The 57,671-nt window shown below is 58.9% G+C and carries 46 protein-coding genes and 1 tRNA gene (1 of these 47 running past the window's edge); 29 read left to right on the forward strand and 18 right to left on the reverse strand.

Annotated features, from left to right (window positions below):
- Positions 1 to 480: 480 nt before the first annotated feature.
- Positions 481 to 556 (reverse strand) — tRNA-Thr (locus tag Q1A20_RS19995).
- Between the two features lie 127 nt (positions 557 to 683).
- On the opposite strand from Q1A20_RS19995, the gene Q1A20_RS20000 reads away from it, so the two are divergent.
- Entirely contained in the window at positions 684 to 1,559 is an 876-nt protein-coding gene (locus tag Q1A20_RS20000; RefSeq protein WP_299408503.1) for a hypothetical protein, read from the forward strand.
- Here Q1A20_RS20000 and Q1A20_RS20005 read toward each other — a convergent pair whose 3' ends face one another.
- The 3 genes from Q1A20_RS20005 to Q1A20_RS20015 form a co-directional block, all read right to left on the reverse strand.
- Positions 1,560 to 2,348: a 2OG-Fe(II) oxygenase gene (locus Q1A20_RS20005; RefSeq protein ID WP_299408505.1), complete on the reverse strand. Its 789-nt coding sequence runs from the start codon at positions 2,346 to 2,348 to the stop codon at positions 1,560 to 1,562.
- Between the two features lie 83 nt (positions 2,349 to 2,431).
- Positions 2,432 to 3,538: a Gfo/Idh/MocA family oxidoreductase gene (locus Q1A20_RS20010; RefSeq protein ID WP_299408507.1), complete on the reverse strand. Its 1,107-nt coding sequence runs from the start codon at positions 3,536 to 3,538 to the stop codon at positions 2,432 to 2,434.
- 13 nt (positions 3,539 to 3,551) lie between these two features.
- On the reverse strand, positions 3,552 to 4,259 hold the full coding sequence (locus tag Q1A20_RS20015) for a GntR family transcriptional regulator (protein WP_299918321.1): 708 nt from the start codon (positions 4,257 to 4,259) through the stop codon (positions 3,552 to 3,554).
- Positions 4,260 to 4,360: 101 nt separating this feature from the next.
- On the opposite strand from Q1A20_RS20015, the gene Q1A20_RS20020 reads away from it, so the two are divergent.
- From Q1A20_RS20020 to dctP, 6 genes are all read left to right on the forward strand, one after another.
- The gene (locus Q1A20_RS20020) at positions 4,361 to 5,515 is read left to right on the forward strand and encodes an LLM class flavin-dependent oxidoreductase (protein ID WP_299918323.1); all 1,155 of its coding nucleotides are present in this window, start codon (positions 4,361 to 4,363) and stop codon (positions 5,513 to 5,515) included.
- The gene (locus Q1A20_RS20025; protein WP_299918326.1) at positions 5,515 to 6,405 is read left to right on the forward strand and encodes an aldo/keto reductase family oxidoreductase; all 891 of its coding nucleotides are present in this window, start codon (positions 5,515 to 5,517) and stop codon (positions 6,403 to 6,405) included. The genes Q1A20_RS20020 and Q1A20_RS20025 overlap by 1 nt, the downstream gene beginning before the upstream one ends.
- A 29-nt stretch (positions 6,406 to 6,434) precedes the next feature.
- Entirely contained in the window at positions 6,435 to 6,929 is a 495-nt protein-coding gene (locus Q1A20_RS20030; RefSeq protein ID WP_299918477.1) for a flavin reductase family protein, read from the forward strand.
- Between the two features lie 81 nt (positions 6,930 to 7,010).
- Positions 7,011 to 7,601 (forward strand): TRAP transporter small permease, encoded by a 591-nt coding sequence (locus Q1A20_RS20035; RefSeq protein WP_298971606.1) that lies wholly within the window; start codon positions 7,011 to 7,013, stop codon positions 7,599 to 7,601.
- A complete protein-coding gene (locus Q1A20_RS20040; protein ID WP_299918329.1) occupies positions 7,601 to 8,890 on the forward strand; it encodes a TRAP transporter large permease in 1,290 nt (429 codons plus the stop codon). Before Q1A20_RS20035 ends, Q1A20_RS20040 begins: the two co-directional genes overlap by 1 nt.
- A 23-nt stretch (positions 8,891 to 8,913) precedes the next feature.
- The gene (gene dctP / locus Q1A20_RS20045) at positions 8,914 to 9,972 is read left to right on the forward strand and encodes a TRAP transporter substrate-binding protein DctP (RefSeq protein ID WP_299408521.1); all 1,059 of its coding nucleotides are present in this window, start codon (positions 8,914 to 8,916) and stop codon (positions 9,970 to 9,972) included.
- A 36-nt stretch (positions 9,973 to 10,008) separates the two neighbouring features.
- On the opposite strand, the gene Q1A20_RS20050 is transcribed toward dctP, so the two are convergent.
- Positions 10,009 to 10,479 carry a tetratricopeptide repeat protein gene (locus Q1A20_RS20050; protein WP_299408523.1) on the reverse strand — a complete coding sequence of 157 codons (471 nt, stop codon included), beginning with the start codon at positions 10,477 to 10,479 and terminating at the stop codon, positions 10,009 to 10,011.
- Positions 10,480 to 10,485: 6 nt separating this feature from the next.
- Here Q1A20_RS20050 and Q1A20_RS20055 point away from each other — a divergent pair, with 6 nt between their 5' ends.
- Positions 10,486 to 11,766, forward strand: a complete 1,281-nt coding sequence (locus Q1A20_RS20055) for a cytochrome c peroxidase (RefSeq protein WP_299408526.1) — start codon at positions 10,486 to 10,488, stop codon at positions 11,764 to 11,766.
- On the opposite strand, the gene Q1A20_RS20060 is transcribed toward Q1A20_RS20055, so the two are convergent.
- Positions 11,756 to 13,069 carry a GH1 family beta-glucosidase gene (locus tag Q1A20_RS20060; RefSeq protein WP_299408528.1) on the reverse strand — a complete coding sequence of 438 codons (1,314 nt, stop codon included), beginning with the start codon at positions 13,067 to 13,069 and terminating at the stop codon, positions 11,756 to 11,758. The genes Q1A20_RS20055 and Q1A20_RS20060 overlap by 11 nt on opposite strands.
- Positions 13,069 to 14,103: a substrate-binding domain-containing protein gene (locus Q1A20_RS20065; RefSeq protein ID WP_299408531.1), complete on the reverse strand. Its 1,035-nt coding sequence runs from the start codon at positions 14,101 to 14,103 to the stop codon at positions 13,069 to 13,071. The genes Q1A20_RS20060 and Q1A20_RS20065 overlap by 1 nt, the downstream gene beginning before the upstream one ends.
- A 253-nt stretch (positions 14,104 to 14,356) precedes the next feature.
- On the opposite strand from Q1A20_RS20065, the gene Q1A20_RS20070 reads away from it, so the two are divergent.
- The 9 genes from Q1A20_RS20070 to Q1A20_RS20110 all read left to right on the forward strand — a co-directional run bounded on the left by Q1A20_RS20070 (position 14,357) and on the right by Q1A20_RS20110 (position 26,333).
- Positions 14,357 to 15,712 (forward strand): ABC transporter substrate-binding protein, encoded by a 1,356-nt coding sequence (locus Q1A20_RS20070; RefSeq protein WP_298971038.1) that lies wholly within the window; start codon positions 14,357 to 14,359, stop codon positions 15,710 to 15,712.
- An 80-nt stretch (positions 15,713 to 15,792) separates the two neighbouring features.
- Entirely contained in the window at positions 15,793 to 16,773 is a 981-nt protein-coding gene (locus Q1A20_RS20075) for a carbohydrate ABC transporter permease (RefSeq protein ID WP_299408534.1), read from the forward strand.
- Entirely contained in the window at positions 16,773 to 17,897 is a 1,125-nt protein-coding gene (locus tag Q1A20_RS20080; protein WP_299408537.1) for a carbohydrate ABC transporter permease, read from the forward strand. The genes Q1A20_RS20075 and Q1A20_RS20080 overlap by 1 nt, the downstream gene beginning before the upstream one ends.
- Before the next feature lie 14 nt (positions 17,898 to 17,911).
- Positions 17,912 to 19,564, forward strand: a complete 1,653-nt coding sequence (locus Q1A20_RS20085; RefSeq protein WP_299918336.1) for an alpha-amylase family glycosyl hydrolase — start codon at positions 17,912 to 17,914, stop codon at positions 19,562 to 19,564.
- Positions 19,565 to 19,589: 25 nt separating this feature from the next.
- Positions 19,590 to 20,690 carry an ABC transporter ATP-binding protein gene (locus tag Q1A20_RS20090; protein ID WP_299918338.1) on the forward strand — a complete coding sequence of 367 codons (1,101 nt, stop codon included), beginning with the start codon at positions 19,590 to 19,592 and terminating at the stop codon, positions 20,688 to 20,690.
- Between the two features lie 169 nt (positions 20,691 to 20,859).
- The gene (locus Q1A20_RS20095) at positions 20,860 to 21,255 is read left to right on the forward strand and encodes a DUF3307 domain-containing protein (protein ID WP_298971049.1); all 396 of its coding nucleotides are present in this window, start codon (positions 20,860 to 20,862) and stop codon (positions 21,253 to 21,255) included.
- Between the two features lie 192 nt (positions 21,256 to 21,447).
- Positions 21,448 to 22,821, forward strand: coding sequence for a TolC family protein (locus Q1A20_RS20100; protein WP_299506332.1), 1,374 nt, complete (start codon positions 21,448 to 21,450; stop codon positions 22,819 to 22,821).
- On the forward strand, positions 22,818 to 25,007 hold the full coding sequence (locus tag Q1A20_RS20105; RefSeq protein ID WP_299408543.1) for a type I secretion system permease/ATPase: 2,190 nt from the start codon (positions 22,818 to 22,820) through the stop codon (positions 25,005 to 25,007). The genes Q1A20_RS20100 and Q1A20_RS20105 overlap by 4 nt, the downstream gene beginning before the upstream one ends.
- A gap of 3 nt (positions 25,008 to 25,010) precedes the next feature.
- Positions 25,011 to 26,333 (forward strand): HlyD family type I secretion periplasmic adaptor subunit, encoded by a 1,323-nt coding sequence (locus Q1A20_RS20110; RefSeq protein ID WP_299408546.1) that lies wholly within the window; start codon positions 25,011 to 25,013, stop codon positions 26,331 to 26,333.
- On the opposite strand, the gene Q1A20_RS20115 is transcribed toward Q1A20_RS20110, so the two are convergent.
- On the reverse strand, positions 26,334 to 28,628 hold the full coding sequence (locus Q1A20_RS20115; protein WP_299918341.1) for a CHASE2 domain-containing protein: 2,295 nt from the start codon (positions 28,626 to 28,628) through the stop codon (positions 26,334 to 26,336).
- Positions 28,629 to 28,871: 243 nt separating this feature from the next.
- On the opposite strand from Q1A20_RS20115, the gene Q1A20_RS20120 reads away from it, so the two are divergent.
- The 3 genes from Q1A20_RS20120 to Q1A20_RS20130 all read left to right on the forward strand — a co-directional run bounded on the left by Q1A20_RS20120 (position 28,872) and on the right by Q1A20_RS20130 (position 38,278).
- On the forward strand, positions 28,872 to 32,675 hold the full coding sequence (locus Q1A20_RS20120) for a tandem-95 repeat protein (RefSeq protein WP_299408551.1): 3,804 nt from the start codon (positions 28,872 to 28,874) through the stop codon (positions 32,673 to 32,675).
- A gap of 186 nt (positions 32,676 to 32,861) precedes the next feature.
- Positions 32,862 to 34,661 (forward strand): autotransporter assembly complex family protein, encoded by a 1,800-nt coding sequence (locus Q1A20_RS20125; protein WP_299918344.1) that lies wholly within the window; start codon positions 32,862 to 32,864, stop codon positions 34,659 to 34,661.
- Positions 34,661 to 38,278: a translocation/assembly module TamB domain-containing protein gene (locus Q1A20_RS20130; RefSeq protein ID WP_299408557.1), complete on the forward strand. Its 3,618-nt coding sequence runs from the start codon at positions 34,661 to 34,663 to the stop codon at positions 38,276 to 38,278. The genes Q1A20_RS20125 and Q1A20_RS20130 overlap by 1 nt, the downstream gene beginning before the upstream one ends.
- A 20-nt stretch (positions 38,279 to 38,298) precedes the next feature.
- Here the strand turns inward: Q1A20_RS20130 and Q1A20_RS20135 are convergent, their stop codons facing one another.
- A complete protein-coding gene (locus tag Q1A20_RS20135; RefSeq protein ID WP_299918346.1) occupies positions 38,299 to 38,811 on the reverse strand; it encodes a flavin reductase family protein in 513 nt (170 codons plus the stop codon).
- A 201-nt stretch (positions 38,812 to 39,012) separates the two neighbouring features.
- The gene (gene acs, locus Q1A20_RS20140; RefSeq protein WP_299408562.1) at positions 39,013 to 40,977 is read right to left on the reverse strand and encodes an acetate--CoA ligase; all 1,965 of its coding nucleotides are present in this window, start codon (positions 40,975 to 40,977) and stop codon (positions 39,013 to 39,015) included.
- 446 nt (positions 40,978 to 41,423) lie between these two features.
- Here acs and Q1A20_RS20145 point away from each other — a divergent pair, with 446 nt between their 5' ends.
- Genes Q1A20_RS20145 through Q1A20_RS20155 form a run of 3 tightly spaced genes read left to right on the forward strand, consistent with a single transcriptional unit; the run spans position 41,424 to position 44,528 of the window.
- The gene (locus tag Q1A20_RS20145; RefSeq protein ID WP_298971066.1) at positions 41,424 to 42,440 is read left to right on the forward strand and encodes a C4-dicarboxylate TRAP transporter substrate-binding protein; all 1,017 of its coding nucleotides are present in this window, start codon (positions 41,424 to 41,426) and stop codon (positions 42,438 to 42,440) included.
- Between the two features lie 58 nt (positions 42,441 to 42,498).
- Positions 42,499 to 43,128 carry a TRAP transporter small permease subunit gene (locus Q1A20_RS20150; protein WP_299408565.1) on the forward strand — a complete coding sequence of 210 codons (630 nt, stop codon included), beginning with the start codon at positions 42,499 to 42,501 and terminating at the stop codon, positions 43,126 to 43,128.
- On the forward strand, positions 43,128 to 44,528 hold the full coding sequence (locus tag Q1A20_RS20155) for a TRAP transporter large permease (protein WP_298971071.1): 1,401 nt from the start codon (positions 43,128 to 43,130) through the stop codon (positions 44,526 to 44,528). The genes Q1A20_RS20150 and Q1A20_RS20155 overlap by 1 nt, the downstream gene beginning before the upstream one ends.
- Before the next feature lie 15 nt (positions 44,529 to 44,543).
- On the opposite strand, the gene Q1A20_RS20160 is transcribed toward Q1A20_RS20155, so the two are convergent.
- Together Q1A20_RS20160 and Q1A20_RS20165 are read right to left on the reverse strand one after the other, a co-directional pair.
- Positions 44,544 to 44,897 carry an antibiotic biosynthesis monooxygenase gene (locus tag Q1A20_RS20160; RefSeq protein WP_299408568.1) on the reverse strand — a complete coding sequence of 118 codons (354 nt, stop codon included), beginning with the start codon at positions 44,895 to 44,897 and terminating at the stop codon, positions 44,544 to 44,546.
- Positions 44,894 to 45,217, reverse strand: coding sequence for an NIPSNAP family protein (locus tag Q1A20_RS20165; protein ID WP_299408571.1), 324 nt, complete (start codon positions 45,215 to 45,217; stop codon positions 44,894 to 44,896). The genes Q1A20_RS20160 and Q1A20_RS20165 overlap by 4 nt, the downstream gene beginning before the upstream one ends.
- A 72-nt stretch (positions 45,218 to 45,289) precedes the next feature.
- On the opposite strand from Q1A20_RS20165, the gene Q1A20_RS20170 reads away from it, so the two are divergent.
- Positions 45,290 to 45,979 carry a winged helix-turn-helix domain-containing protein gene (locus Q1A20_RS20170; protein ID WP_299408573.1) on the forward strand — a complete coding sequence of 230 codons (690 nt, stop codon included), beginning with the start codon at positions 45,290 to 45,292 and terminating at the stop codon, positions 45,977 to 45,979.
- Between the two features lie 81 nt (positions 45,980 to 46,060).
- On the opposite strand, the gene Q1A20_RS20175 is transcribed toward Q1A20_RS20170, so the two are convergent.
- The 4 genes from Q1A20_RS20175 to Q1A20_RS20190 are packed head-to-tail and all read right to left on the reverse strand — an operon-like array spanning position 46,061 to position 49,942.
- Positions 46,061 to 47,551 (reverse strand): caspase family protein, encoded by a 1,491-nt coding sequence (locus Q1A20_RS20175; protein ID WP_299408575.1) that lies wholly within the window; start codon positions 47,549 to 47,551, stop codon positions 46,061 to 46,063.
- 22 nt (positions 47,552 to 47,573) lie between these two features.
- Positions 47,574 to 48,122, reverse strand: coding sequence for an OmpA family protein (locus Q1A20_RS26155; RefSeq protein WP_366142103.1), 549 nt, complete (start codon positions 48,120 to 48,122; stop codon positions 47,574 to 47,576).
- Positions 48,123 to 48,161: 39 nt separating this feature from the next.
- A complete protein-coding gene (locus Q1A20_RS20185; RefSeq protein ID WP_299918351.1) occupies positions 48,162 to 49,235 on the reverse strand; it encodes a hypothetical protein in 1,074 nt (357 codons plus the stop codon).
- An 11-nt stretch (positions 49,236 to 49,246) separates the two neighbouring features.
- On the reverse strand, positions 49,247 to 49,942 hold the full coding sequence (locus Q1A20_RS20190) for a hypothetical protein (protein WP_299918352.1): 696 nt from the start codon (positions 49,940 to 49,942) through the stop codon (positions 49,247 to 49,249).
- Between the two features lie 71 nt (positions 49,943 to 50,013).
- Between Q1A20_RS20190 and Q1A20_RS20195 the strand changes: the two genes are divergently transcribed.
- The 5 genes from Q1A20_RS20195 to Q1A20_RS20215 are packed head-to-tail and all read left to right on the forward strand — an operon-like array spanning position 50,014 to position 55,393.
- The gene (locus tag Q1A20_RS20195; protein WP_299918353.1) at positions 50,014 to 50,853 is read left to right on the forward strand and encodes a hypothetical protein; all 840 of its coding nucleotides are present in this window, start codon (positions 50,014 to 50,016) and stop codon (positions 50,851 to 50,853) included.
- A gap of 40 nt (positions 50,854 to 50,893) precedes the next feature.
- Entirely contained in the window at positions 50,894 to 51,874 is a 981-nt protein-coding gene (locus tag Q1A20_RS20200; protein ID WP_299918478.1) for a TAXI family TRAP transporter solute-binding subunit, read from the forward strand.
- 5 nt (positions 51,875 to 51,879) lie between these two features.
- Complete coding sequence (locus Q1A20_RS20205) at positions 51,880 to 53,265, forward strand: caspase family protein (RefSeq protein WP_299918355.1); 1,386 nt, start codon at positions 51,880 to 51,882, stop codon at positions 53,263 to 53,265.
- 10 nt (positions 53,266 to 53,275) lie between these two features.
- Positions 53,276 to 54,079, forward strand: coding sequence for a hypothetical protein (locus Q1A20_RS20210; RefSeq protein ID WP_299918357.1), 804 nt, complete (start codon positions 53,276 to 53,278; stop codon positions 54,077 to 54,079).
- Positions 54,080 to 54,112: 33 nt separating this feature from the next.
- Positions 54,113 to 55,393 carry a hypothetical protein gene (locus Q1A20_RS20215; RefSeq protein ID WP_299918360.1) on the forward strand — a complete coding sequence of 427 codons (1,281 nt, stop codon included), beginning with the start codon at positions 54,113 to 54,115 and terminating at the stop codon, positions 55,391 to 55,393.
- Between the two features lie 669 nt (positions 55,394 to 56,062).
- Here the strand turns inward: Q1A20_RS20215 and Q1A20_RS20220 are convergent.
- Positions 56,063 to 57,289, reverse strand: a complete 1,227-nt coding sequence (locus tag Q1A20_RS20220) for an FAD-dependent oxidoreductase (RefSeq protein ID WP_299918363.1) — start codon at positions 57,287 to 57,289, stop codon at positions 56,063 to 56,065.
- A 27-nt stretch (positions 57,290 to 57,316) separates the two neighbouring features.
- A protein-coding gene (locus Q1A20_RS20225) for a sterol desaturase family protein (RefSeq protein WP_299918366.1) crosses the window boundary here: on the reverse strand, positions 57,317 to 57,671 show its final stretch. 482 nt of this gene lie beyond the right edge of the window; only the last 355 of its 837 coding nucleotides appear in the window; its start codon lies off the right edge, out of view; it ends in the stop codon at positions 57,317 to 57,319.

The following is a 57,671-nucleotide window of genomic DNA, read 5'->3' on the forward strand; positions in this document are numbered from 1 at the left end:
GCTATGCCGAAGAGGAGCTCTTGGACTCGCTGGATGTTGATCGGCTAAACGAACAATACTCTCAACGCCGCCTCTAGCTGCTCTTCTTGCTGACGAGTTCGGCGCGATTTTGTCCTATTCAGTTTTGATGTGAACCGGTACAGCGCTGGGATGTTTTTTTTGTGATAGCTATATGTTTGATCAATCAAGGTTCAGGATTGCTTGTCACACCGCAGATGCAAAGCGAGCCTAGCCAATACTGCGCAGATATCGCCGTTATTTAGGAAGGGCTGATACGCGCGCTTGGATCTGCATGGCCTCTATTCGCTTATAGACTTATTCGCGGAGAAATCACCAACGACAAAGTCCAAAAAGTAAGGATGATTGCTAACCGGCGTTTGCAGGCTGCTTTATGCAATACCGAAGTCAGGGACATAGACCCCCAGACATCGCCATATCGTTCAAGGCTTTAGGTGGCGTTTCGATCTAGTGAGCCTGTTTTGGTGCCCCCACACGGACTCGAACCGCGGACCTACTGATTACAAATCAGTTGCTCTACCAGCTGAGCTATAGGGGCACTGGGCGGTCGTTTAGTCAGTTTGAACGCGTCGCGCAAGAGGGGAAATGATCAAAACGAATGCGTTTGAACACTGGGCATTCCCAAGCTAGTTTGGCCTGACGAATTTCTGGACCCGTGGAGCATTATGCAACTGGTTTTCCACACGGGCGCTCATTTCACCGAAGAAGAGCGTCTGATGAAATGCCTCTTGCGTAACAACGAGGCCTTCGCGGAGCGCGGTGTTTCGGTGCCCGGACCGGGAAAGTACCGCAGGCTTTTGCGGGCAATAATGTCTGCGCTGGCATCCTCGGAAGCTGCTGAAAACGCACGAGAAGTTTTGCTGGACGCGATCCTCGACAATGAACAAGCCGACCGTGTCCTACTGTCTGATGCGCATTTATTTGGCGCTCCGAGAACCGTGGTTCGGCAAGGGTTGTTGTATCCCAAGGCGCCTGAACGGCTCGTCTACATGTCGCAGATTTTTCAGCATGACGAGATTGAGCTTTTCATGGCCCTGCGCAATCCGGCGACGTTTTTGCCAGCGGTTTTCGAAAAATCCCCGGCCTCGGAACTTGCCGATTTCATGGGAGGTGTTGATCCGCGCGCGGTGCGCTGGTCGGATACGCTTTTGCGGATACGCGAGGCGGTTCCCCAGATCGGCATTACTGTGTGGTGCAACGAGGACGCCCCCTTGATCTGGGCGCAGATCATTCGCGAAATCGTGGGCCTGGAACATGGAGAGAAAGTGGTAGGCGGGTTCGATCTGCTGCGCGACATCATGCGCAAAGACGGCATGCAAAGGTTTCTGGCTTACCTCGGGAAACACCCCAATATTAACGAAATCCAACAGCGACGGGTGATGATGGCGTTCCTCGACAAATTTGCCATCGAAGACGCGATCGAAGAAGAGCTGGATATGCCGGGCTGGACCGAAGAATTGGTCGACGAGATGACGCAGACCTATGAGGAGGATGTCTTTGCCATCGCCCGCATTCCCGGGGTGCAGCTCATTGCGCCCTGATCAGCTTGCTCTGCCGTAAAAACCGAGCAGCTCTTCTTTCGAAAAGGCAACGCCCGGCCTGTCATAATAACCAAGCACGGCAATAATACGCGGGACGTCCCCCACGACGGGTGCGACGCGGTGCGCCGTATTCTTGCCCTTGAAAACATTGAGTGTTCCTGCGGCAGGCGTGAGGGTTTTGACCTCAGGATCATCCCCACGCAGCAGCGCGGCCACCCCGTCGAAATTCGGGTCATCATCGCTGCGCAGATCAGACCGATAGACAAATTCGCCGCCCTCCAAGGGCGCCTGCAGCAAGAGCGTCGTGGTGAAATGCGACCGATCAAAGTGCCAGTTCAGCCCCCAGCCTTCGGGATATCCCATCACGTTGAAACGGGCCAAGGGGTCATCCATTTGAAAGAGCGCATCAAGATCCATCGTGCGGGCCAGAAAATCGGCAAAGGGCTGCCAGGAATAGATGGTGTCAACTGGCGAGCCTTCGCACTGATCGGCACAGAGGGTCAGATTGCGCGTCTCCACTTCCTGCAAGGCGGGGTGGTCCGCGGGCAATTCCGGCATCTGTTTAAAGTAGATGTTGTGCCGACGCGCGTGCACGAAAGCTTCCTTGGGGGTCAGCCGGGGGGCGGCCTGTGCGACGGCTTCAGCAATCGCATCCGGACGCATGAAACCTTCGAGGTTGAACATGCCGTCACGCGCCAGCTCGGCCTTGCAGCGGTCGATAAGGGCCTCATAGGCCGCTGTTTCCGGTGCGTGCAGCGGGTAGCGTTCAAGATCAATCGGCGGCAGCATGGCGGATCCTTTCACATCTTGACCAGTACAATGATCAATGCACCACCCCCGTCAACGTGAAATGCGTCGTCCAAATGGCGTGATCACGACATGGCACCAAGGGGCACCGCCTGTCCCGTAAGCGCGGATTGCTGTGCCGCCATGCCCATGCGTACCGCCCAAAGGCCATCTTCGAAAGTCACCTCGGGGCGCACACGTTCACCGCGCAGCAATTCCAGAAACCCCTGATGCTGGTAGAAAGTGGAGCCGTTGTGATCGCCCGCAGCCAGCAGTTTTGGATCCACCGGGATGGGACGCGTCGCCGGGCGTTTCGGGCTGCGTGGGCTGGTTTCCAGCAGGGGTGTCGGGGCCGGGCCCAGATCGTCGGGCCAGAAGCGCGTGGGTCCGGGGACAAAGGCCTCGATCTTGCCCGCAGGTCCGACGGCGGCGATCGTTTCCTGATAGCGCGCGCCTTCGGCAAACATGCACAATTCCAGCATCGCGCGCGCGCCGCCCTCAAAATCCACGATGACGTAGCCATTGTCGAGGATATCGGGCACGGCACCGGCGTAGCTCTCATCCAAATGGTTCACGGATTGCGCGGCACTTGCCATCACCCGGGTCGGATTTTCGCCAACCATCAAGCGCATCAGATCAAAGAAGTGGCAGCATTTTTCGACGAATGTGCCGCCGGTCTGATGGTTGAACCGGTTCCAGTTGCCGACTTTGTGCAAGAAGGGGAAGCGGTGCTCGCGGATCGTGAGCATCTTGACCCCACCGGTGACCGTCTCGACCTCACCAAGCAGGGCGGCGATGGGCGGCATGTAACGATACTCCATCGCGACCCAGATGGGGGCGGGATAGGCGGCCACTGCCGCTGTGACGCGCGGAATGTCCATCGGATCCGTCAACAGCGGTTTTTCAACGAGCAGAGGCAGAGGGCGTTTTGCGGCGATCTCGATGATCTGCTCGGCATGGCGGAAATTGGGGCTGGTGATGACAAGACAATCCAGCGCCTCCTCGGCGAGCAGGGCTTCCAGGGAGGGAACAAACCGCGCTTGCGGGGCGAGGCTGCGCGCGATGTCGCACATGCCCGCGTCCGGCTCGAAGATCGCGGTGACGGCCGTATCCGGCAGCAGTGCGATATTCTTCAGGTGCTCCTGGCCCATCATACCGCACCCGATCATGCCGTAACGTGTGATTTTGCTCATTCTTATTCTGTCCTTACTTCAAGCGCTGCACATAGACGGCTTTTGTCGTGTCAAACCAGGTGCGCGAAAACTCAATTGCCGTGGGCTGGTCAGCCCAGCTGAACCTTTCGATGTAACCGCAGGCTGCGCCTCCTATGCCGAAATCCCCTGGGGTCCAAGGGGGCAGGGCGCCAATGCTGACGCGGTCTTCGGCGCGTGTGATCCAGAAATGCAGCTGTCTCAGATAGGTCTGGTAGAGGGAATCGGACAGCCGGTCCGCGCTCAATTCGCCCACGCTGGCGTCGAGCCAAATCTCTTCGACGGCAATTGCTACATCATTCAGGTATCTTCTGCGGCGCATCCGGGTGGCGCGCGCGGCACTGCCAAAGGCGGGCAAATCATCGGGCTTGTCCATCAGGTCAACCGCCAGTACCTGCGCCGACGGCAAGCCTCCCCCCGACAGCAGTTCCAGCCGGAACATGGCGTAGAAACTGGCGGCCTTCGCCGACTTCTGAATGTAATTGCCCGATCCCTGTACCCGGCGCAGCAGGCCCTTGCTTTCCAGATTGGCCAGCGCTTTGCGCAGCGTGCCGATGGAGGTGCCCAGCGACACCGCCATCTCCCGTTCAGGCGGCAGGCGTTCGCCATCCATCAGCCGGCCGGCATCGATATCCCGGGCGAGCAGCTCGCTCAGCTGGATGTATTTGGGCAGCGCATTGCTGTGTTGCGGGGGCAGGACCATGGGTGGGATCGGTTAGGTTGGTAAATTGATATACCATTGATCTACCAGTTTGCGAATGCTATTCAAGAGGAAATCACCACAGTTCGTGCAAAGGGAAATATATGACGATCGTGCCCGTGACCTCAGCCGATTTGGATGCGGCAGAAGTATCTTGGTTTTCGGCGCTTTGCTCGGATGACTACCAGTTTCTCGGGGTGCCGGATGGCGATCTGCGTTCCTCCTGGAAGCACTGCTCGGACATTGTGAAAACTGCCGAGGCGCAGGGCTTTCGCAACATCTTGTGCCCTTCTTCCTATCAGGTCGGGCAGGACACGCTGAGCTTTGTCGCGGGATGCGCGCCGATCACCGACAAGATCAATCTGCTGGCAGCGGTGCGTTGCGGCGAGATGCAACCGATCATGCTGGCCCGCACCATTGCGACGCTGGATCACATGCTGGAGGGCCGCTTGACCGTGAACATCATCAGCTCGGATTTCCCGGGGGAGAAGGCAGAGAGCAACTACCGCTATCAGCGATCCCGCGAGGTGGTGGAGATCCTGAAACAGGCCTGGACGCGGGATGAAATCGATCATCAGGGCGAGGTTTATCAGCTGGACAAAGTCACGTCGGACCCGGCGCGGCCCTATCAGACCGGCGGACCCTTGCTCTATTTCGGGGGGTATTCGCCCGCAGCCCTTGATCTCTGTGCAGAGCATTGTGACGTTTATCTGATGTGGCCCGAACCCAAAGACGCCATCGCAGGCCGGATGCAGGCCGTCCATGCACGGGCGGCTGAAAAGGGCCGGACGTTGGATTACGGGCTCCGCGTCCACATGATCGTGCGGGACACCGAAGCGGAGGCGAAGGAATACGCCGATTACATCGTCTCCAAGCTAGACGATGACTATGGCCGCAAAATCCGCGAACGGGCGCTGGACGCGACCTCGCTGGGCGTGTCGCATCAGACCAAGAACCGCGACATCGCCGATGAGTTTGGTTATGTAGAGCCACACCTCTGGACTGGCGTTGGGCGCGCGCGCTCGGGCTGTGGTGCAGCACTTGTGGGGTCCGCGGATCAGGTGCTCTCCGAGATCGAAGCCTACCAGAAAATGGGCATCCGGGCGTTCATTTTCTCCGGCTATCCGCATATCGACGAGGCGGAGCACTTTGGCCGCCTGGTCATGCCGCACCTCAAGACATGTTCCATGCCGGAAGCCTACGGGCGCGTGCCCGCCACCGCCCCGAACACACCGCTTGCCGCAGGAGATCGTCGCTGATGGACCGCGCCTATCTTTCCGAAACACTGAACTTCAGCCGCATTGTCTATGGTATGTGGCGTCTGGCGGACGATGCAGATACATCGCCCGGGCATGTGCACGCGAAGATCGATGCCTGCCTGTCTCAGGGCATCACCACGATGGATCAGGCCGATATCTATGGCGGTTACGTCGCCGAAGAAGTCTTGGGTACTTGTCTCAAACAAAGTCCCGGTCTGCGCGATCAGCTCGAGATCGTGACGAAATGCGATATCGTAGCACCCATTGGCAAATACAGCGACCGGCGGGTGAAATACTATGACACCTCTGCCGCGCATATTCAGGCCTCTGTCGACGCCTCATTGACCTATATGGGCATCGACCACATCGATCTGCTGCTCATCCACCGCCCCGACCCGCTGATGAATGCCGCGGAAACCGGGGGGGCCTTGGACGCGCTGATCCAGAGCGGTAAAATCCGCGCAGCGGGCGTGTCGAACTTCCGTCCGTGGGACTGGGACCTGCTGCAATCGGCGATGAGCAACCGGCTGGTGACCAATCAGATTGAGCTGTCGCTGGCGGCGCGCGACAGTTTCACCAACGGCGATCTGGCGCATCTGCAGCAACACCGGATCAGCCCGATGGCCTGGTCGCCGCTCGGCGGGGGCAGCCTGATGACAGAAAACAGCGCGGTAACCGGCAAGATGGATGAGGTCGCCGCCGCACAAGGCGTGGACCGGGCCGCGGTGGCGGTTGCGTGGTTGCTGGCGCATCCCGCCGGTATCCTGCCGGTGATGGGCACTAATACGCTGTCGCGGATTGCAACATTCAGTGACGCCCTGAAGGTAGAGTTGGACCGCCAGACGTGGTTTGAACTCTACGAGGCCGCCAACGGACAGGAGGTCGCGTGATGGCAGATGGAACAGCACATATGGCGCAAATGCGGTCCTTCATGCCCGGGCCTGAGACACAGCGACAGTTTCGCGATGCGCTTGGGCAATTCTCGACCGGGGTGACCGTGGTGACGGCGCAAACCGCGCAAGGCCCCATTGGTATGACGGCCAATTCGTTTTCCAGCATTTCCATGGACCCGCCGCTGGTGATGTGGAGCCCGGCCAAATCGTCCAGCCGCTATGCATATTTTACTCAAGCGCAGCATTTTGCGATCCACGTCATGGCCGCGGAGCAGGAAGATATCGCCTTGGGCTTTGCCCGTTCCGGCCAGGCCTTTGACGGGCTGGCGGTGGAGATCAACGCACAGGGCGTGCCGCTGTTGAATGACTGTCTGGCGCGTTTTGAATGCAGCACACATGAAATCCACGACGCAGGCGATCATGCGATTGTCCTGGGCCGTGTCCTGTCCGCCGCGTCCCGGGAGGGGGAGGCGCTGATTTTTTGCCAGGGCCGGTTCAGAGCGTTTGACAAAGAGGCCTAAAAGGCCAACGAATGAAGCGTGCAGGGAAAACCTGTGCGTCGCGATCCGGAATACCCGGGCGCAAGGGAGGAGGCTCCGCACATGGGGGCATTGCTGGCGGTGATGACACCGCTCCGGCTGGTCAACGAGGCTTTGCTGACGCTGGGCCGGGCCATTGGTGTGTTTGCTGTGGCCGCGATGGTCGTGGCGATCCTCATTCAGGTGTTTTACCGATATGTTTTGAATAGCGCGCTGCCCTGGCCGGACGAGGCCGCGCGGTTCTGTATGCTGTGGATGACCGGGCTGATGGCGCCCACGGCGTTCCGGCGGGGCGGCTTCGTTGCGATCGACACGCTGGTGCGGTTGCTGCCCGCGCGCATCGGTGCGCTGATCACGCTGGTATTGCTGTTTCTGAGCCTTGGCGTGCTGGTCGTGGCGGTGCAAATCGGATGGTCGGAAGTGACGGGTTTCGCTGGGAAATTTGCCACCGCATCGCTCTACGTTCCCACGGACATTGCGTTCGAGACCTGGTTGCGCGTGCCGCGCAGCTGGATGATGGCCTCGCTGCTGGTGGGGGTGATCCTGCTGATTTCGGTGAACGTGGAGCTGATCCTGCGTGCGATTGTCAAAATGATGGGAGGTGAGGATCGCCTGCCTGCCATCACCCTCGAAGAACAAGTGGGAGCTGAATAATGCTGGTCTGGTTCCTCCCACTGTTCCTGCTCTTTCTGATGATCGGTCTGCCGGTCTTTTTTGGCCTTCTGGCCGCTCCGGGCATCCTGTTGTGGCTGAACGGGCAGGAGCGCGACATCACGCTGCTTTATCGTAACCTTTACAATGGGATGGACAGCTTCCCTCTCATGGCGATCCCCTTCTTCATGCTCGCAGGTGAACTGATGAACCGGGGTGGCATCACCATGCGTCTGGTGGAGTTCAGCCAGGCGATGATGGGCCATTTCCGGGGCGGTCTGGCGCATGTGAACATCCTGTCCTCGATGCTCTTTGCCGGGCTGTCGGGCTCGGCGGTGGCCGATACCTCGGCACTGGGGTCGATGCTGATCCCAGCGATGGAAAAGCAGGGCTATACCCGCCGGTTTGCTGCCGCCATCACCGCCGCCAGTTCGGTGATTGGCCCGATCATTCCGCCCTCGGGCATCATGATCATCTATGCCTATGTGATGGGAGAAAGCGTCGCCGCACTCTTTCTCGCGGGCATCGTGCCGGGGGTGATGGTGGGTCTTGGCCTGATGCTGATGGTCAAGTTCCAGGCCGACAAATACGACTTCCCCGTCGCCACCAAGAAGCACTCTTGGGGCGAGCGGGGGCAGGCGAGCCTCAAGGCCTTTTTCCCGCTGATGACCCCGGTGATCATTCTGGGCGGTATTCTGGCGGGGGTCTTCACCCCGACCGAGGCCGCCGCCATTGCCGTGGCCTATGCGCTCTTCATCGGGCTTTTTGTCATGCGCACGCTGAAGATCGGCGACCTGCCGGATGTGCTGAACCGCGCAGGAATCACCTCTGCGGTGGTGCTGCTGCTGGTGGGGGCCGCGATGGCCTTCAAGACCGTGGTCAGCCTCAGCCACGCGCCTGAAGCCATGGCCGAGTTTGTGCTGGGTCTGACAAGCGATCCGCTGATCCTGCTGTTCCTGATCAACCTGCTGCTCTTCATCGTCGGCATGTTCCTGGATGCGGGGCCTGCGATCATCATTCTGGGCCCGATCCTTGGGCCCATTTTCGTCAACCTCGGCGTCGATCCGATCCATTTCGCGATCATCATGAGCGTGAACCTGACCGTGGGGCTGGCGACGCCGCCCATGGGGCTGGTGCTCTTTGTCGCCTCTTCGGTCTCCGGCGAACGGGTGGAGACCATTTCCAAGGCGATCCTGCCGTTTCTGGCGGTTGAAATCGTGGTGATTTTCCTGATCACCTACATACCGGCCATATCTATGACAGTCCCGCGTTTGACGGGTTTTGCGAATTAACCAATTCACAGGGAGAAAGCTAAATGCTGAAAAAGACACTGAAAACCTTGACCGTGGCGGCGATGCTCGCGGGCACGGCGCTGGCGGCATCCGCTGCAGATTACACGATCCGGGCCACGGCCAATTCCAACGAAAACGACGAAGACTATGACGGTCTTGTTGTTTTCAAGAACTACGTCGAGGCCGCCTCCAACGGCGCCATCGAGGTGGAGCTTTTCATCGGGACGCAGCTTTGCGGCAATGGTGCGGAATGTCTGCAGGGCGTGGCTGATGGCACAATTGACGTCTATGTCTCAACCTCGGGCGGAGCGTCCGGCATTTTCCCTTACGTTCAGGTGCTCGACCTGCCCTATCTGATGGCGGACGACCGCATCGCGGAAACCGTGTTGTCAGGGGATTTTACCCGCAAGATGCGCGACATGGCGCTGGAAGATTCCGGTGGGACCATCCGGTTGATGACCATTGGCAACACGGGCGGCTGGCGCAACTTTGCCAATACCAAGCGCCGCGTGGCCGAACCCAGTGATATGGAAGGTCTGAAAATCCGCACGGTTGTCGCCGACCTGCCACAAGAGCTGGTCAAGGCTTTGGGCGCGGCACCGACGCCGATCCCGTGGCCTGAGCTTTTCACCTCTTTCCAGACCGGCGTTGTCGAAGGCTCCAAGAACGGAATCACCGACATCATGGGCATGAAATTCCCGGATGCCGGCCTGAAATACGTGACCCTTGATGGTCACGCCTATATGGGCGCGCTGTGGTGGATGAACAACGCACGCTTCCTGGAGATGCCGGAGGACATGCGCCGCGTTGTGGTCGATGGTTTCTATGCCTTGCAGCAGGCGACATTCGCCTCACCCAAGCGCAAGTCCATCGAAGCCTATGAGCAGTTCGTGGCCGAGGGCGGGGATCTCTATGTACCTACGCCCGAGCAGAAAGCAGCGTTTAAAGAAGGCGCTGCACCGGTGTTTGATTGGTTCAAAAGCAATGTGGGCCGGGGCGAGGAGATCTTTGACGCGCTCGCAACTGCCGTTGCCGAAGCCGAAGCCGAAGTGGGCGACGCCCGCGCGGCGGACCTGAACTGATATCGGTTGGGGCGGCCCCAAACGGTCGCCCCGCTGTCACCGAAACGGATACATCCAGACCTTGTAGTCAGCCACCAGGATATGCGCCTTCTCGATCTCCTCCGCGGTCATTTTCTTGACAACTTCCTCAAGGCTGATCGCCGCATCCGGATCGCCGCCAATGGCCGACAGGGTGTACCACATATAGGCGCGCACCAGATCGACGCTCGGCAGGCCGCGCCCGACCTCATAATACCAGCCAACGCCCGATTGCGCGCCCGGATGCCCCTTCATCGCCGAGCGCAGGTACCATTCGAACGCACGGGTGTCATCGCGCGGCACGCCAAGGCCCATGGCATACATCACACCGATCAACTCCTCGGCATCGGCATTGCCGGACCGCGCGGCGAGCCAAAGCGCCTGATAGGCCTCCTCAAATCGGCCGTCTTCCATCATGTCGCGCGCCTCTTCGATTTCGGCCCAGGCGGGGCCTGCCAGCAGCGTAAAGGCAAGAAGTATCGCGCGCATGGTGTCGTGTTCTCCTGTTTGGCCACCGCAGCGGGGGCAGGGGATTTGCCGTCCGCGCTGACCACTGCCGATTTTCTGCAGTTCGACCGGGATCAGGCGGCTTTGGGCCACTCCTTGTTCTACGATACCATCCTGTCCGGCAACCGGAATATCTCTTGCGCGCATTGTCATCACCCGGATTTTGGCACCGGCGACGGGCTGTCCCTGGGCATCGGCGAAGGCGGTCAGGGGCTGGGGCCGGACCGGACGCCGGGCGTAGGCCTCTCGCGCATCGCCAAGCGCATTCCACGCAACGCGCCGGGCCTGTGGAACCTTGGCGCGCGCGACTTGCACGTGATGTTTCATGACGGGCGGCTGAGCACGTCGGATCTTTTTGGCAACGGCTTCAATTCCCCGGCGGAGGAATGGCTGCCAAAAGGGTTGAATTCGCTACTGGCGGCACAGGCGCTCTTTCCGCTGGTGGCGCAGTTCGAGATGGCGGGAAATCCGGGCGAGAACGAGATCATCGGGGCGGTGCATGATCGGATCGACAATGCCTGGCCGATCCTTGCGAAACGTGTGCGCATAGATGCGCGTTACGGTCCGCAGTTTGTCCAGGCTTTCGACCATATCAAGACCGCGGAAGAGGTCACGATTGTGGAGGTTGCCAATGCGCTGGCCGCCTTCATGGCCGTGGAGTGGACCAGCATCGACAGTCCCTTTGATCGCTACCTTGCCGGAGACACATCTGCCCTCACGGATGAGCAGGAAAAGGGCATGGAACTTTTCTATGGTAAGGCTGCCTGTGACAGCTGCCATGCCGGGCCGCTGATGACAGATCAGAAATTCCACGCGCTTGGGCTGCCTGCCTTTGGGCCGGGGCGCACGCGTCTCTTTGATCCCTATGCGCGCGATGTTGGCCGGATGGGAGAGAGCAACCAGCTAGAGGATGCCTATGCTTTCCGCACGCCGATGCTGCGCAATGTGGCACTTACGGCTCCTTATGGTCACAACGGGGCCTATCCGACGCTGGAGGCGATGGTGCGGCACCACCTTGATCCGGCTGCGGCGCGCGCGGTATGGCACCCCAGGGACGCGCAGCTGCCGGAGGTTGCCTGGCTCGCGGGCACCGATTTTATCATCCGATCCGACAGGCGGGAAATGGCGCGTCAGGCACGGTTTGTCCCGCCCGGCGGTCCAGCGCTGGAGGCGGCCGAAATCGCGCAGATCGTTGCTTTTCTGGGCAGCCTCACCGGGACGAGGGTGGATCAACCCCCCTTTGGCGTGCCCGCCTGGTTCAAGCCCTGAGCGCCTTGGCCAGCGCGTGATAGGAGGCTTTCGGCCTGCGTTCCAACGTCTCGAAATCCACGTGGATCAAGCCAAAACGTTTTTCATACCCCAGCGCCCATTCGTAATTGTCCATCAGCGACCAGAACGTGTAGCCCGCCAGCGGTACGCCTTCCGCCATGGCTCGCCGTGCGGCCTTGATATGCGCGTTCAGGTAGTCAATCCGCGCCTGATCCGGCACATCGATCTGGTCCGCGTTTGCCATCCCGTTTTCCGTCACATAAAGCGGCAGCCCCTTGGTGTAGGTCTCATGCACCCATGTCAGAAAGTGGTGCAGCCCCTCGGGATAAATCTCCCAGCCCATCTGGGTCTTCGGCAAGGGCCCGTCGACCTCTTCATGCGCGGGCCAGGGGCCATCCACTGGCGCGATCCGTTTGCAGGTGTAGTAGTTCAACCCGCACCAATCGAGCGGCTGGCCGATGAGGTCAAAATCATCCTGCCAGCCCTTTGGCATATGGGGGGCCAGGCCCTCCATCACATCTGCAGGATAGGCGCCTTTGAACAGACCGCCCAGAAAGAAGCGGTTGTAATAGCCATCATAAAGTTGCGCGGCCTTTGCAGCATCCGGCGTGTCATCCACCGGGTGCGCGTACTCAAAGTTGCACACAGCCCCGAGGTTTTTCACGCCCAGAGCGCGCATTGCCTGAATGGCGCGGCCATGGCCGGTCAGCACGTGGTGCATGGCATGTGCGGTGGCGCGAATGTCGCGCAGACCTGGCGCGTGATGTCCCATGAAATGTGACAACCACCCGACGCACCAGGGTTCGTTGATGGGGGCTGCGCTGAACACGCGATCCCCGATCCGCTGCATGATGACCGTGGCAAAATCGGCAAACCAATGGCAAATGTCGGGATTGCGCCATCCCCCCAGGTCGGCCAATGGCACCGGCAGTTCCCAATGGTAAAGCGTGGCCATCGGGTTGAGCCCCCGCGCCAGCAACCCATCGACCAACCGATCATAGAAGTCGAGGCCTTCTGGATTGGGCGCGCCGCGTCCTTCGGGCATCACCCGCGCCCAGCTGGTCGAAAACCGGTAGGCGTCCAGCCCCAGCGCCTGCATCAGGTCGAGGTCTTCGTCCATCCGGTGATAGTGGTCACAGGCGATATCGCCGTTTTCCGCCCGCACCACATTGCCGGGCGTCGCGGCGAAGGTATCCCAATGGGTTTTGCCGGCACCGCCGAAACTGTGGCCTTCAATCTGATAGCTGGAGGTTGCCGCCGCAAACTGGAAGCCCTTGGGGAAATCTGATCTGCGAAAGTCCATCACGTGTCCTTTGCCGGGCCGGGCGCGGTGGAGCCACCGATGACAAGCTCCGCGTCCCAAAGTTCCGTTCTGATCTCATGTGCCGGGGTGGTGATCTGTTCAATCAACATCTCTGCGCAGCGGCGCCCCGCCGCCCGCACCGAGGATCGCATGGCGGTAAAGACGGGGGCATCCAACCCATTGGGAAGATATGAGATTTCGTCGTCAAAGCACAGGATCGACACATCCTGGCCCATGCGCAAACCACGCTCTTCGATGGCGCGGCGAATGCCCAAGGCAAGCACGATGGAAGAGGTCACGATGGCCGTGGGCGGTGCCGGACTGTCGAGCAGTTCCAGCGTCGATGCATGGCCGAAGGGTTCGCTCATCTCGCCTGACCGCATGATGGTTTCATCTGCGGCGATCCCCCAAGATTGCAAGGCAGAGACATAGCCATCGCGGCGGCGCTGTGCAAAATCCATCTTTTCCTGCCCGTTGATCAATGCGATGCGGCGGTGGCCCATCTCCAGCAAATACTGCGTGCCCTGTTCAATGGCGCGGGTGTTGTTCACATCCATCCAGGAATAGGGGGTTGTTACTTCCGATGCGCGACCATGCACCAGAAAGGGGATGTCCAGTTCCGCCAGAAAGGCGATCCGCGGATCATTGCGGGTGGGGGAATGCACGATAATACCGTCCACAGCACCCTTTTCGGCGACGCCACGATAGGCGCTCATCTCGTCTTCGTCCCGCACGACGGAGAGGGTCATGTTGTAGCCATGGCGAGAATAAACCTCACCCGCACCGGCGATGAAATCGGCAAAAACGATGTTCACCATCTCGTTCTGCTTGGAGAAGGGGATGATGTGCCCGATGGACATGGACCGGCCCGTGGCCAGCGTCTGGGCGCGGATGTTTGGCCGGTAATTATAGAGCGCGGCGGCATCCGCGACACGTTTGCGCGTCGCCTCATTGACCTCTGGATATCCGTTCAACGCGCGGCTTACGGTTGTCTGCGACAGGTTAAGCCGTTCGGAAAGCTCACGTAAGTTCATAAAGTCCGGTCGTTTTTGATGGTAACAGCCTTGCCAGCCTAGGCACCGCCATCGCCTGCGTCAAAGCCGAAACCGGTATTTCGCAAAGGTTGGAGACTATTGCTTTGAAAACTTGCGTGAAACCCAACCACGAGTTGACAGAATTACAACCGTAAGCCACGTTTTGGCAATCCAAAGCGCTTTGGGGTGATTCTTTTGCGCAAAAATAATGGGCATTCTGGTGTCAAAATAGGCACCGCAACGGGAGGAAATCATGAAGGCACGTTTTTACGCGGGCGCTGCGGCGCTGGCATTGTCGGCTGGTACCGTCCAGGCAGATGGGCACCAGCCCTTTGCCGTGGGCGAGGGCGACTTTAGCTGGGACAGCTACACAGAATTTGCGGATAAGTATGATCTGTCCGGTCAGACGGTGGAGATCACCGGGCCCTGGACCGGCAATGAAAAGGAAAAGGTGGACAAGGCGTTTTCCTATTTCACCAGTGCGACAGGCGCGACGGTCAACTATTCCGGCTCCGACAGTTTTGAGCAGGACATCGTGATTTCCGCGCGCTCCGGCTCTGCCCCCAACCTCGCCGTTTTCCCGCAGCCGGGTCTTGCTGCCGACATGGCCAGCCAGGGTCTGCTGACACCGCTGCCCGAGGGGACCTCCGATTGGGTGAAAAACAACTATGCCGCCGGTCAGTCCTGGGTTGATCTGGGCACCTATACGGATGCGGATGGTGCGGACCAGATGTACGGCATTTTCTACCGCGTCGATGTGAAGTCGCTGGTCTGGTATTCTCCCGAAGCCTTTGACGAGGCCGGCTATGACATTCCCGAGACCATGGAAGAGCTGAAAGAACTGACCGATGTCATCGTGGAAGAGGGCGGCACACCCTGGTGCATTGGTCTGGGATCCGGGGCCGCGACCGGCTGGCCCGCCACCGACTGGGTCGAGGAAATGATGTTGCGCACGCAATCGCCCGCGGATTATGACGCCTGGGTCGCCAATGAGATGAAGTTCGATGATCCCAAGGTGATCGAAGCCATTGAGGAATTCGGGGCCTTTGCCCGCAACGATGACTATGTGGACGGTGGCGCCTCTGCTGTGGCCAACACGGATTTCCGCGACAGCCCGGCGGGCCTCTTCTCGATCCCGCCAAAGTGCTACATGCACCGCCAGGCCTCTTTCATCCCGGCGTTTTTCCCCGAAGGCACCACCGTTGGCGATGACGTAGATTTCTTCTATTTCCCGGCCTATGAGAGCAAAGACCTCGGCAAACCGGTTCTGGGGGCGGGCACGCTTTTCGCGATCACCAACCCGTCGGACGCAACCAACGCTTTTGTCGAATTCCTGAAGACGCCGATTGCGCATGAATTGTGGATGGCGCAGGGCGGGTTCCTGACGCCGCATTCTGGCGTGAATACGGAAACCTATGCCGAAGAAAGTCTCAAAGCGCAGGGTGACATTCTGCTGAATGCGACGACCTTCCGGTTTGACGCATCAGATCTGATGCCGGGTGAGATCGGCGCGGGGGCTTTCTGGACCGGTATGGTGGATTACACCACCGGGGCAAGCGCCGAAGACGTGGCCAAGGGCATTCAGGACCGCTGGGACACCATTCAGTAACCGGTCCGGCAAATTGTGGTTCGGCAGCGGTGGGTTGCCGGACCAGCATAAATTGATTTCGCGCTTTGGGAGGGAATGCAATGTCACCGCTGCTACAGGGGATCGTGACAGTTGTTATCGGGGTCGGCGGATGCGTCGGGTACTTCTTTCTGTCCAACCTCATCCTCGACAAAGTGATCTTTCCGCCGCGCGCGGATAATCCCGGTCAGAACATCAATCGGGCCAACCTGGTACGCCCCTGGCTGTTCCTGTTTCCGGCGATGGGCGCGCTTGGGCTCTATCTGGTCTACCCGGTGGTGGGTTCTTTCTGGCGCTCACTCTATAACCGGTCGGGCGAAGAATTCATCGGGTTTGGCAACTATTCCGTCATGTTCTCGGACGCCGGATTTCAGACGGCGCTCTTCAACAATTTTCTCTGGGTGCTGGTGGTGCCCGCGTCGGCCACTTTCTTCGGTCTGCTGGTAGCACAGCTGACCGACCGGCTCAAATGGGGCAATATCGCGAAATCGCTGATCTTCATGCCGATGGCGATCTCCTTTGTCGGTGCCTCGCTGATCTGGAAATTTGTCTATGCCAACAACGCTGACATCGGGCTGATCAACGCGATCCGCGATTTCTTTGGCGCGTCGGAGCCGCTCGACGTGTTGCAGGTGCGCTTCTGGAACAACTTTTTCCTGATGTTCATTCTGGTCTGGATCCAGACCGGCTTTGCCATGGTGATCCTCTCCGCCGCCCTACGCGGTATTCCGGAGGAAACCATTGAGGCCGCGATCATCGACGGGGCCAACCCGTTTCAGGTCTTTTTCAAGATCAAGGTGCCGCAGATCATGGGCACCATTGTCGTGGTCTGGACCACGATCACGATCCTCGTGCTCAAGGTTTTCGACATCGTCTACACCATGACGGGGGGCAATTTCGGCACTGAAATCCTGCCCAGTTACATGATGTCCTACATGTTCCGCGACGATGGCCGCGCCACGGCGGTGGCCTTTGTCATCATGATCATCGTGCTGCCGGTGATGATCTGGAACATCCGGCAAGCCAGAGCGGAGATGAGATAATGGATAATATCGCAGGGACTAAATCTTCGCTCAGCTGGGCCGTTAATCTATCGGTCATCTTTCTGGTGGTCATTTGGCTCATTCCCACGGTTGGCTTGCTGGTCTCCTCCTTCCGCGACCGGGACCAGATCTCGGCCTCCGGCTGGTGGCTGTCGCCCTTCGCGGTGGAGCAGAACTTTCAGGCCAAAATTCCAGCCGAAGAGGCGCGGCCCGCCGATGGGGGCCTTGTCATCGAAGGCAACATCTTTGGTGGTGCCGACACGGAGATCATCCGCTTTGGCGGCGCGCGGTCCAACCCCACGATTGCGGCAGCGGGGGAAACCGCAGAGCTGACGCGGGACCGGTCGCTGACGGTGCAGGAAAACGGTGATTTCACCTACTTCTCCCCCAACGAAATCAAACGCGACCCGAGCGTCTATTATTCAACCGCGACGCCGCCGGATTTTTCGCTGTCGAATTATCAGAACATCCTGTTTTCCAACAATATGGACATCGCCTTCATCAATACGCTGACGGTGACCATCCCGGCGACAATCATCCCCATTCTGATCGCGGCCTTTGCGGCCTATGCGCTGGCCTGGATGGATTTTGTGGGCAGGGGGGTTCTGATCGCCGTGGTGGTCGGCCTGCTTGTCGTGCCCTTACAATTGGCGCTGGTGCCGCTTTTGCAATTCCACAACAAGATCGGGATCGGGCAGAGCTTTTTAGGCATCTGGATGGCGCATACCGGCTTTGGGCTACCACTGGCGATCTATCTCTTGCGCAACTACATGGTCGGCCTGCCGCGCGACATCATCGAAAGCGCAAAGGTCGACGGGGCCACGGATTTCCAGGTCTTCACCAAGATCGTGCTGCCGCTAAGCTTCCCCGCATTGGCGTCATTTGCGATCTTCCAGTTCCTCTGGACATGGAATGATCTGCTGGTGGCCAAGGTCTTCCTGCCATCAAATTCTGAAAGCTGGGTCATGACCGTCAAGATCGCCGATGACCTGCTGGGCTCACGCGGCGGGGACTGGGGCATTCTGGCCTCGGCGGCCTTCATCTCGATTGCGGTACCGCTCATCGTCTTCTTTACAATGCAACGTTATCTGGTGCGCGGTCTGCTGGCCGGCTCCGTGAAATAGAAAGTCAAACAAGAATGACAAAGATGGAACACCATCTCCACCTTCCCGTCATTGACAAGGATTGGTGGCGTGGCGCGGTGATTTACCAGATCTATCCGCGTAGTTTTCAGGACAGCAACGGTGATGGGATCGGCGATCTGATCGGTATCTCGCAGCGGATGAGCTATATCGCCTCGCTGGGCGTGGATGCCATTTGGATTTCCCCGTTCTTCACCTCGCCGATGAAGGATTTCGGTTATGACGTCAGCGATTATTGCGACGTCGATCCGATGTTCGGCACGCTGGCGGATTTCGACGTGGTGGTAGAAGCCGCGCATCAACACGGGCTGAAGGTCATGATCGACCTGGTGCTGAGCCATACGTCGGATCAGCACCCCTGGTTTCAGGAAAGCCAGTTGAACCGCACCAATTCCAAGTCAGACTGGTATGTCTGGGCTGATCCCAAGCCCGATGGCACGCCACCCAACAACTGGCTGTCGATCTTTGGCGGTCCGGCCTGGCAGTGGGACCCGGGGCGGGAGCAATACTACTTGCACAACTTCCTTGTGGAGCAGCCCGATCTGAATTTCCACAATGACGATGTACAGAACGCGATCCTCGCCACCACCCGCTTCTGGCTGGACCGGGGCGTGGATGGTTTCCGGCTCGACACGATCAACTTCTACTACGCGGATAAGGAGTTGCGCGACAATCCCGCGCTACCGCCCGAACGGCGCAACGCCAACATCGCGCCTTCGGTAAACCCCTATAATCATCAGGAACACATCTACTCCAAGAACCAGCCGGAGAACCTGGTGTTCCTGAAACGCTTCCGGGCGCTGCTGGATGAATACCCTGCGGCGGCCTGCGTGGGCGAGGTGGGGGACGCGCAACGCGGGCTGGAACTGCTGGGCGAATACACCAGCGGGCCGGAAATGGTGCATATGTGCTATGCATTCGAATTCCTGGCCAAGACCAAACTGGACGCGACCCGTGTTGCGACGGTGTTCGATGAATTGGGCCGTGTGGCGCGCAATGGCTGGCCGTGCTGGGCCTTCTCCAACCACGACGTGGAACGTCATGCCTCGCGCTGGGATTTGCCGCCCGCCGCACAGCGCATGTTTGCAACCTTGATCATGTGCCTGCGCGGATCGGTCTGTCTCTATCAGGGCGAAGAGCTTGGCCTGCCGGAGGCGGATGTCGCCTTCGAGGATCTGCAGGACCCCTATGGCAAGCAATTCTGGCCCGAGTTCAAAGGCCGCGATGGCTGCCGCACCCCGATGGTCTGGGAGCATTCCAACCAGAACGGCGGTTTTTCCGACGGGTTCCCGTGGTTGCCGGTCAGCCACGATCATCTCAACCGCTGCGTGACGGCGCAGGAAGAAGAGCCGGGTGCGATCCTGCATCACTATCGCCGCGCCATTGCCTTTCGCAAGGAACATCCAGCGCTGGTCAAGGGGGACCACGGTGGTGTCTTTGCCTATGGCGATGTGCTGCAATTCACGCGCGAACATGAAGGCCAGACACTCTTTTGCGCCTTCAACCTGTCCGACACGCCATCGCTGCACGGCATGCCGCCGGGCGATTGGATGACCGTCGGGCACGAATTGGGCGGGGCAACCCCGTCCCCTGATTTCAAACTGCACCTGGGGCCATGGCAAGCGTGCCTGGCAATCAAACAGGATTAACCCGCGTCTTGGGAGGGACAAGGACATGGCCAATCTGAAATTGACGGATGTGGGGAAATCCTACGGTGTCGGCGTGGAAGTGCTTAAAAACATTGATCTGGATATCACGACGGGCGAGTTGATCGTTTTCGTGGGTCCGTCCGGCTGCGGCAAATCCACCTTGCTGCGCATGATTGCGGGGCTGGAGAAGATCACAGCAGGTGAATTGCTGATCGATGGCGACCGGATGAACGATGTGCCGCCCGCGCAACGCGGGATCGCGATGGTGTTTCAGTCCTACGCGCTCTATCCGCATATGACCGTGCGCGACAACATGGCCTTTGCCTTGAAGCTGGCCAAGAAATCCCCATCGGAGATCGACAAGGCGGTGGGCCGCGCCGCCAAGGTCCTGCAACTGGATGAATACCTCGACCGTTTGCCCAAGGCGCTCTCGGGCGGGCAACGGCAGCGGGTGGCCATCGGTCGGTCCATCGTGCGCGACCCCAAGGTCTATCTTTTTGATGAGCCCCTGTCGAACCTCGACGCCTCCCTGCGCGTGGCCACCCGGATCGAAATTGCGCAGTTGAAGGAAAGCATGCCCAATTCCACCATGATCTACGTGACCCACGACCAGGTCGAGGCGATGACCCTGGCCAGCCGCATCGTGGTCCTGGCCAATAAGGGGATTGCGCAGGTGGGCTCGCCGCTGGAGCTTTATGAACGCCCCGAAAACGAATTCGTCGCGCAATTCATCGGGTCTCCCGCGATGAACCTGCTGGCTGGCGAGATCGTTGAGACGGGTGAGGTCACGCATGTGCGCCTGGATGAGGGCGCAGGGGCGATTGCCGCCAATATCCCGACACGCGACAGCGACAAGGGGATGAAGGTAAACGTCGGCATCCGCCCCGAAGACATGGTGACGACCGACGACGAGAACTACGCTTTTGCCGGAACGGTCGAGATCACCGAAGCGCTGGGGGAGGTCACCCAGCTTTATTTTGCCAAGTCAGGTCCCGAAAATGCGGCAATTATCGCAAAACTCCCCGGTATTCACACTGGCGTTCGTGGTACCCAACTGAAGATGACGGCGGATGCCTCCAAGCTGCATCTCTTTGCCAACGGGCATTCGCTTTTGTACCGCGATTAGGGACGCGGGGGCGCAATATAGGCGCATCATGAAGTGGTGTTGGTCAATTGTTGACTTGACGTTAATTGTTAACGAGCCCCTTTTACGCCAATTTTTGGCGGATAGCTGGATTTACACCTCCACCCGGGAGGCATTAGTCTGGCGTCGTTCGGGGTGAAAGGAAGATGTCTTGGTTACGAGTTATGGCGCGCTTTTAGGTCTGCTGTGCCTTTTTCAGATTAAACATATGCTGGCGGATTACTTCCTTCAGACAAAGATTATGCTCGATGGGCGTGATGAATATCTTCACCTGGGGCGTTTTCTTCATGCAGGCGTACATGCCGCCGGATCGTTGATCGCCTTCTTCGTGGTTGGCGCCTCGCTGGCGTTCATCGTCCCGGTTGTATTGATGGAGTGGGTTGTGCATTTCCACATCGACTGGTGGAAAGGGCGTCACACTTCGGGTCTCAACCTGACACCGCAGGATGCAGCTTATTGGCGCGCGTCAGGGGTGGATCAGGCGCTGCATCAGTTGACCTATGTGGGTATGCTCTGGCTCTGGCTCTCCATGAGCAGCGGCGCCTGACAGATCTTACTGGGGATGCCCCCGCCGGTTTCATGGTCGGTCTCGTGCCTCCGAAAGAGGGTCGCAATGTGCAGGCCCTGCGACTTTTGATCGCTTCAATTTCGTTGACAGATTGCCTTTTTACAGGACTTCGTTAACGTTAGGTCACTGGTTTTAATCAATTTGAATGGTTTTTTGTGGGGGGAAAGACATATGGAGCGGTTGTTCAGACTGTTTTGTGTCAAGCTGGTCTTTGCCTGTTTCGCACATGCCGCATTGGCTGAATCTCTGACCGAAGCCGTGCGCTTTGCCGTTACCACCAACCCCGTCATTAAGTCATCACAAGCAGAAATGCGCGCTTCCGCATTTGAGCTTATTCAGCTCCGTGGTGAATTTGAACCGCGTGTGACGATCTCGGGTGAAACGGGCTATCAGCGTGTTGATGATCCCAATTCACTGTCGGTGATTGACAACGACAGCACCAAGTCGCGGAACCAGTTGGGCGTCCGGGCAGAGGTTGTCCTGTTCGATGGTTTTCGCCGCGCCAATCTGGTCTATGCAAATGCCGCGCGGGTCGACGGCAGCATCTTTAGACTGCTTGATGCCTCGGAAACGATGGCGCTCAATGCAACCGAAGCCTATGTCGATGTTTACCGGCACCGTCAGCTTCTGGCGGTCGCCAAGCGCAATGTGGCCAAGCACGAGGAGATCGGGGCGCGGGTCCGAGAGCTGGTTCAGGGCGGCAGGCTCCCCTACAGCGACGAGCTGACGATTGACGATCGCATTAGATCCGCGCGGCTGGCGCAGCTTGAAGTGGAACGTTCATTACGCGATGCAAATGCCCGATATCAAAGGGTAATCGGTCGCCCACCAACGGGTGGCATGAGCATCCCGCTTGCCAAACCGCCGCAATCGCTGGATCAGTTGTCAGCGACGGCCGAGCAAAACAGTTATCGCGTTCAATTTGCCCGGACGCAGATTGACCAGACCCGCTTTCAATCGGAGGTCACCTTGTCTGACCGGTATCCGCAGCTCACACTTGGCGCGGGTGTTGTGCGCGACATCAACCGCAATGGGGTGTCCGGGAACCGTACGGACGAATCCATTGGCGTCGGCCTGCGCTGGACCGTTTATCAGGGCGGGCGGCAGGCGGAGCGTCAGGCATTGGCTGAACGCAACAGCCGCGCGATGTCGGAACTGGCGGTTGCGGTGCGCGAAGTCCGCGAGTTGGCGGCCCGCACATGGAACACCTATCGCACCAATGTCGACCGGTTTCGTCAGCTGAGTGATCAGCTGAGGATCAATCGATTGATTGTTGAGGTCTACGGGGATGAATTCCTCGCAGCGAAACGCTCGCTGCTGGATTTGCTGGAAGTGGAGCGCGCGCGGTTTAATGTGGAATTCGAGGCGGTTGGGGCGCAGGCCGGGCTGGCATTCAGCACGTATCGGGCACTGGCAGCGCAGAGTTTGCTGGCCAATCATTTTGGGCTCGCCAAAAGCGATCTGGCCCTGGAGCCGCGGTTTCAGGATCGCGTCAAGGACAACCCTACGGCGGTTTTCAACGTCAATATCGAGCCTTTGAAATGAGCATCCATGACGGCACAGCCTCCGAGGCGGTGTCGCTGACGCAGGCGGGATCTGACGCGGCACCCGGCCCGTTGGCGCTCATCAAGTGGATGGCTGAAGCCTTTGACAGGCCGTTCTCCGAGGCCGCCACGCGGTCGCGCATCCCGCAGGACGCCTCCCTTTCAGACGCGCATCATCTGGCGCGCGCCTTGGAGACGATCGGATTGAAATCGCGGGTGGTCCTGCGGGATCCGGCTGCGGTTGATGCCATCGCCCTGCCGTTCATCGCATGGCGTAAATCGGGGGACCCGATTGTCATCCAGGGCTTTGGCAACAAGGGCAAGGTTGCACAGATTGTCGACCCCGTAGAAGGGCCGCTGTCTCAGGAAATCACCCTGCGCCAATTGCGCAAGGATATCCGTCCTGACCTTATGCTGGTGACCCGCAGCGATGACCGGGCAGGTGCCATGCTGTCGCCCGCAACAGCGGTGGAGGGCGCGCAGAAACCCCACTGGTTCTGGGGCGCCGTACGGGCGAATTGGGGCAACTGGGCGCAGGTTCTGGTCGCGGCGCTGCTGCTCAATCTGATGTCTCTCGCGCTGCCGCTCTTTGTGATGAACGTCTATGACAAGGTGATCCCGAACCTGGCCTATGTCACGCTCTGGACCCTTGCCATTGGTGTTGGCATCGCGCTGCTGCTGGATCTGGTGATGCGGACACTGCGTGCCAATATTCTGGAAAACATCGGGCGGCGCGTTGATCTCAAGGTGGCTGCCACGCTCTTCCGACAGGCGATGGATACTACCCTGCTGAACCGGCCCGGCGGGGCCGCAGGCATCGCCAGCACCATCCGGGATTTCGAAGTGGTGCGCGAATTCTTTGCCTCTGCCACCTTCGTCGCCCTGATTGATCTGCTGTTCATCGGCATCTTTGTGGCCGCGCTCTTCTTCATCGTGGGGCCGATTGCGCTAGTGCCGCTTTTTGCAGTGCCGGTGGTGCTGGTCATCGCCATCGCCGCACAACTGCCCATTGGGCGCAGCGCCGGGCGCGCGCAGCAAATGGCCACCAAGCGGCATGTGGTGCTGGTCGAATCCCTTTCCGGGATCGAGACAATCAAGAGCCTGAATGCCGAGCCGCTGATGCAACGTGAATGGGAAACCGCCGTCGCGGCCTCGTCGCAGATCAACGGGCGCACGAAATTCTGGTCGAATGTGGCCACCAACGGCACGATGCTGGTGCAACAACTGGTGTCCGTCTTGATCATTGTCTGGGGCGTATTTCTGGTCTCTGACGGGGTCATCACCATCGGCGGGCTGATCGCGGCCAACATCCTTGCGGGGCGGGTGTTGGCGCCTCTGGGCACCATCGCCCAGACGATTTTCCGCGCACAATACGCGTTCAAATCGCTCGGCGCGCTGAACCGGTTCATGGCGCTGCCGGTCGAGCAGGGGCCCGCAATCAAAAGTGACGCGCGGGTCAGTGCGGGCGCTATCACGGTGGATGCGGTGACGCTGAGCTATCCGGAGACGCAAAAGCCTGCGTTGGATCGTCTGAGTTTCGACGTCAAGCCGGGGGACGCTGTGGCGCTTTTGGGGCGCGTAGGCTCCGGCAAAACCACGACAGGCAAGCTGCTGGCAGGGCTCATTCAGCCGGACAGCGGATCGGTTTTGATCGACGGGATCGCACTCACGCAGTACGAACCGGCGGAGCTCAGGCGCGGCATCGGCTATCTGCCGCAATCGCCGGAGCTTTTCACCGGGACGCTGCGCGAAAACCTGATGATCGGCAACCCGTCTGCCAGCGACGAGGACATTGCGCGCGCGCTCTATTTCGCGGCGATGGATGAATTTCTGGCCGAGGCGCCGGAGGGCCTTGATATGTTCATTGGCGAGCAGGGACGGCGGTTGTCAGGCGGGCAGCGGCAGGGCGTGGCCTTGGCGCGCTTGCTTTTGCGGCAGCCCAAGACCCTGTTTCTGGATGAGCCGACCAACGCGATGGATCAGCGCATGCAGACCCAGATCATCGCACGCTTGGAGGAGCTGAACCTCACCGGTACCGGGCTCATTGTCTGCACGCACCGGCAATCTCTGGCGGCGATGGCGCGACGCCTGATCGTGATGGATCAGGGGCGTGTCGTGCTCGACGGGCCGCGGGATGACGTTCTGACCAAATTGCGCACCATGGGTGCGGCGCGCGCAAAGGGGTAGGGCATGTTTGGAAACCGGATCGAAGATGAATTTGCCAACAGCATTTCCAGCGCGCAGGCGGCGGTGCGTGATCGCGGCCCCTGGCGACTGTTGCTGGCCATTTCCTTGGGGTTGGCGGCGTTTCTGGCCTGGGCCGCGACCTATCGGATCGAGGAAACGGCGCGCGCCATCGGGCGCGTGATCCCGTCCCAGCAGGTGCAGGTGGTGCAAAGCCTGGAAGGCGGCATCATTCGCGACATCACCGTGCGGGAAGGGGACATTGTGGCGCCGGGTGATGTGTTGATGCAGATCGACGACACGCGGTTTGACGCGGAACGGGGCCAGTTGCTGGAACGCGAAGCGGCGATCCTGGCGGAGTCTGCGCGGTTGAGGGCGGAGGCAAGTTTTGCGCAGGACGTGAGTTTTTCAGAGGATTTGGAAGCGCGCACCCCGCTGGCCACAGCGGCGGAACGGGAAGTTTTCCTGTCGCGCAAAGATCAGTTGCGGCGCGAAATCCAGGTGCTGGAGGCGCAGTTGTTGCAACGCCGCAGTGAGTTGGACGAGATCAAGGCGCTGCGCGACCGCACCACCGCAATCCTTGAACCACTCCGTGCCGAGATTGCGCTGACGCAAGGCATGTTTGACCGTGGTTTGGTCCCTGAGATCGAACTGCTGCGCTTGCAGTCGCGCTTTGCCGAACTCACCGGGGACATCGCGGTCAGCAAGGCCAGCGAACCAAGGCTGCAGGCCGCGATTGTCGAGGCGGAAAACCAGATCGATGCTGCGCGCTCGGCTTATGTGCTGACCGCTCGGCAACGTCTGGCCACGCTTCAGCTCGAATTGGCGGTGGTGCAGGAGACCCTGCGCAGCGCCAATGACCGGGTGACGCGGGCGCAACTGCGCGCGCCGGTGCGCGGGACCATCAACCGGGTCAACGCCACCACAATCGGCGCTGTGGTGCAGCCGGGGGCGCCGCTGGTCGAAATTGTGCCCATCGACGATAGCCTGCTGATCGAGGCGGACTTGGGCCCCCGGGACATCGCCTTTGTCAGCACTGGTGAGCCGGCTTCAGTGAAAATCTCTGCCTATGATTACGTGATCTATGGGGCGCTGGAGGGAGAGGTCGTGCGGATCGGCGCGGACACTATCGCCACCGAGGACGGTACCGAGTTTTTCCGCGTGATCGTGCGCACCGACAAATCATATCTTGGCACCGAAGAGAAACCGCTGCCGATCACCCCGGGGATGATCGCTTCGGTGGACATTCAGACCGGTGAGAAAACCGTACTGTCCTATCTGGCCAAACCGATCCTGCGAGCCCAGGGCGAGGCGCTGCGCGAGCGCTGATCACTTCTTGGTGGAGGCAAAGACACCATCCCAGTCCGGGCCCGGGGGATCCACGCGCAAATCCGCAATCCGGCTGCGATACATCTCCAGATAAGCTTTTAGCTGCAGATCAAGCGGCTGCACATCAACTGTCAACTGCTCTAGCAGGGCTTCCGCGCGATCCCAATCCTGCTCTCTGTAGGCGCTGAGCATGCCAGCGTTGGTGACCAAGACCTTCTGGAAGGATGGTATTCGGCGCAGATCTTCGGCCCCCAAAAGCGCGAATATCGTCTCAGGCACCTCTTTGCCAACCACCCGCACGCGATCCAGCTCCATGACTGCAAACTCGCTCATAACCTCCTGGGCGGTTGCGTTTCCGAGAATAATCGCCAGGCCATAATACCGTGACTGTCCTTCGAGGCGGGAGGCAACGTTCACCGGATCGCCCAATGCGGTGTAGTCGAACCGTGTGTCACTGCCCATGTTCCCTACAACGCATTGACCGGTGTTGATCCCGATGCCGACGTTGATTTTGTGCACTTTGGTCCAGGGCCGGCGCTTGTCGGCCCGCTGTGCCACGCGTTTGCGTTTCTGTTCCCGCAAACGCTCTTTGTTGAACTTGTCCACATCCGCAATCATCTTGAGGGCGGCGCGGCAGGTCGCGCGCGCGTGGTCGTCATTGTCCAGCGGTGCGTTCCAGAAGGCCATCACCGCGTCGCCCATGAACTTATCGATGGTGCCCTTCTGTTCCATGATCGCGCGGGACAGAATGGTCAGAAACTTGTTCATCAGTAGCGTCAGCGCCTCGGGGTCGTCGCGGAACTCTTCGGCGATGGCAGTGAAACCACGCACGTCGCTGAAGAGCAGGGTCAGTTGGCGGGATTCGCCCCCCAGGGTCAGCTTGCCCTGATTGCGGCTCAGCTGGTCGACAAGATCCCGCGAGACATACTGACCAAAGGCGCTGCGAATTTCACGGCGCTGGCGTTCTTCGCGCAGGTAATTGACCGTGGAAATCAGCATCACCGCCGTCGCGGTGGCGATCACCGGAAATGACGCGTCGAGCAGGATGCGCTTGTCGTAGAACAGGTAGTAGGAGGTGCCGACGTATCCTGCCAGCAGCACAAATGAAGATGAAATCAGCAAGCGTGCGGACAGCCTGGGTGCAAAGAGGATGACCAGACCGCAGAGCACCAGCGTTGTCACAAGCTCAATTGCAATCGTGTAGTTGGGCCGCAGCAACAGTGTTTTGGCCATAATGTTTTCAAGGACTTGTGCGTGGATCTCAACCCCGGCCATGGCTACTCCCAGAGGCGTGGCGCGGAAATCCTCAAGCCCGATGGCGGAGGTGCCCACCAGCACCAGGTGCCCTGCGAGCCGCCCTTGCGGCATCCGGTCCTTGAGCAGATCGGCGGCAGAGATGTAGCGGCTGCGTGACGACGGCGTAAGGTAGGGCCAGACCGTGCCGTCCCGCGCCGTCGGGATCAACTGGCGCGCCAGAACAACCCCCTCGATCCCTGCGTCGTTGCTACGCACTGCAAAGGGTTGCCCGCCGGTGGCCACTCGCAGCAATTCTGGCGTCAGCCCCAATCTGATCTGGCCCTGAACGCTCATCACCAGCGGCACACGCCGGTAGACGCCATCGGGGTCAGGTCTGGCGCTGAACATACCGCGCCCGGCTGCCGTGGCCTCAAGCTCCGGCAGGTTTTGCACGATATCGGGGAATTTTATCAGGTATGGCGTTGGGTCCGGTCCGATTGTGGCATGTGCGGCGGGGGCCATTTCGCGTTTTTCCGCCCGGTTCCCCGCCGTTGTGCGCACGCTGGCCTGTCCGACAATCACCCGCGAGGTCGCAAAAGCTGCGGCCAGAACACTGTCATTGTCGGGCAGTTTCTTCAGCCCCTCGGCCAGATCGGGCGGCAGGTCGGGGTTGTCCTGGGCAATTCGTGCCGGGGACAGGCGATCAGGCTCGGCAAAAACGATGTCGAACCCGATGGCAACCGCGCCCTGTTCGGTGGCGCGGGTCACCATCTCTGCAATGCGGCTGCGCGGCCACGGCCATTGCCCGATTTCCTCGATGCTGCGGTCATCGACATCGAGAATGCTCACCGGCATTGGTGTTAGGTCGCGCGGTTTGGACTGGTGGTAGAGATCGAAAGTGGCGTTACGCAGTGTCGCGAGCGGCTGTGGATCACCGACGCGAATGGCCAATCCGCACAGCAGACCGAAAAAAGCGAGCACCCGCACCCAACCGAACCATTTCGATAGCCATTGCGTCATTTCGGTGATCACCCGACCGCTGACAATAAGCTGCCCCATCAGCGCAGCACAAACCAGCTCCCCCGGGTTGATGTTGCTATTCTGACCGAATCGGCTGACGGATCAAGTCGCACGATTGCGCTGTGTTTGTTTCCATAATAGACGTAATCAAGAGATTTTTTTTGTGCTGGAAGAAATATGGCTTTTTTCTGGCGTTATTTAGACGGAATGTGGGATCGTTCACAGAAGCGGACTCAATTTTAGGTTAAATATCAGTTAAGTTAATCGCTGGGGGAATGGCTGGTGTCTCGGCAATATTTGGCACAAAACGAAGAGCCGAAGGAGGTTGTCACACTATTTGGTGACGGAACCTCGGCGATTTTGGTGCCTGATAGTGCCTTGCTGTTCAGTGGTGAATTCTACCGGCTGGGGCCGGATCTCTACATCGTCAACGATGCCGAGGCGAGTTATCGTATCCCTGATTACTTCGCCTATCAGCCGGCTGTCGATCTGCGCGATCCCAATGGCGCAATCCTGCGAGGGGATCTGGTGGAGCGGCTCGCGGGGCCGATTGCGCCGGGTCAGTATGCCCAGGTCGGCGATGTGGCCGAAGCTGGACCGATCGGTCAGGTCGAGACCGTTGAGGGGACCACATCGGTGCAACGCGCGGATGGCACCGAAGAGACCCTTCAGGTCGGGATGAAGATTTTCCAGAACGATGTGATCGCCACCGAAGACGATGCTGCCGTTTCGGTGACCTTCGTGGATGGCACGATTTTCACATTGGCCGCCGCATCGCGCATGGTGATTGATGAGCTTATCTATGACGCGAATGCGGATGATAACACTGGCAGCTTCAGCCTGATCCAGGGTAGTTTTGTCTTTATCGCGGGGCAGGTGGCCAAGACGGGCGGGATGGATGTGAACACGCCCTCATCCACGATGGGGATCAGGGGCACCACGGTGGTCGTTCAGATTGCCAGCGAAGGTGGCGTCGATACAACCGAGGTCACATTGACCACGGATCCCGATGGCGGCAAGGGTCGCGTGGAATTGCGCGACATTGACGGCAATCTGATTGCCTTCATCACCGACACAAACACCAAATGGATCGTTTCCGCCGACAATACCGTAACGCGCGAAGTTGACCGGACGCTGCAGGATACTGCCGAAGACAACCTGTTGATCGCCGAAGCCTTTGCCGCCTTCCGCCTTGCCGCCGCCCGTCTCGATGCTGGCGAGGCGTTTGTTACGCTCTCAGACACCAGCAGCCGGTCGAATTTCGATCAGCAATCGGCCCAACCGCCGACCAGCCTCGAAGTGGATTCGATTGACGAGATCGACAGCATCGAAGCGCCGCCGGATGTCGAGCGCGAGGAGCCCATCGAGGGCAGCGATACCATTGACGACACTCTGATCATCGACACCAACGACGAAGGCCCGGTGCTTGTTGTCACGGGCCTAGAGGATTCCAGCCCAAGCGCGCCCATCAGCGGCGATATCGGGGATGTGGCCGGGAACCTCGTCTTCGCGCTGGATCAGGGCCCTGCAAACGGGACCGTGGTAGTGCGTCCGGATGGCGGGTTCGACTATGTGCCGGAACCGGATTTCAACGGCACGGATACATTCACCTACATCGCCATCGATTCCGGCGGCAATGTGATCGAAGGATCGGTGGTGGTGAATGTCCTGCCGGTCAATGACGCCCCGCAGGCCGAAGACAGCGTCGCGGTGGTGATGGAGGATGGCATCTTCACCGGCTCGATCAATGCCAGTGATGTGGATGGCGATCTGCTGAGCTTTGCGATCAACGAGGTGCCGACCAATGGCGAGGTCGTGCTGTTGCAGGACGGCACCTACGCCTACCAGCCCAATTCGGACTTTTTCGGCACCGACAGTTTCAGTGTCATCGTCTCTGACCCGGATGGTGAAACCGCAGAAGCGACGGTCACCATCACCGTGAGCCCGATGAACGACGCGCCCGTCATCACCACAACGCTGGGGCAGGCCCGCGGCGCGCTTGCCGAGGATGATGATCAGGTGGAGGCCCAAGGCCAGCTGACGGCGGAGGATGTCGACGAGGATGCGACCATCACCTGGACCGGCGTGTCCACGGCGGTGTTCGGCGTCTTTGCCATCGATGCCAATGGGGCCTGGAGCTACGAGCTTGACAGCATCTTGGCCGACAGAATTTCCGAAGATGAGGTTGTGGTTGAGACCATGACCGCGACGGCGCGTGACGAATTCGGGGCGGAAGCCACGCAGATCGTCGAAGTAACCCTGACCGGCACCAATGATGCGCCGACGGTCACGCCCAACACCGTCTTTGAGGCGGACACAAACGAGGCGATTGCCGGTCAGCTGTCTGCCGGTGACGTGGACAGTGAGGATGCGCTGAGCTTTGCCGCCGGGGATGATGCGCCGCAAAACGGGGTTGTGACCATCAACGGCGACGGCTCTTTCGTCTATACACCCAACGCCGGTTTTGCCGGCGTGGACCGCTTCAGCTACACCGTGACAGACGCGGAAGGCGGTGTTTCCGTTGGGCGGGTCACAACAGTTGTTGAGGCCAGCAGCGGGGGCGCGGGGGAGGCTTCCGTCACGGTGGATGTGGTGGGCGATGCCAGCGACAGCACCGCCGCCGGGGCATTGGTGATCGATGCCGAAGCCGCGGATGCGATCGCTGTCAATCTCGTCGTCGCGATGGACAGCTCCGGCAGCATCGGGGCTGCGGCATGGACGGAACAGAAAGAAGCCGTTGCCGATGCCGTCGCCCAACTTGCGCAGCAATTTGAAGGGTCCGATACGGAAGTAGAGGTGCAGATCATCTCCTATTCCAGGGCCGCGAGCGCCATTGGGCCCTTCAGCCTGCAAGATCCCGCGCTCGCTGAACAGATCCTCGACCTGCCGTTCCTGCGCGGTACCACGCGGTGGGATCTTGCGCTGGATGAGGCCAATGAATTCTTTGCGGCGCAGCCAGTGGGTGAGGCGAACTTCCTGCTCTTTATCACCGATGGGGTGCCCACCAGCGAGGCCTGGCGCGACTCGCTGGATGCGCTGCAGAACTCGCCGGATGCGGCCTTCAGCCTCGATATCCAGGCCTTCGGCATCGGTGCCAGCTACGATCCAACCCTGTTGCAGGAAATCGACCCCGAACCGACGCTGCTGGAAAGCTCCGCCGATCTTGCGTCTGCTCTGACCGCGACCCCGGTCTTCTCGCCCAGCCTGATATCGCTCGATGTGGCGCTGGAAGTGGATGGCGTCGACAAGGGCGTGATCGCAACCGAGACCAGCGATGCGCTGACCGTGGATGGGATCGACTACGCTCTGCCACTTGCGAGCATCGAAAACATCGATACCCTGCTGGGCGAAAGCAACCGGATCAGTGTCACGGCACGTTTTGACCTCGACGGTGATCGCGATACGGCCGAGGTCGAGCTTTTCAAAAGCGATGTGATTGGCAAGGCGGACACGGCGCAGATGGTCTCCGGATTTGCCGATCATGATCTGCTTTTTGGTGGTCAGGCAGATGACACCATTCAGGGCCATGCGGGTGATGACGTCATCCTCGGGTTTGATGGCGATGATACGATTGATGGTGGCGCCGGCGCTGATGTGGTGCTAGCGGGCGCTGGCGATGATGTGGTGCGCGTGGGCGAGGTGTCCGTAGATGGGCTCGACGTCATCGACGGCGGATTGGGGCGCGACATCCTGGACATCGATGTGGGTGGGAACCTGACCGACGATCTGATCCCGTCGCTTGATATCCGCAACATCGAAGCAATCGATATGGAAAACGGTCTTGGCAATACGCTGGAGCTGACACTTGCAGACGTGGTGGATCTCTCTGCCACCGGCGACAGCCAGCTTGAGGCGCTGCTGGACGCGGCGCTGCCGGAAAGTGCTGTGATCTACGGGGATGCGGGTGACCAGCTCACGCTGCTGGGCGATGCCGAGGGCGGTTTCCAGAAGGTCGCGGGTGCGCCGGTGGACGACGGTCAGGGCAACACGCTCGACATTTACAACTACGTTCAGGACGGCAATGTGCTGGCGACGCTGGGTGTGGACACGGACATCGAAGTGTCGGGCGCTGTCCCAGTCGTCTAAACACGGACCGCGTGTATTTCCCTAAATGTGAACGAAGGCGCCGGACCCCCGCGTTTGCCTGTTTGCAGCATCGCATCGAATCCCGCTAAAACAGGGAAACGGCGAGTCGCTGGCGCTTTTGCGGCTCGCCTGTTGCCAGACAAAAAATGGCGCCGAACCGGGGGGTTGAATGTGCAGGCAACGTGGATGAGTAGGGGATGGGTGTGCAACCGATCCTTGATTGCGGCGTCGATGCTGTTGCTGGGCACGCCCGCGCTGGCGCTGGATGTCGATCTGCAAGGGGCGCTGAGCGAAGAGTTGCGCACCGACATCGAGGGCGGCTCACTGCTGATTGAGCAATCCACGGCTGAGACGGAGATGACGCCGCAGGAATTGGTGTCCATCGCGCAAGCCGATTACAAACGTATTTTGGCCGTCCTTTACGACTATGGGTATTACGGTGCCGTCATCGGCATAAAACTGGACGGGCGCGAGGCTTCCTCGATCAAGTCCGTTTCCCCACCCAGCAGCGTTTCGCGCGCAGACATCAGCATCACGCCCGGCAATCAGTTTCGATTTGGCACCGCAGAGGTTGGCCCTTTGGCGCCCGGCACGACCCTGCCGGAGGGGTTCAGATCTGGTGAAACCGCCAAGCTGAGTCTGCTGCGCGACACGGTCAGCGCCACAACGAACGCTTGGCGTGATCGGGGCCATGCCAAGGCCAAGCTGGAAAGCCAGCGCCTGACCGCAAGACACGCCGAGGGGACCCTCAATGCCACGCTGCGGCTCGATCCGGGCCCAAGGCTGCGGTTTGGGGATCTGAAAGTGGCAGGCAACAGCGCTGTGCGCACCGAACGCATTCTGGAAATCGCGGGATTGCCCACTGGCACGGTCTACTCGCCGGATGAACTGCAGGACGCGGCAAATCGATTGCGGCGCACGGGAACTTTCAGTTCTGTCGCGATGATCGAGGCCGAGGAGGTGGGGCCGGGAGATGAGCTGGGGATCACGGCGCGGGTCGCCGATGACAAACCACGCCGCTTTGGGTTTGGCGGGGAAATCTCGACCATCGAAGGGCTGTCGCTGAGCGCGTTCTGGGTGCACCGCAACCTCTTTGGCGGCGCAGAACGGCTGCGCATCGAGGCGGAGATCGAGGGGATTGGCGGGGACACCGGCGGTACCGACTTCCTGCTGGGCGCACGCTACCAGCGCCCTGCGACCTTCAATGAAGATACCGATCTCTATATTCTCGGAGAGGTCGAGCAGCAGGATGAGATCAATTTCTTCTCCCGTCAGGCGACCATTGGAGCAGGTATCGAGCGCATTGCCTCCGACAAACGCACCTACAGGCTTGGGGTTGCGCTGCGCCGCGCCAACACGCGCGATGCCTTTGGCGATGATCAATACACGCTCTTCATGGTGCCTGCGGGCACCACCTTTGATTATCGCGACCGGATCCTGGACGCGCGCAAGGGCTATTATCTGAACGCGGATCTCACGCCCTTCTATGCGCTGCAAGGCGCGGACAACGGGCTGCTGACCTCCGTCGATGCCCGCGTTTATCGCACCATCGGGGACGTGCGGACGACAACCTTTGCCCTGCGCGGGCAGCTTGGGTCCGTCCTTGGGCCGAGCCTGTCCGATGCACCGGCTGATTTCCTGTTTTATTCGGGCGGCGGCGATACCGTGCGCGGCCATGATTACCAATCCCTAGGCGTCGATGTCGGTGGCGGTCAGATCGTCGGCGGGCGTTCCTTTCTCGGCCTGTCCGCCGAGGTGCGATTTCGCAGCGCGGGCAGTCTGGGCTATGTCGGTTTCTTCGATGCGGGCTATATTGGAGATGAGTCCTTTCCAGACGGATCGGGCGAATGGCAAAGCGGTGCAGGCGTCGGCCTGCGGTATGACACGCCGATCGGGCCCATCCGACTGGACGTGGCAGTGCCCACATCGGGGGATGATGATGGATCGTCCTTTCAGGTTTACATCGGCATAGGACAGGCATTTTGATGCGTTTTCGCTGGATCATAGTTGGGTTGTTCGCGGTGTTTGTGGCGGGCCCTCTGGGGTTGGCCGCGCAGGAGGGTGAAGACGACGGTGGTTTTCTGACCCGCACCATCGAAGATCTGCTCTCGGGGGCTGGTCGTGAGGTCAACATCACCGGGTTCGCCGGGGCGCTGAGCTCGGAAGCCTCCTTTGAGCGTATGACCATCGCGGATGACGAAGGCATCTGGCTGACGCTGGAGGATGTGAGGCTGAACTGGAGCCGGCTGGCGCTGTTGCGCGGGCGCTTGGAGGTGGACCGGCTGAGCGCTGCCTCCCTAGATTTGCCGCGCCTACCGGAGGTTGAGGAAACCACAGAGGTGCCCTCAGCCGAGGCCTCGGAGTTTGCGCTGCCTGAACTGCCGGTCTCCGTCGATATCCAGCTTTTCGAGGTGGCCCGCATCGATCTGGGCGAACCCATTCTGGGGGCGGCGGCGGCCCTGGGCGTGCAGGCCTCCGCGCAGTTGAACGATGAGGGCGCATTCGTCGATTTGACCGCGAACCGGGTGGACAATGCCGAAGGTACCTATGTGATCAAGGGCGGTTTTGCCCGCGAAGGGGCGCAGATCGACGTCCAGATCGAGTTGGATGAGACCTCCGGCGGCATCGCAGGGCGGATGATGAACCTGCCGGGACAGCCCTCTATCGACCTTACGGTAGCGGGTACCGGCCCGCTCGATGATTTTACAGCTGATATCGCGCTGGCCACGGATGGGCAGGACCGCGTCGCGGGGCAAGTGATCCTGAGCGCGCTGCCGGTGGAGACCGAAGGCGCCGCGCCTGACAGACGCATTCGCGCCGATCTTGGCGGTGATATCACCGCGCTGGTCGCCCCGCAGTCCCGCGATTTCTTTGGTACTGAGGTCAGCGTGCAAGTGGATGCGGTGCGCGCGGCCGACGGGGCCATCGATGTGTCCGCCTTTGGTCTTGATGCCAAGGCGGTGCAATTGGCCGGGACCGTAAGGCTCAATGCCGAGCAATGGCCGACCTTCATCGATGTGGATGGCGAGATCGCGCAGGCGGATGGGCAACCGGTCCTTTTGCCGGGATCGGATGTGGCGACGACCGTGCAGTCTGTTGCTTTGAGCGTCGATTTTGACGCGGCCAAGGGCGATGCATTCCGGGGTGACTTCGACATCGTCGATTTTGCGCGGGAGGGCATCCGTTTTGACGAAACGCTGCTGGCCTTGGACGGCACGCTGACGGGCGAATTGGGCGCTGTTGGCCGGTTTCTGGGGGATCTCGATCTGACCACGCGGGGGCTGGAACTGGATGATCCGGAAGCGGCGCAAGCCTTGGGACAGAACATCGAAGGCAAGGCAAACATCGATTACGTCGAGGGCGACCCCATTCGCATCATCGGGCTGGAGCTTGCGGGCGAGGATTACGGGCTGGCGGGCGACATCGTCATCGAAGGGCTGGAGGACGGTTTCCCGACCCAGCTGGACCTTTCGGTTCAGGCCGCAGAACTGGCGCGTTTCGCCGGGTTGGCGGGTCAGCCTATTGCCGGTGCGGCCCGGCTTGATGTGGCAGGGAACGTCACACCGCTCAGCAGCATGTTCGATCTCAGCATCCGCGGCACCACCCGCGATCTGAAGGTCGATGTCCCGCAGGCGGATGCCGTCCTGGCGGGCCTGACCGCCCTGACGCTGCAGGCGCGGCGCGACGCAACCGGCACCTATGTCGATGACCTCTCGCTGACCAACGACGCGCTCAACGTCACCGGGGATGTGAAGCTGCAAACCGATGACAGCGATGTCAATGTGCTGGCGCGCCTCAACGATGTGGCGCTGGTGCTGCCGCAGTATACCGGCCCGGTCAATCTGGATGCGCAGGCGACGCAGGATGCGCAGGGGTGGATCGTGGATGTGCTGGCACAGGCCCCCTATGACAGCGCCTTCAGCGTGAAGGGCAGGGCGACGGGGCCGGAAACGGATGTGCTTTTCAAGCTATCTGTTCCGGAAGTGCAGCCCTTGGTGCCCTCAATCAACGGCCCGCTGGATGCCAATGGGCGCGTCTGGCTGACGACGGATGGGTATAACGTGGACGTGGACGCAGGCGGGCCGTTCCAATCCGAAGTCAGCGTCGCGGGCCTTGCCACGGGACCGGACGCCGCCGTGGCCTTTTCCGCGGCTTTGCCCAACATCGGCGTGTTTGTTCCCAAGATCACCGGCCCGTTTTCGATCGACGGGGATGCGCGCCGGGATGGCAGCAATTGGCAGATCGATACCAACGCGCAGGGGCCTGCTGGCACGCAAGCGGAAATCGCCGGTCTGGTGGCTGAAGACGGCACGCTCGATCTGGGCATTGTGGGATCCCTGCCACTGGGCCTCTCAGAGCCGTTTTTGCAGCCGCGCAGCCTGCAGGGGCAGGCGCAGTTTGACCTGCGAGCCAAGGGCGCGCCGGGACTGGATGTTGTGTCAGGCACAATCACGACCCGTGGTGCCAGCTTCGCGGCCCCGAACTTACGGCTGGCGCTGGTGGATTTGGCGACCGATATCAATCTGTCAGGAGGCCGCGCCCAGATCGATGTGACCAGTGCGGTCGAAGGTGGCGGGCGCATCGCGGTGGGCGGGGGGCTGAACCTCACCAGCCTCGCAGCCGATCTGGACATCGATCTCGACAGCGTCGTACTGACCGACCCGCGGCTCTATTCCACCTTGATCAGCGGGGACATTGGTGTCGCAGGCCCCTTGACCGGGGGGGCACGCATCGACGGCACCATCAACATCGGCGAGACCCTGATCACTGTCCCCTCCACCGGGTTGACCAGCATTGGTGAAATCCCCGACATCGTGCATCTGGGTGCGCCGCGTGCTGTCACATCGACGCGCGCGCGCGCCGGTGTGATCCCGGAGCCCGAAGCGGCGGGGGGCAATGGCGCTGGCAGCGTTTATGGTCTTGGCATTCAGGTGAACGCACCCAATCGCATCTTTGTCCGGGGGCGGGGGATTGATGCTGAACTGGGTGGGGGCCTGGAGATCACCGGCAATACCGCGCGGGTCATCTCCGCCGGTCAGTTCGATCTGGTGCGCGGGCGGCTTGATATTCTGGGCAAACGTTTTGAGCTGGACGAGGGATCAATCCAGTTCCAGGGCGATCTTGTGCCCTATATCATCTTCAGAACCACCTCTGATACGGAGGATGGCTCTGCCAGTATCACCTTGAATGGCCCGGTAAATGAACCCTCCGTGTCCTTTTCATCCGTTCCGGACGGTCCACAGGACGAGGTCCTGTCGCAACTGCTCTTTGGTCGGAACCTCAGTGAGATTTCGGCATTTCAGGCTCTGCAACTGGCGAGCGCTGTGGCCGAGTTGGCCGGGCGCAGCGGTGCGGGGGTTGTGGGCAGCCTGCGGGAAGGCTTCGGGCTGGACGATTTCGATGTGACCACCACCGATGACGGCGAGGCGGCGGTGCGCGCTGGCAAGTATCTGACGGACACGATTTACACGGATGTGCTGACAGGGGGCGGAGAGACAGAGTTGTCGATCAACCTTGAACTCACGGACTCGCTCAAAGCGCGCGGGACGGTCGAAAACGATGGCAATACCGGTATCGGATTGTTCTTTGAGCGCGACTATTGACGGCGACGCATGGGGGCCATTCAGTTTTCGGGCGCGAAATGGCCGAATTGCCCGCGTTTGAATAGCAGGCCCGGCGCGTCTCCCTCTGCCAAAAAGACATGGCGCACCTCGCCCAGGATCATGGAGTGATCGCCCGCCGGGTGAACCGCATATCTGCTGCAATGAAATTCGGCGAGGCAGCCGGAGAGCCGCGGCGCGCCCAAAGGTCCCGTGGACCAGTCGAAAGCCTCAAACCCATCACCCTTGCTGGCAAAATGACGGGCAAGACCAAGCTGGTCCGCGCTCAGCACGTGAATGCAAAACCTCTCAGCCTCGACAAAGGGCGCGTGGCGGCGCGACGCCACCGCAGGGGACCAGAGCACAAGGGGCGGCTCCAGCGAGACGGACGAAAACGAGTTTGCGGTGATGCCAAGCGGACCCTCATCGGTTTGCGTGGTGATGACCGTGACCCCGGTGCCAAAGCAGCCCAAGGCGCGACGCAGATCGCGCAACCGGTCTGAGGTCGGCGCAAAATGCGGCGGTTCAGACAGCATGCTGTTCTGCTTTCAGGAAACTGGCTTTTGCTGTTGGCATATCGTCATGTCCCGTCCTCTAACCCTTGGGAGGTAACGCGCCGCCTGTGAGCGGCAAGGCAAATGTGGTTGGTCAGGCAGATCACGGGCGGCGCCGGGAGGAAACGAAACAGGCCGACCCCAAGCCGGGTCGGCCTTATGATCCATTCGACCTGACGGGCTCTAACCCTTGTTCATGCGGTTTTCGATGAGATCCTCCACGACGGAGGGATCGGCCAGCGTGGAGGTGTCCCCCAAGGCGCCGAAATCGTCCTCGGCGATCTTGCGCAGGATGCGCCGCATGATCTTGCCGGAGCGGGTCTTGGGCAGACCAGGCGCCCATTGGATCAGATCGGGGCTTGCAATCGGGCCGATTTCCGTGCGCACCCAGGTCCGCAGCTCTTTGCGCAGCTCCTCTGTCGGCTCCTCTCCCCCCATCAGCGTGACATAGCAATAGATGCCTTGCCCCTTGATATCATGCGGGTAACCCACCACGGCGGCCTCAGCGACCTTTGCGTGGGCCACCAGCGCGCTTTCGACCTCTGCTGTGCCCATGCGGTGACCGGAGACGTTGATCACATCATCGACACGACCGGTGATCCAATAGTCGCCATCGGCATCGCGTTTGCAGCCGTCACCGGTGAAGTAATACCCCTTGTAATCGGCGAAATAGGTCTTCTCAAACCGGTCGTGATCGCCCCAGACCGAGCGCATCTGACCGGGCCAGCTGTCGGCGATGCAAAGCACGCCCTCAACGTCATTGCCGTGGATTTCCTCGCCCGTTGTCGGCTCCAGCACAACCGGCTTGATGCCAAAGAAAGGTTTCATGGCCGAGCCCGGTTTCATAGCATGCGCGCCGGGCAGGGGGGTCATCAGGTGGCCGCCGGTTTCCGTCTGCCACCAGGTGTCGACGATGGGGCAGGTGCCCTTGCCGACCACCTCATTGTACCAGTTCCAGGCCTCCGGGTTGATCGGTTCACCCACCGTGCCGAGCAGCTTGAGACTGCTCAGATCGCATTTCTCGACAAATTCGGTGCCCTGACCCATCAGCGCGCGAATGGCGGTGGGGGCGGTGTAGAACTGGTTCACCTTGTGCTTATCACACACCTGCCAGAAACGGCTGGCATCGGGATAGGTGGGCACCCCTTCGAACATCAGCGTGGTCGCGCCATTGGCCAGCGGCCCATAGACGATGTAGCTGTGCCCGGTGACCCAGCCCACATCCGCCGTGCACCAGTAGATGTCGCCATCATGGTAATCGAAGGTGATCTCATGCGTCATCGCCGCATAGACCAGATAGCCGCCGGTGGTATGTACAACGCCCTTGGGCTGGCCGGTGGAGCCGGAAGTATAGAGGATGAAAAGCGGGTCCTCCGCCCCCATCTCCTCGGGGGCGCAATCAGCGGAGGCTTCTGCCGCCAGCGCGTTGTAATCATAGTCGCGCCCGTCGACCCAGGTGGTCTGCCCGCCGGTGCGTTTGACCACCAGGCATTTCACTGTGTCCGAACAGTGCAACAATGCCTGATCCGCGTTGGTTTTCAGCGGTGTGGCGCGCCCGCCGCGCGGGGCGTGATCTGCGGTGATCACCACTTTGGCGTCGGACCCGTTGACCCGTGCGGCCAAAGCATCTGCAGAGAAACCAGCAAAAACAATCGAATGAATGGCCCCGATCCGGGCACAGGCGAGCATTGCATAAGCCGCCTCGGGGATCATCGGCATGTAGATGATCACCCGGTCACCTTTGCCAACGCCCAGATCCTTTAGCACATTGGCCATTTTGCAGACCGCACTGTGCAGCTCACGATAGGTGATGTGCAGGGCGTCTTCATCGGGATTGTCGGGCTCCCAGATGATCGCGGTCTGATCGCCGCGCGTGGCCAGATGCCGGTCAATGCAATTGGCCGCGACATTCAGCGTGCCATCCGAATACCAGTTGATCGAAACGCTGCCCAAGGTGTAGTTGACGTCCTTCACTTGTGTGAAGGGCTTCATCCAATCGACCCGTCCCGCCTCTGCGCGCCAGAAAGCTTCCGGGTCCTGGATGGATGCGGCATACATTTCGTCATATTTTGCAGCGTTCACATGGGCGTTGGCGGCCATTTCAGCCGAAGGTGGATAGGTTTTGGCAGATGGGGTTGCGTCGGACATGAAGGCTCCTCCCTTGGGTCGTGACATTCTGAAAGAGCGGCCAGGCCGTGAATGCGCTTTGCGGCATCTTTCTCCTCCGAGCGGGATCATAGCGCGATTGGAAAAGAAGGGAATAAGGTGCAGAAATATAAGGATTTCGCTGTAAACATTTTTCCCGGATGTGGCTGGCGTCTGTAAACTGATGGTCAGAATTGCGATTTTGCCCCTGTTTTCTGGCCTTTGACTGTCAAATCATGCCGGGTATGAGGTGTCAGGGCTTGGCGGCAGATGGTTTTCCGCCTCAACCTGCCTGCCAATGTTCTTCTTCATGCCGAATTCTGCGCAGAATCAAACGTGGCGCCGGGCACAAGAGGGCCGCTGCCATTCAGGGCTTGGCACTGCGTGCCGGCTTGGGTAGCTTTGCCCCAAGCGTGCCCGACCTGAGGCACGTCATAAGGGAGAACCAAATGAACAAATATCTTTCCGGCGCCGCCGTCGCCGCGATCAGCTTTGCATTCGTATCGGAAGCCGCTGCAACAGAATGGAATGTTTCTGTCTGGGGCAAACGCCGTGCTTTCACTGAGCACGTTGAAAAGCTTGCCGAGCTGGTCTCGGAAAAGACGGGCGGCGAATTCACCATGAACATCAGCTATGGTGGTCTGTCAAAGAACCGTGAAAACCTCGATGGCATCTCCATCGGCGCGTTTGAAATGGCGCAGTTCTGTGCGGGCTATCACCGCGACAAGAACCGCGTGATCACCGTGCTGGAACTGCCGTTCCTCGGGGTTGAGAACCTGGAGCAGGAAGTGGCCGTCTCCTCAGCGGTCTATGCCCACCCAGCCGCCGCCGAAGAGATGGCGCAGTGGAATGCCAAGCTGCTGATGACCTCGCCGATGCCGCAGTACAACCTTGTGGGTACCGGCGATCCTCGCGATGAACTCGCCGAATTCGACGGCATGCGGGTGCGCGCCACAGGTGGGCTCGGCCAGGCGTTTGAAGCGGTAGGCGGTGTGCCCACCTCGGTGACCGCGACCGAAGCCTATCAGGCCATGGAAGGCGGCGTTGTGGACACGGTCGCCTTTGCCCAGCACGCGCACCTGAGCTTTGGCACGATCAATCAGGCCGACTGGTGGACCGCCAACCTCAACCCCGGCACGGTGAATTGCCCCGTTGTGGTGAACATCGACGCTTATGAGGCGCTGAGCGATGCGGAGCGGGAAGCGCTCGACAGTTCGGTGGCCGAAGCACTGGATCACTATCTGGCCAATTATGGCGAGTTGCTCAAGCGCTGGGACTCGGTGCTGGAGGAAAAGGGCGTCCAGAAGGTCGAGATTTCGGATGAGGTGATCGCGGAATTCCGTGCCAAGGCCGCAGATCCGATCCGCGATCAGTGGATTGCCGATATGGAGGCTCAGGGCCTCCCCGGTCAAGAGCTTTATGATCTGGTCGCCAAAACGCTCGAAGAAGCCAAAGGCGGCAGCTAAAGCCAATGGGCCGTCCTTATAGGGGGCGGCCCGTTCAATAATAAAAGGGGGTAGGGCGATGGCAGGTTCCGCTGCGGTGCTCGAAGATTCCAGTCTGCTCAGCCGGCTGGACCGTGCATTGTTACCAATCGAAAAATTCTGCGCTCTGCTCAGTGGGGTCGCAATCTTTTCGCTGATGTTTCTGGCGGCCTACTCGGTCACCGGGCGCAAATTCTTTGCCTCACCCATGGCTGGCTATGTCGATTACATCGAAGCGGCGATGCCGATCATTGCGATCATGGGCGTGTCCTACGTCCAGCGGGATGGCACCCATGTGCGCATGGACATGCTGGTCAGCGCGCTTCGGGGCCGTCTGCTGTGGTTCTTTGAACTTGTTTCGGTTTTGCTGATCCTGGTGCTGATCGTGGCGCTGACCTGGGGCGCCTGGGATCACTTTGACCGCTCCTTTGACTGCGCGCGGCCCTTATGCAGCCGTGACAGCTCCATCGACATCGGTCTGCCGATCTGGCCCTCTAAACTGGTAGTGCCGATTGCCTTTGCAGTTCTGTGTCTGCGGCTGATCTTGCAGGCCTGGGGCTACGGGCGCGCACTCATCCTGGGGTTGGAAAACCCGGTAGCCGTTCCCCTGAACCTCAGCGTTGCGGAACAAGCGCGTCTTGAGGCCGAAGCATTGGATGGGGCGGACTGATGGAACCCATTGAAATCGGATTGTGGGTCAGCGGTGGCCTGCTGATGTTCGTCGTGCTGGGCATGCGGGTGGCCTTTGCCGCCGGGCTAGCGGGTTTTGTGGGCCTCGTGTGGCTGCGCTGGAACGGCTTCGACTATGATCCGGAGCGCTTCTGGAAAGCGGTTGAGATCAGCGTGAAGGTGGCCGGGCTGACGCCGCACTCCAAGGTCTCGGCGCAGGTGCTCAGCCTGATCCCGGTGTTCATCCTGATCGGCTATCTGGCCTATTACGCCAAGCTCACCACGGCACTGTTCACCGCCGCCAAGCGCTGGATCGCCTGGGTGCCGGGGGGGCTGGCGGTCTCCACCGTCTTTGCCACGGCGGGGTTTGCCGCTGTGTCGGGTGCGTCGGTTGCGACGGCAGCCGTTTTTGCCCGCATTGCCATCCCGGAGATGCTGAAGATCGGCTACAACAAGCAGTTTGCAGCAGGCGTTGTCGCGGCTGGCGGCACGCTGGCCTCGCTGATCCCGCCCTCCGCCATTCTGGTGATCTATGCGATCATTGTGGAGCAGGACGTGGGCAAGCTGCTGCTCGCAGGGTTCCTGCCGGGCATGTTCTCCGCTGTGGTCTATGCCGCGCTGATCATCGGCATTGCCGTGATCTTCAAGACGGTGGGGCCACCTGTTGGCGGCTTCACCTGGCGCGAACGGCTCGAATCCCTGCCACCAGCGCTGCCTATTCTCGCGGTGGTCGTGATCATCATCTTCTTCGTCTACAACCCCTTTGGCGATGCCTGGGGCACGCCGACCGAGGGCGGCGCCATTGGGGCCTTTATCATCTTCCTGATGGCGCTCTATCGCGGCATGCGATGGGCACAGCTGAAAGATGCGCTGTTGGACACGGCGAAGCTGACCGTGATGATCTTTTCGATCATCTGGGGCGTGCTGATCTACGTGCGCTTCCTGGGGTTCGCCGAATTGCCCGAAGCCTTTGCCGACTGGATCACCTCGCTGGAAATGTCGCCGATGCTGATCCTGATCTGCATTCTACTGGCCTACGCGGTGCTGGGCATGTTCATGGATGCGATCGGCATGCTGCTGCTGACGCTGCCGGTGGTCTACCCGGCGGTCATGGCGCTGAATGGCGGCGAGATGGTCAGCGCCGCCGACAGCGCCTTTGGCATGTCAGGCCCGATGTGTGCGATCTGGTTCGGCATTCTGGTGGTCAAGATGGCGGAGTTCTGTCTGATCACGCCGCCCATCGGGCTCAACTGCTTTGTGGTGGCGGGCGTGCGCGATGATCTGACCGTGCAGGATGTGTTCAAAGGGGTCACGCCCTTCTTTGTCGCTGATGCCATCACCATCGCGCTGCTGGTGGCCTTCCCGGGCATCGTCCTGTTCCTGCCCTCCCTCGCGGGGTAGTCCCGCGTGGGGGGATCAGGGGTCCTCTGTATGTGCCGCTTTGCTGTCGTCCGGGGCCTGCTCCCGGTCGAACATGCCGTAGTCCCGGATCACGCCCGCGACCCTTAACCGGTAGCCGGCAAAGACACCGGCGCGCCCGTCCCGTTGCGCGCCGCGATGCGCGCTGAGCGTTCGCCAGCGCATCACCGCCTCTTCGTCCTCGAAGAACGAGAGCGACAGCAGCTTTGCCGGGTCCGTCAGGCTCTGAAACCGCTCAACCGAAATGAACCCCTCAACCTCCTCCAACATCGGTCGCATTTTCGCGGCGATCTCAAGGTATTCCTCTTTGCGCCCGGCGGCGGGCTCGACTTCAAAGATAACGGCGATCACTCTGGCTCTCCATGTGGCGCGGACGCCAGTTTCAAAAAGGTGCGGTCTTCGCGCAGCAGGAATTTCTCCTTTTGCGCAACGGCATAGTTTTCCCGGCCCAGAGGATCCGCTGCCAAACGCTGGCGGTAGTCTTCGTAAGCCGCGAGGCTGGGAATGTTGTAAATCCCGTAGGCCAGCGTCGATGATCCCTCATGCGGCGCGAAATAGCCAATCAAATCCGCACCAGATCGCGGGATCGCTTGCCCCCAATTGCGGGCGTACTGCGCAAAGTGCTCTTTTTTCGTGGGGTCGATGTGGTAGCGGATGATGCAGGTCAGCATGGTTGTCTCCAATTTTAGCGTGCCCCGTAATACCGGATTGATTGCATTGAACGGTTCGATTAAGGTCGAATTATGAAAGAAGGACCTGATATCGCCCGCATCGCCGCTTTGATCGGTGATCCCGCGCGCGCCAACATGCTGACGGCGTTGATGACCGGCAAGGCGCTGACCGCGACCGAACTGGCCGCAGAGGCGGGGATCACCAACCAAACCGCAAGCTCGCATCTGGCCAAGCTCGACGCGGGTGGATTGCTGAAACCGCTGAAGCAGGGACGGCATAAATACTTCTCTCTGGCCAATGACGACGTGGCGCAGGTTTTGGAAGGGTTGATGGGCTTGGCGGCCAAATCGGGGCATTTGCGGACCCGCACGGGCCCCAAGGACGCCTCCTTGCGCAAGGCACGCGTCTGCTACAATCACCTCGCGGGTGATATGGGCATTCGGATGTTTGACAGCTTCATGGCGCGCGGGTTTCTCGAAACTGCGGACGAGGCTTTGCTGTTGACCGAAAGCGGCAGCGCTTTTGCCGAGCGGTTTGGGATTGATGTCGCGACCCTGCGTTCTGCAAAGTCGCCCCTGTGCAAGGAATGCCTGGATTGGAGCGCCCGCCGGTCCCATCTGGCAGGCAGCTTGGGGCGCGCGATCTTGTCTCAAATTGAAAGCCGCGGCTGGGCCAGACGCGCACCAAACAGCCGGGCGGTGATCTTCACCCCTCCCGGCGAAAAGGCATTTGAGGCGGAATTCACCCTGAAGACGGGGTGAGTGCCAAAGGGATATGCTGTTGTCGCTTTGAGCCTTGCGTGGAAAGCGAACAGTGCCGCTCTCCACGCGTTTTTTAGAGGCCTATTTGGCCAAAATCGTGCCAATCGCGACGCCGAGCAATGCGGCACCAAGATTGCCATTGTTGTTATTGTTCGACTTTCTGCTCGTGCCCTTCCGAGCCGTCGCTTGCGGTGCGACATAGGGAGTGTAGCGCCCCTCGGTTTCCGAGACCAATAGCTGGTACTGCGGGCGGTTCAGGTAGCCGGTCGGTGTCAGCCCTTTGCTAAGCTGCCAATTCGTGATGCCGGTGCGGGTTTTTCCGCCCCATTTCCCATCAACGCCGCCAACGTTATTGCCGGTTGCATTCAAGCGCGCTTGAATGTTGCCCCGGAGGGTCCGATCCAGATCGAGCTGAGCTTCGGTTGCCTGGTTCGCGGGCAAACTGCGCAAGGAAGCCGATATGGGCAGTACCAGAGGACCGGCCTCGTTGATTGCAGCGCTTCTGGAGTTTTGCGCCGAGTTCACGGCCGGTTGTTGCGTACGGGCGGCGGCAACCTCAAACCCGCCATTTCCCGAGCCTTCGAGCTTCCGGATCATGCGCCGGGCGTTGTTGGCATAGAGCCCCTGCGGGAAGCTCTCAAGATAGGCGCGATAATCCTCCGCATCGCCGGTGTCACGGGCCAGATCGAACAGCATCTTCTGCTCTTCCAGCATCCGACCTGCAACCGGGGCCGTGGCGGTTGCACTTGCGCTTGCGGTCACGTCGTTCTGGATCGGCTGCACACGGTTGACAGGGTTCAACATTACCGGACCGGTCAGGGAAACGTTCAGCCACGGGCGTTGCTGCTCTTCGGTGGCGTTATAGACATCACCGGTGACCCGGGTGAAGACTTCCGCGATGTCGGTGTTTTCAGCATCCAGATGCCGCAAGAGGGCGGACGTAAAGGGCGAGTTCACACCTTCTCCGTCCAGCGCCACCTGACCGGGGCTGGTGGCGAATGCAATGGCCATGCCTTTGCCGCCGGTGTGCACTTTCATTTCTGCAAGACCATTTTGCACCGCGGCGGACCGGGTGCTGCCCAGCGAGCGGGTCAGGTTTGCCGACAATGGATTGTCGCGGCAGGCGTCAAGAAACACCAGGTTGACAGCATCTGACAAGGACATCTGACGGGTTACGAAATCCACCGGTACAGCCTCGAAGTCCAGCGAGGTCTCGTCAGCGAACTCGGCGTCTACCGGTACCAGATAATTCACCCCCTCCACGGCCATGCCATGCCCTGCATAAAAGAAGATGTTGACGTCGCTGCTCCGGGACGCGCGACTGAAATCGCGCAGGAGCCGTTCCATCCCGATCTTATCGAGATCAAATCCCGTGTAGGTCTCAAACCCCAAAGACTGAAGCTTCGAGGTCATGGCCTTGGCGTCATTGACCGGGTTTGCCAGTGGCGCCGCATGCATATATGCGCCATTGCCGATGACCAAAGCGATTTTGCGCTCGGTTGATGCGTTTGCCGTCATTGCTGCTGCAAAAAGGACAATGCAAGCCGTAAAAATGAATCTCAGTTTGTGCATTTGGTTTCTCCTTACGCTCGCATTACGACAGCGGTTCAAGATTGATGATTTCGACACGCCGGTTCAGCGGGTTCATGATGTTGGTCGGGTCCATTGGGCGGGAAATGCCATAGCCCAGCGGAATGAGCTGGCTGGCGGGCACTTCGTAAAAGCTCGTCAAATGCTCCACGACCGTTTGCGCGCGGCGCTCCGAAAGTGTTTGGTTATACGCGACATCACCGCGACCGTCGGTATGTCCGACCACCTGAAACGTCATACGGGCAAGCCGCGGGTCCAGCAGGGCCTTTGCGAGAGAACGCAATGCGATCATACCGTCGGTTGTCAGATTAGCAGACCCAAGATCGAAGTTAACGGTCAGGCTGACCGATGGCAGATCCACGGTGGGCGGCAACGGCCCCTGAATATTTATCCCGCGTTTGGCGACAGAAGACATGGATCGCACTGTCGGACCAGTGTTTTGCGGCACCAGCTGTCCAATAATGCTCTGGCTGTCGAAGAAACTCTGCGCGCTCGCCTGTTGCGGCGGCAACAGCAGCAGAGCAAATACAAAAACTAGTATTTTGGATCGCATGACATTTTCTCCTTATATGTGTGCACAGTCGGGAATGAATTATGGAACAACAGTGAGGTGCAGGACCTCGGCGGAAATCTCACGGCGGCCACGGGACAGGCTGTACTCGTCCTCAAGGCTTTCTCTCAGTAGCTGCAGGTAAAGGGCATGATCCACGTCGCGATCAAATGCACCTGTCGCGCCACGCTCCAGAGCCTCAAGCGCGTCGATCGGACTGCGTGAGGCGATCCCGATGATGGCTTCGGTGCCAGCCGGGGCAGAGGCGGTATAGGTCTGTCTGCCGTCGCGACCGTCACCAAACCGCAAAACTGTGCCGGGCGGATGCTGTTCGCGTATCAGAGATCGTCGCGGCGCCAGATTGACCACGGCGCCGTTCGCCTGCAGATAAGCAAGATAGAAAAAGCTGTAGAAATCCGGCGTCTCTATCTCGAAAGCAAGGCTTTCCTCAAAGGCGATCCTCGTTTTGTTGGATAGCATCCGTATCTTGGGCCGATCCTTCGAGCTGAGCGGCAGCTCCAGCGCCTCAAGCGCCGAACAAACCGGGAAGGGGCGTTCGATCACATTGGCGACCGTCGCTGCCCCAAACTTTGCTTTCAGCTCTTCCGCATCCACTGCGTCCTTGACGTGACCATCCAAAGTCAGGCGACCATCGGGGTTCATCACCCAAAAGAGATTGGAACACTCAATTGGAAGTTCGAAACGCACGCGGGGGACGATGTTTCTTGCGCATGTCACAAGGCGCTGTTTCGTCTGCTCGTCACCGCGCGCCAGGTTCGGAACTGCAACTGCTGTAAATTCGTCCTGGCAACCACGATCCGCTTCCAGAACCAAAGGGTGATCCGCGATATCGCGCGCCACATCCGGCACAATTGCAGAACTGCCCGCCTGTCTTATCGTTGCATTGCGCCCGGTAATCGTGGAGCGCTGCAGTTCGGTTTCCCAGGCTGAAAGCGCGGCTTCTGTATCATCGATGGCTTTTTGCATTTCGATGATTTTCCGATTGGCCTCATTCACCATGCCGGAAATAGCACGCAGCGCATCGGTTTGCTGCGAAACGACCGCAGTGGGGAGGAGCAACAGGCCGATCAATGCGGCGCGCTCCAATACCCTCATAGGTTTCGATATCACTCGCACCACTGCGTGGCCTCTCTGTAGCTTCTCATGCTGATCCGAAAACTGCTGAGGCTTTGGCGCGCGCGCGCATACCGCGCGTCGATGTCCAACGGGCTTCCATCTGCTTCTGCCACGCCGTCATCCGGCCAGCAGGTCTCAAGATGGTAGACCATGTCGCTGAGTTGAGGGCGGGAGACAACATTCAATTGCGACTGTGACTCCTCGAGCATGCCTCGCATGAAACCGGGGCAACTGCCCTGGTCGTATTGTTCTTTCAACCCTGTGAACGAGACCATTGTTGCGGAAACCTTACCAACAATGTCTTCCAGATTGTTGAAATAGGCATCCAGTTCAGCCGGAGTGTTATGTCCGTATTCGCTATCCAGAAAACACAGCGGGTTTAATCTCAGGCGTGTCCCCGACTGGATGGCCGCAACCTGTGTTTCATCATCTCTCTCGACACTTGTTGCCGGTGCCAACCCGTTGGCTGAGGCACCGAATTGCAGCAATTCAACTTGCTGACTGATATCTTCGATGATGCCATCTATTTCGGTCATGTCGAGCAAGGACATCTGGGTTTCAATTGCCGGTTGTGCCGTTGCGGGGATCGCAAAAGCCAACAAAGCAAAAATGCTTTTTATCGCTGCCAGACGAATCAACATGAAATATCCACGCCACCCCCCAAATGGATGAAATAAAAGAATCAATTGTCAAATTTCATTAACTCTACAATATTCTTAAGAAGTAGGTGCGGCAAATTATTTGATGGCTTTGTAACGTGGTTTTAAAAATGATTACTCGAGCGTGCGTAACAGGAGCAATTATTGCTACTTTACCGGGACTTGGTGCGCGTGCTGATAGCCTTCTGGACAGTTTCCAATCGCCCTTCGAAAACTTCGATTGCTCTTCCGCGCCGGTGCTCGAAAGATTGAAATTCGATGGCTGTCAATTTGGCTATCTCACGTTCGATCTGCCGACCTATCTTGAGGAGCGCAAGGCAGCGCAAGCGGCCCGGGTTGAGGAAGAAGAAGCTCGGGTCTGGGCATGGTTTGCCGGGCCGCCCACAACTGAGGATTGCGCCTTGTTGCCGGCGCTTGAGCGGGCGAAGTTCAGTGAGCAATGCGATCCACAGACCGCAAGCACTGATGCGCTCAGCCTGTTTCAATGGGAACTTGAGCGGTTGCGGGGACAGCGTGACAGCCTCGCGTCCCGTATATCCAGCCTCAGGCAGGAGTATGAGCGCTTGCAGGCGCGTCAGGAAACCATTGGCTTCAGCCCAAGGGCTTCTGAGGTGGCATTCGCCGACTTCACGGCTGTTTTGGCCGCGCTGGATGCGAAACTGTTGCAGGTCGAGGCGATCACGCGGTTATCGCTTGAATTGGAACGCCAATCTGACCTGCCGTTTGGCCAGGTGCGGCAGCTTTCGCTGGTGCTTGCGCCAGCAAATGTCGTGATGACTGCGGACGCAGATGGTGTGGAAGAATTGGGTAAAACAGCAGCGGATGGGGACCAGGTTATCGTAATCGATGCCGATACCGATATTGCCTCAAGCCTGCTTCTTGTGCACCCTGAACTGGGTTTGGTCTATGCAAACAAGGCCGATTTTTATGCGGATTAAGGGAAATACGATGTCATTTAAGTGCTTTGGACGTAGGCTCATGCGCAGCGTTTTGTTGATGGGGCAGGCGCTGGTACTGGCGTCCGCCACCAGTCTGGCAGCCAGTGATCAGGATGACGAGCTCTTCCTGACGATTACCGCAGGCTCGCAGAACGGGACCTACTATCGTTTTGCACAGGAAATAGCTGAAATGCTCCCAGGTGTTCGCTTTGAAATTGTCACCAGTGAAGGTTCAGTTCAAAACCTGCGTCGGCTCATCGGGTACGAAGGGCAGGCCGAACAACAGTTTTTCCAACTGGCTTTGGTGCAAGCTGATGTGCTGGATCAATTACGTTCTCGTGCGGCCGGAAATGGTGTGCTTGAAAGCATTGTCGACCGTATCAAGGTGGTGATGCCGCTTTATGGCGAAGAAATTCATATATACGCGGAGCGCAATCGCGAGCTGAATACCATCGAAGATATCATCACGCAGGATGTCATCGTGAACGCAGGTGGCGAAAAAAGTGGCACAAACCTCACCGCGCGCTGGCTGTTTGAACAGCTTGGATATGCAGACGCGACCCAGGATTGGACGAATTTTTCAACAGAGGCTGGATTGCCCGCGATGGGAGCTGGCTACGATATTCTGTTTGATGTGTCCGGTGCGCCGAGTTCCACAGGGAGTTCAATTCAGGAAAGCCAGGAACTCAAACTGATCCCGATCACAGAGTATGGAACGCTGCTGGAAAGTCAGGAATCGCCTTATCGAACCGCCGTTCTGACGCCTAAACAATATCCTTGGCTCACACGTGATGTGCCAACGCTGGCTGTTTCCGCCCTGTTGGTGACCTTCGACTATGACGAAAACAATCCCTATTGCGACCTTATCGAGCGCCTGACCCGCGCAATTGCCGATGGGTTGGCTGCACGTCAGGACCCCACCACCAACAGCCACCCGAAATGGCGGGAAGTCGATCTGGTGAATGCGGGCAATCGCAGGGATGTCTACAAATGCGCCCAGCGGGCGCTGAACGGGCGCTGATTGGCATGGATGTTCTGGGGTTCGATAGGGTAAGGCGCACGCTTTGGGTGGCTTGTGCTGCTTTGTTGCTGAGCTCCCTTTCTGCTGCGGGACAGAGCGCACCCGATCGTTTCGCCTTTATCGTGGGAAACAACGCCTACGAGCGGCGGGCAAATGGGGATATCATCGAAAACTCCCGGTTCAATCTCTTCACCCCGCGCAATGATGCGGTGCGCTACGCTGAGGTGATGGAACGCTTGGGTTGGGAAGTGCTGAACGAGTCCCTAGCGGACCGGTCTAACACCAGCTTGCAAAATGATTTGGATGCCGCGGCAAAACAGATAACGGCGGGTTCCGAAGTTGTTTTCATTTTCAACGGCCATGGGTTTTCGGAAAACGGCAAGAACTATCTCGTTGGTGTCCCTGATGACGGCGAGCGATACAATACGATTGCGGATATGCGCGCGGGGTCGATAGACTTGGAAGGGGTGATTGACCGGCTGTCACTTGCTGGGCCCTCACGCATCATTCTGCTCATCAACGCCTGCGGCGACGAACCTTTGGTCAGCGATGCATCAATCGCGCCGGCAAAGCCAAATTTTGACAATACCGTCTCGGAAATCCTTGTGTTGTACAGTTCGTCCCCCCGCGGGATCGCCTATGACTACATCGATAATGATGAAACACAAAACATCGTACGGAACACGGAAAGCGATAGGACAGACCTGAGTTTGGATGCCGAAGAATCCGACCTTCTCCTGTCTGTTTTCGGTCGGGTGTTTATTCCGCAAATGGAGGAAAACAGGCCATTGCTGAACATCTTTACGGATGCGCGGCTTGATGTTGAACGGTTGAGTGCCAGGGCGGCATCTTCGCGCGATCTGCCCAACCGGCAGGGGCTGCAAATCCCACATGTTCTTTTCGACACGATAAATGGCCAATTTAACCTGGCTGACGTTTCAAAGACGGCAGTGGACAGTGCAAGATTTGCCGATTGGCGCATCTACCCGCCCGCGTGCCGATTTAACGTCGAAGATCGACAGGAAGCTTTGCAGCTGCGGTCAGAAGGGCGCCTTGGCAGCAGCGCCGAAGGGAGATCTATCCAAGCCTGTTTGCTCGCGGCGGCGCTTGGGGACCTTGGTATTGAAAAACTGGCGTTTGACAGTGACCGAAACGGTGTTGTGGTTGCATTAAGTGGGCCGGATTCCCCGTTTCGTAATGGCGATCTGATCCAGATGGCAAATGTGAAGCCAGCCGGTGAGCGCCGCGAACGCTTTAATTTCCGCTCACTGGATGTTTTTGGTGATATGCTTGCACAACATTATTTTGTCGAAGGTAGCAATATTACGTTTGCCTGGCGCCGTAGCGACGGCAGCTTGCCTGCATCCGGATTTGAATCTCGCAATTTTTGAAAGGCTCACGATGAAATATCTGATTGCCACACTGTTTTTAGCATTCGCAACGACACCGGTGCTTGCACAATTCAAGACCTTGGATGTTGTCGGCGAAATTGAGCTCAAAGCGACCATAGACGAACGCGATCCAACGATGTCGGGGTCACTTGAGCACCGCGTTTCAATGAAGACGCTGTTTGCAGCTTTTCAATTGTTTGATGGCAAAAACCAAGACACCATTCAAATGAAGGATCTGGATGTTGTGCAGATTGCCGTTCCAGAAAGCACTGACAAAGACGCAAAAATTTGCACCGAGATAAAGACGATAAACGGATTTTATTCGGCCTTCGGCTTTGGCGACGAATTGATTGATAATGGGTCCGACAAAACCAAAGATGTTAAAATTACAGCAGAGCACAGCGACCGTATTGACGGTGACTATAGTGAAGACATGCTGCTGCTGCGCAGCTATGTGGCATATGACTGCCTGAAGCGTCGCAGCTCGTACTTTGTTCCGATGAAGGTCAGCGAAGACCCGGATACATTTCTGGCGGTTTTCGAAATCGGCAATGCCTCGGTGGAGGCCAAATTGTTCGGCGTTTCCGGTCAAGGTCCTGTTGCATCGTCAGACCACTTGCTGAATTTTGAGTGCACCACCACAAAGCGGGTAAAGTCTGGGTATGATTGCACTTTTCCTTTAGGGCATAAGGACATGCGGCCATTCAAGATGTATGAAGTCAGATTGATCGTGACGAGACCAACAAGCAAAGAGCCGAAGACGTTTCGCGCCCGATTTGCGCTGCCACCAGAGTATCAGGGGCCAAGAAGCTAGATTGCGTCACAGTCATTCCACCCGGAGACGAGTATGCGAAACGGGCTAAAAAATCGTGTCGCCTGGGCGAAACAGTGCTTGGGGCAACAAAAGGTAAAATTCTTCTTTTGTCGTATCACACCGATCCTCACCATCCTCGTTTCGTTGGTGACTGTGCCGCTCTTGATCGCAATTGTTTTATTTGCTTTTGCACCAACCAAGGGTGGGCTTTACATTATTGGCGCCGAAACCAGCCGGATACAGTATCAGGTTAACTCCCCCGAGCGCGCGCGCATGATGCTTTATGGCGTAAACGTCAAGATCGGGAATTCTTTCGTCGTCAGAACTGGCGACTTTCCGAAACTGGACAATATGGGTCCTACCGAGATCGCAGTCCCAAACCCGCCAGAACACTGTTTTTGGGGAGAGTTGTCCCCATTGAATAAAACGTTCGTCGAGTTGAGTGTTGAAAAGGGTGTTCAACAGCTGCGGTTGTTCGCGGACCCGATGTCGCCAATAGAAAGTCAAGGTCCCTTGGCAACACTTACCCTGCCTGGCATCGATTTCAAGATTGAAGGTCAGGAAGAGGAGGGGAGCAGGGACGACAGCTTGGTTCTGGACGATCAACCCTTGCTCGAAGATATCGTTCTGGCAGGTGAGATTCAGATCACGCCTGCTCCTGAATGCAACATGAACGGCTTGACAGCCCGCGTCTTCGGTTTTCCGACCCGTGGTTTTGCCACCCTTGCCGAACCTGCCTACATTGATGGGCCAGGCGAGCTGGGTCGGCGCTCTATCGCTACAAAAAGAGTGGAAAAAACGGTTGATTGGCTCGGGATATTGCGTGCCAGTCCTGTCACGACCGTCGCGGGCGATCTTGACTATGTATCGGGTGAGGTAGAGGTCTTTGTTCGGCCGTTTTTTTGCACTGAAAAGATCGTTCAACTTTTGGGCCCAAAGGAAAAAAGAACCGGATGCAAGGATATCTACCGGCTGGACAGTGAGCCGCTCAAAATTCCTTCTGGGTCCGCCATCAGGGGGATTGTCCGCGCCGACCGACAAGATGAGACATCTGTGCTTTATGGGCAGGTGTATTTTGATGGGGCGGTTTACCAGGTCAGTGGTTCGACTGAGGCGGAGGGCCTTGAAATGCTCCGCCCCGGCAGCGGCGCGACAAGAGAGAGCAGCAACGTTTTGTCGGTTTCTCTGTTGGAGCGCGTTGCCTTGGAACCACTGCTAATCATCCTCACGACGGCCTTTTTTACCCTGCTGGGCATCCTCGTAGGCATCCTGCAAATTGAGAACGACAAACCAGACAGTAAAGGATCATCCTGATCACAACGCGTGTGGCATCTTGCGTCTTGTGATCTGAATTTCTGAGATATTCGCCGTTGAGGGTCTGCTGGCTGGTTTGGCTGTGAAAGAAGCGCTGTTCGGGTAGCCATGGTCGGAACGGCTCATGTATCTCATGGGAAGCCGTGGCTCGAATTGATGGTCCCTTGTGGTTTGAACAGAAGAGAAATGACCGTAAATCGACACGTCAAACTCTCTGCTTCCCGATAATTGGCCGCTTATCTCCTGTTTTTGATGTGGTTAGCTCCCGTCGTGCTTGGCCCGTTTTCATTCTTCGACCGCGCGGCGTCGCTTTCTATCGTGTTGACGTCGGCGAACCATGGGGGTGATCGGTACGCATTCCAGGCGCCGCAAAATTCGGTTCGCCAGCTGCGTTTCGAGGGCTCGGCCATCGGAACTCGTCTTGCACTTGATTGGGCGTCACCGGCAAGCCGGATGCGCGGAGTTCACCCGTGCGAACTTGGAGGCCGACGTGGATGGTTGAAGATTGCAGCGCCCCGCCATCAAGGCCAGTCGCGACCCGCTTGCTCCACTGAGCCGCAAGGAATTGATCGCCAGCAGCTCGCATTCGCCACGACCGGGGCGCCGGATAGACAAATGGTGCCGCAGCCGAGTTTGATCCAAGCAAGCTGCGTGTTTTGCAAGTTATCGCTACCGAACAATATGATATGCAGCGTCGAGGGTTCGCAGCGCTCGGTCGACAACTTCGGCATCAGTTAACCTAGCCAAATCCCGGGCAGGTTGGGCACCATTGAAGGCCATGATCACCGGCTGCCCCGTGTAAGGATAGAGGTTAAGCCATTGGTTGAACTGGCCCTGTGGCAAACCGTTCTCGGGTGTCGCGACCCAAGTGACGTCCGCGTCCCAAAAGGCATCATCATAGCGCAAGTAGAGCTTGTACAGAACGCCCATCCCCAGGTTCGCTATTGCGTCTTGTTTTTCTTCGGGCAATGACGGGGTGAAGGATATCATACCCTGCTTCAAAACGCCCAAAGGAACGGTGATCATGACCGCGTCGAATGTGGCACTTTGCCTGTCCAAGTCTTGCAGGTGAACACCGTCCTCGCCGATTTCGACTTTGGTCACAGTACGACCAAGCTGAGTGTCAAAGTCGGCTGAGAACGTATCGAGTAGTTGCACATAGCCTCCCGGGAAGATGACGTCTTCGCCACCGTAATCAGTGTCTCGCCAATAGGCCAGAATATTGATTTCTTCGCTATCGGCTCCGGCGCTGTGTTGAACTGACAGGACGTTTTCGAGCCAGTCGGGTGCATCGCTATCTCGAATTCTGCGACCATCTCCGCCACGGATGATGTAGCTATCAGTCGTCGCTTGCGTTGTGATGGCATGCTCATCAGCAAGCTGGACCAGTGGATTGCTGTTCGTGCCGTGTATCCAACTGGCTCCCAAATCGAGAGCTGTACCAAGACGGCTATCCGTCCATATCCGCCCTCCAATACGCTCGCGCGCCTCCAAGACCGTAACGGCGTGTCCCTGCTTCGCCAGCGCATTCGCAGCGGCAAGGCCGCTTATGCCCGCCCCGATGATTCCGACCGTCTTTGCGCTTGTCTCGAAGATTGCATCAGCCGCGATGATCCCAGATTCATAGGCGGCATGAACCGTGCTGTTGTATGAAGGATGCGTGGCTTCGCCAGCAAAGAATAGTCGGTTCCCAACCGAGCGGCCCAGGGCCACATGATCTCTTCTCCAAGATCCCTTCGCCAAATATGAATAAGATCCGAAGCTATAGGGATCGCGGCTCCAATTTGTACGGATAAAGCCATTTGCGGTACGCGCGCTCTGTGCTGCTCCGGCCAAGGGAACAAAACCCGCCGCTAGAGTGCCCAAGGCGCTATTCAAGAAAAGTCGTCGGAGCATTTCGGGGCCTTCATTGTCAGTCTATGGTTACTTCTTGGGGTCCCATCCAGGCGGGCGAGACAAAATAGCAAGGGCCTCGCGCATGCTCTTCGAGTGACTAAGGTCTATGACGAGGCCCGGCCATTCCGAAAACCAAACCTTGATCGGGTTTTGGCTATTGAAGTCTCGCTTTAAGCCGTAGTGCGGGGTTTCTTCCTCAATCTGAAAGGTTCCCCAAATCCGATCCCAGATGATGAAGATCCCCCCGTAGTTCTTGTCCAGATACTTGTCGTCACAACCATGGTGGACCCGGTGGTGGGAGGGCGTGTTCAACACGTGCTCGAGCGGTCCCAGCTTGCCGATCAATTCCGTATGCAACCATGTTTGATACGCCAGCACAGCG

This window comes from uncultured Roseobacter sp., from assembly GCF_947501835.1.
Lineage (GTDB): Bacteria > Pseudomonadota > Alphaproteobacteria > Rhodobacterales > Rhodobacteraceae > Roseobacter.

What these genes read in the sequence shown, in the direction of transcription:
- Q1A20_RS20175 (WP_299408575.1), bottom strand. Translation starts at nt 47,551, where the DNA reads ATGCACAAACTGAGATTCATTTTTACGGCTTGCATTGTCCTTTTTGCA.
- Q1A20_RS20205 (WP_299918355.1), top strand. Translation starts at nt 51,880, where the DNA reads ATGGATGTTCTGGGGTTCGATAGGGTAAGGCGCACGCTTTGGGTGGCT.
- Q1A20_RS20065 (WP_299408531.1), bottom strand. Translation starts at nt 14,103, where the DNA reads ATGAACTTACGTGAGCTTTCCGAACGGCTTAACCTGTCGCAGACAACC.
- Q1A20_RS20210 (WP_299918357.1), top strand. Translation starts at nt 53,276, where the DNA reads ATGAAATATCTGATTGCCACACTGTTTTTAGCATTCGCAACGACACCG.
- Q1A20_RS26155 (WP_366142103.1), bottom strand. Translation starts at nt 48,122, where the DNA reads ATGCGATCCAAAATACTAGTTTTTGTATTTGCTCTGCTGCTGTTGCCG.
- Q1A20_RS20020 (WP_299918323.1), top strand. Translation starts at nt 4,361, where the DNA reads ATGACGATCGTGCCCGTGACCTCAGCCGATTTGGATGCGGCAGAAGTA.
- dctP (WP_299408521.1), top strand. Translation starts at nt 8,914, where the DNA reads ATGCTGAAAAAGACACTGAAAACCTTGACCGTGGCGGCGATGCTCGCG.
- Q1A20_RS20030 (WP_299918477.1), top strand. Translation starts at nt 6,435, where the DNA reads ATGCGGTCCTTCATGCCCGGGCCTGAGACACAGCGACAGTTTCGCGAT.
- Q1A20_RS20200 (WP_299918478.1), top strand. Translation starts at nt 50,894, where the DNA reads ATGCGCAGCGTTTTGTTGATGGGGCAGGCGCTGGTACTGGCGTCCGCC.
- Q1A20_RS20050 (WP_299408523.1), bottom strand. Translation starts at nt 10,479, where the DNA reads ATGCGCGCGATACTTCTTGCCTTTACGCTGCTGGCAGGCCCCGCCTGG.
- Q1A20_RS20060 (WP_299408528.1), bottom strand. Translation starts at nt 13,069, where the DNA reads ATGGACTTTCGCAGATCAGATTTCCCCAAGGGCTTCCAGTTTGCGGCG.
- Q1A20_RS20080 (WP_299408537.1), top strand. Translation starts at nt 16,773, where the DNA reads ATGGATAATATCGCAGGGACTAAATCTTCGCTCAGCTGGGCCGTTAAT.
- Q1A20_RS20125 (WP_299918344.1), top strand. Translation starts at nt 32,862, where the DNA reads ATGAGTAGGGGATGGGTGTGCAACCGATCCTTGATTGCGGCGTCGATG.
- Q1A20_RS20025 (WP_299918326.1), top strand. Translation starts at nt 5,515, where the DNA reads ATGGACCGCGCCTATCTTTCCGAAACACTGAACTTCAGCCGCATTGTC.
- Q1A20_RS20075 (WP_299408534.1), top strand. Translation starts at nt 15,793, where the DNA reads ATGTCACCGCTGCTACAGGGGATCGTGACAGTTGTTATCGGGGTCGGC.
- Q1A20_RS20100 (WP_299506332.1), top strand. Translation starts at nt 21,448, where the DNA reads ATGGAGCGGTTGTTCAGACTGTTTTGTGTCAAGCTGGTCTTTGCCTGT.
- Q1A20_RS20040 (WP_299918329.1), top strand. Translation starts at nt 7,601, where the DNA reads ATGCTGGTCTGGTTCCTCCCACTGTTCCTGCTCTTTCTGATGATCGGT.
- Q1A20_RS20010 (WP_299408507.1), bottom strand. Translation starts at nt 3,538, where the DNA reads ATGAGCAAAATCACACGTTACGGCATGATCGGGTGCGGTATGATGGGC.
- Q1A20_RS20135 (WP_299918346.1), bottom strand. Translation starts at nt 38,811, where the DNA reads ATGCTGTCTGAACCGCCGCATTTTGCGCCGACCTCAGACCGGTTGCGC.
- Q1A20_RS20085 (WP_299918336.1), top strand. Translation starts at nt 17,912, where the DNA reads ATGACAAAGATGGAACACCATCTCCACCTTCCCGTCATTGACAAGGAT.
- Q1A20_RS20005 (WP_299408505.1), bottom strand. Translation starts at nt 2,348, where the DNA reads ATGCTGCCGCCGATTGATCTTGAACGCTACCCGCTGCACGCACCGGAA.
- Q1A20_RS20185 (WP_299918351.1), bottom strand. Translation starts at nt 49,235, where the DNA reads ATGAGGGTATTGGAGCGCGCCGCATTGATCGGCCTGTTGCTCCTCCCC.
- Q1A20_RS20105 (WP_299408543.1), top strand. Translation starts at nt 22,818, where the DNA reads ATGAGCATCCATGACGGCACAGCCTCCGAGGCGGTGTCGCTGACGCAG.
- Q1A20_RS20115 (WP_299918341.1), bottom strand. Translation starts at nt 28,628, where the DNA reads ATGGGGCAGCTTATTGTCAGCGGTCGGGTGATCACCGAAATGACGCAA.
- Q1A20_RS20110 (WP_299408546.1), top strand. Translation starts at nt 25,011, where the DNA reads ATGTTTGGAAACCGGATCGAAGATGAATTTGCCAACAGCATTTCCAGC.
- Q1A20_RS20090 (WP_299918338.1), top strand. Translation starts at nt 19,590, where the DNA reads ATGGCCAATCTGAAATTGACGGATGTGGGGAAATCCTACGGTGTCGGC.
- Q1A20_RS20215 (WP_299918360.1), top strand. Translation starts at nt 54,113, where the DNA reads ATGCGAAACGGGCTAAAAAATCGTGTCGCCTGGGCGAAACAGTGCTTG.
- Q1A20_RS20165 (WP_299408571.1), bottom strand. Translation starts at nt 45,217, where the DNA reads ATGCTGACCTGCATCATCCGCTACCACATCGACCCCACGAAAAAAGAG.
- Q1A20_RS20000 (WP_299408503.1), top strand. Translation starts at nt 684, where the DNA reads ATGCAACTGGTTTTCCACACGGGCGCTCATTTCACCGAAGAAGAGCGT.
- Q1A20_RS20150 (WP_299408565.1), top strand. Translation starts at nt 42,499, where the DNA reads ATGGCAGGTTCCGCTGCGGTGCTCGAAGATTCCAGTCTGCTCAGCCGG.
- Q1A20_RS20035 (WP_298971606.1), top strand. Translation starts at nt 7,011, where the DNA reads ATGGGGGCATTGCTGGCGGTGATGACACCGCTCCGGCTGGTCAACGAG.
- Q1A20_RS20130 (WP_299408557.1), top strand. Translation starts at nt 34,661, where the DNA reads ATGCGTTTTCGCTGGATCATAGTTGGGTTGTTCGCGGTGTTTGTGGCG.
- Q1A20_RS20155 (WP_298971071.1), top strand. Translation starts at nt 43,128, where the DNA reads ATGGAACCCATTGAAATCGGATTGTGGGTCAGCGGTGGCCTGCTGATG.
- Q1A20_RS20015 (WP_299918321.1), bottom strand. Translation starts at nt 4,259, where the DNA reads ATGGTCCTGCCCCCGCAACACAGCAATGCGCTGCCCAAATACATCCAG.
- Q1A20_RS20145 (WP_298971066.1), top strand. Translation starts at nt 41,424, where the DNA reads ATGAACAAATATCTTTCCGGCGCCGCCGTCGCCGCGATCAGCTTTGCA.
- Q1A20_RS20170 (WP_299408573.1), top strand. Translation starts at nt 45,290, where the DNA reads ATGAAAGAAGGACCTGATATCGCCCGCATCGCCGCTTTGATCGGTGAT.
- Q1A20_RS20070 (WP_298971038.1), top strand. Translation starts at nt 14,357, where the DNA reads ATGAAGGCACGTTTTTACGCGGGCGCTGCGGCGCTGGCATTGTCGGCT.
- Q1A20_RS20220 (WP_299918363.1), bottom strand. Translation starts at nt 57,289, where the DNA reads ATGCTCCGACGACTTTTCTTGAATAGCGCCTTGGGCACTCTAGCGGCG.
- acs (WP_299408562.1), bottom strand. Translation starts at nt 40,977, where the DNA reads ATGTCCGACGCAACCCCATCTGCCAAAACCTATCCACCTTCGGCTGAA.